This is a genomic window from Streptomyces sp. NPDC021749 (assembly GCF_040640655.1).
Lineage (GTDB): Bacteria > Actinomycetota > Actinomycetes > Streptomycetales > Streptomycetaceae > Streptomyces.
Genome location: NZ_JBFACE010000020.1, coordinates 57,672 through 113,510 on the forward strand (window position 1 = coordinate 57,672; position 55,839 = coordinate 113,510).

Annotated in this window: 56 protein-coding genes and 3 pseudogenes (2 of these 59 running past the window's edge); 36 read left to right on the top strand and 23 right to left on the bottom strand. The window is 71.3% G+C overall.

The genetic code is table 11. From position 1 onward, the window contains the following. Together AB0G35_RS20820 and AB0G35_RS20825 are read left to right on the top strand one after the other, a co-directional pair. A protein-coding gene (locus AB0G35_RS20820; protein WP_360951232.1) for a chaplin crosses the window boundary here: on the top strand, positions 1-288 show its final stretch. 327 nt of this gene lie to the left of the window's left edge; only the last 288 of its 615 coding nucleotides appear in the window; the start codon falls outside the window, past its left edge; it ends in the stop codon at positions 286-288. Positions 289-719: 431 nt separating this feature from the next. Continuing rightward, a complete protein-coding gene (locus AB0G35_RS20825) occupies positions 720-1,565 on the top strand; it encodes a nitrilase-related carbon-nitrogen hydrolase (RefSeq protein WP_360951235.1) in 846 nt (281 codons plus the stop codon). A gap of 24 nt (positions 1,566-1,589) precedes the next feature. On the opposite strand, the gene tatA is transcribed toward AB0G35_RS20825, so the two are convergent. Together tatA and AB0G35_RS20835 are read right to left on the bottom strand one after the other, a co-directional pair. After that, complete coding sequence (tatA, locus tag AB0G35_RS20830; RefSeq protein WP_360951238.1) at positions 1,590-1,799, bottom strand: Sec-independent protein translocase subunit TatA; 210 nt, start codon at positions 1,797-1,799, stop codon at positions 1,590-1,592. 56 nt (positions 1,800-1,855) lie between these two features. Further along, the gene (locus tag AB0G35_RS20835; RefSeq protein ID WP_360951241.1) at positions 1,856-2,137 is read right to left on the bottom strand and encodes a hypothetical protein; all 282 of its coding nucleotides are present in this window, start codon (positions 2,135-2,137) and stop codon (positions 1,856-1,858) included. Between the two features lie 74 nt (positions 2,138-2,211). Between AB0G35_RS20835 and rpmG the strand changes: the two genes are divergently transcribed. The 6 genes from rpmG to AB0G35_RS20865 all read left to right on the top strand — a co-directional run bounded on the left by rpmG (position 2,212) and on the right by AB0G35_RS20865 (position 5,274). Further along, positions 2,212-2,376 (top strand): 50S ribosomal protein L33, encoded by a 165-nt coding sequence (rpmG, locus tag AB0G35_RS20840; RefSeq protein ID WP_360951243.1) that lies wholly within the window; start codon positions 2,212-2,214, stop codon positions 2,374-2,376. Positions 2,377-2,381: 5 nt separating this feature from the next. Beyond that, a complete protein-coding gene (locus AB0G35_RS20845; RefSeq protein WP_360951245.1) occupies positions 2,382-2,633 on the top strand; it encodes a type B 50S ribosomal protein L31 in 252 nt (83 codons plus the stop codon). Then, entirely contained in the window at positions 2,633-3,781 is a 1,149-nt protein-coding gene (locus tag AB0G35_RS20850) for a GTP-binding protein (RefSeq protein WP_360951248.1), read from the top strand. The genes AB0G35_RS20845 and AB0G35_RS20850 overlap by 1 nt, the downstream gene beginning before the upstream one ends. 291 nt (positions 3,782-4,072) lie before the next feature. Then, a complete protein-coding gene (locus tag AB0G35_RS20855; protein WP_360951447.1) occupies positions 4,073-4,420 on the top strand; it encodes a metalloregulator ArsR/SmtB family transcription factor in 348 nt (115 codons plus the stop codon). Next, entirely contained in the window at positions 4,417-4,929 is a 513-nt protein-coding gene (locus AB0G35_RS20860) for an SRPBCC domain-containing protein (protein WP_360951251.1), read from the top strand. The genes AB0G35_RS20855 and AB0G35_RS20860 overlap by 4 nt, the downstream gene beginning before the upstream one ends. 105 nt (positions 4,930-5,034) lie before the next feature. After that, on the top strand, positions 5,035-5,274 hold the full coding sequence (locus AB0G35_RS20865; RefSeq protein ID WP_360951254.1) for a DUF397 domain-containing protein: 240 nt from the start codon (positions 5,035-5,037) through the stop codon (positions 5,272-5,274). Between the two features lie 105 nt (positions 5,275-5,379). Here the strand turns inward: AB0G35_RS20865 and AB0G35_RS20870 are convergent, their stop codons facing one another. Beyond that, positions 5,380-5,874: an ATP-binding protein gene (locus tag AB0G35_RS20870; protein ID WP_360951257.1), complete on the bottom strand. Its 495-nt coding sequence runs from the start codon at positions 5,872-5,874 to the stop codon at positions 5,380-5,382. A gap of 313 nt (positions 5,875-6,187) precedes the next feature. Between AB0G35_RS20870 and AB0G35_RS20875 the strand changes: the two genes are divergently transcribed. The 4 genes from AB0G35_RS20875 (at position 6,188) to AB0G35_RS20890 (ending at position 10,363) form a co-directional block, all read left to right on the top strand. Next, positions 6,188-7,051, top strand: a complete 864-nt coding sequence (locus AB0G35_RS20875) for a helix-turn-helix transcriptional regulator (protein WP_360951260.1) — start codon at positions 6,188-6,190, stop codon at positions 7,049-7,051. 104 nt (positions 7,052-7,155) lie between these two features. Further along, positions 7,156-8,613: an aldehyde dehydrogenase family protein gene (locus tag AB0G35_RS20880; protein ID WP_360951263.1), complete on the top strand. Its 1,458-nt coding sequence runs from the start codon at positions 7,156-7,158 to the stop codon at positions 8,611-8,613. Positions 8,614-9,028: 415 nt separating this feature from the next. Next, positions 9,029-9,577 carry a DinB family protein gene (locus AB0G35_RS20885; protein ID WP_360951266.1) on the top strand — a complete coding sequence of 183 codons (549 nt, stop codon included), beginning with the start codon at positions 9,029-9,031 and terminating at the stop codon, positions 9,575-9,577. Positions 9,578-9,721: 144 nt separating this feature from the next. Continuing rightward, on the top strand, positions 9,722-10,363 hold the full coding sequence (locus tag AB0G35_RS20890) for a PadR family transcriptional regulator (RefSeq protein WP_360951269.1): 642 nt from the start codon (positions 9,722-9,724) through the stop codon (positions 10,361-10,363). A gap of 199 nt (positions 10,364-10,562) precedes the next feature. On the opposite strand, the gene AB0G35_RS20895 is transcribed toward AB0G35_RS20890, so the two are convergent. The 4 genes and pseudogenes from AB0G35_RS20895 to AB0G35_RS20910 form a co-directional block, all read right to left on the bottom strand. Then, positions 10,563-11,978: a glutamate decarboxylase gene (locus tag AB0G35_RS20895; RefSeq protein WP_360951272.1), complete on the bottom strand. Its 1,416-nt coding sequence runs from the start codon at positions 11,976-11,978 to the stop codon at positions 10,563-10,565. Then, positions 11,975-12,625, bottom strand: a complete 651-nt coding sequence (gene wrbA, locus AB0G35_RS20900; RefSeq protein ID WP_360951275.1) for an NAD(P)H:quinone oxidoreductase — start codon at positions 12,623-12,625, stop codon at positions 11,975-11,977. Before wrbA ends, AB0G35_RS20895 begins: the two co-directional genes overlap by 4 nt. A 72-nt stretch (positions 12,626-12,697) precedes the next feature. Further along, a pseudogene (locus AB0G35_RS20905) lies at positions 12,698-12,871 on the bottom strand (DUF397 domain-containing protein); the annotation flags it as partial. 57 nt (positions 12,872-12,928) lie between these two features. Continuing rightward, positions 12,929-13,165, bottom strand: coding sequence for a Scr1 family TA system antitoxin-like transcriptional regulator (locus AB0G35_RS20910; protein WP_360951278.1), 237 nt, complete (start codon positions 13,163-13,165; stop codon positions 12,929-12,931). 76 nt (positions 13,166-13,241) lie between these two features. Between AB0G35_RS20910 and AB0G35_RS20915 the strand changes: the two genes are divergently transcribed. After that, entirely contained in the window at positions 13,242-13,457 is a 216-nt protein-coding gene (locus AB0G35_RS20915) for a hypothetical protein (RefSeq protein ID WP_360951281.1), read from the top strand. Between the two features lie 18 nt (positions 13,458-13,475). Here the strand turns inward: AB0G35_RS20915 and leuE are convergent, their stop codons facing one another. Next, positions 13,476-14,165 (bottom strand): leucine efflux protein LeuE, encoded by a 690-nt coding sequence (leuE, locus tag AB0G35_RS20920; protein ID WP_360951284.1) that lies wholly within the window; start codon positions 14,163-14,165, stop codon positions 13,476-13,478. A 116-nt stretch (positions 14,166-14,281) separates the two neighbouring features. On the opposite strand from leuE, the gene AB0G35_RS20925 reads away from it, so the two are divergent. Then, on the top strand, positions 14,282-15,040 hold the full coding sequence (locus tag AB0G35_RS20925; protein WP_360951287.1) for a MerR family transcriptional regulator: 759 nt from the start codon (positions 14,282-14,284) through the stop codon (positions 15,038-15,040). A 74-nt stretch (positions 15,041-15,114) separates the two neighbouring features. Here the strand turns inward: AB0G35_RS20925 and AB0G35_RS20930 are convergent, their stop codons facing one another. After that, positions 15,115-15,483 (bottom strand): YbjQ family protein, encoded by a 369-nt coding sequence (locus AB0G35_RS20930; protein ID WP_360951290.1) that lies wholly within the window; start codon positions 15,481-15,483, stop codon positions 15,115-15,117. Between the two features lie 235 nt (positions 15,484-15,718). On the opposite strand from AB0G35_RS20930, the gene AB0G35_RS20935 reads away from it, so the two are divergent. Both AB0G35_RS20935 and AB0G35_RS20940 read left to right on the top strand, forming a co-directional pair. After that, a complete protein-coding gene (locus tag AB0G35_RS20935) occupies positions 15,719-16,429 on the top strand; it encodes a VTT domain-containing protein (protein WP_360951293.1) in 711 nt (236 codons plus the stop codon). Positions 16,430-16,704: 275 nt separating this feature from the next. Then, positions 16,705-18,477 (top strand): threonine/serine exporter family protein, encoded by a 1,773-nt coding sequence (locus AB0G35_RS20940; RefSeq protein WP_360951296.1) that lies wholly within the window; start codon positions 16,705-16,707, stop codon positions 18,475-18,477. Positions 18,478-18,546: 69 nt separating this feature from the next. Here AB0G35_RS20940 and AB0G35_RS20945 read toward each other — a convergent pair whose 3' ends face one another. The 9 genes from AB0G35_RS20945 to AB0G35_RS20985 all read right to left on the bottom strand — a co-directional run bounded on the left by AB0G35_RS20945 (position 18,547) and on the right by AB0G35_RS20985 (position 27,374). Then, the gene (locus AB0G35_RS20945) at positions 18,547-19,380 is read right to left on the bottom strand and encodes a hypothetical protein (protein WP_360951299.1); all 834 of its coding nucleotides are present in this window, start codon (positions 19,378-19,380) and stop codon (positions 18,547-18,549) included. Between the two features lie 183 nt (positions 19,381-19,563). Then, positions 19,564-19,746: a linaridin family RiPP gene (locus AB0G35_RS20950; protein WP_360951302.1), complete on the bottom strand. Its 183-nt coding sequence runs from the start codon at positions 19,744-19,746 to the stop codon at positions 19,564-19,566. A 129-nt stretch (positions 19,747-19,875) separates the two neighbouring features. Next, complete coding sequence (locus AB0G35_RS20955; RefSeq protein ID WP_360951450.1) at positions 19,876-20,457, bottom strand: hypothetical protein; 582 nt, start codon at positions 20,455-20,457, stop codon at positions 19,876-19,878. Between the two features lie 2 nt (positions 20,458-20,459). Beyond that, positions 20,460-21,479, bottom strand: coding sequence for an alpha/beta hydrolase (locus AB0G35_RS20960; RefSeq protein WP_360951305.1), 1,020 nt, complete (start codon positions 21,477-21,479; stop codon positions 20,460-20,462). A 73-nt stretch (positions 21,480-21,552) separates the two neighbouring features. Continuing rightward, the gene (locus AB0G35_RS20965; protein ID WP_360951308.1) at positions 21,553-21,900 is read right to left on the bottom strand and encodes a helix-turn-helix domain-containing protein; all 348 of its coding nucleotides are present in this window, start codon (positions 21,898-21,900) and stop codon (positions 21,553-21,555) included. Between the two features lie 42 nt (positions 21,901-21,942). After that, positions 21,943-22,704 carry a class I SAM-dependent methyltransferase gene (locus AB0G35_RS20970; RefSeq protein WP_360951311.1) on the bottom strand — a complete coding sequence of 254 codons (762 nt, stop codon included), beginning with the start codon at positions 22,702-22,704 and terminating at the stop codon, positions 21,943-21,945. Between the two features lie 309 nt (positions 22,705-23,013). Next, on the bottom strand, positions 23,014-24,498 hold the full coding sequence (locus AB0G35_RS20975) for an NAD(P)/FAD-dependent oxidoreductase (protein ID WP_360951314.1): 1,485 nt from the start codon (positions 24,496-24,498) through the stop codon (positions 23,014-23,016). After that, positions 24,495-26,444, bottom strand: coding sequence for an ABC transporter ATP-binding protein (locus tag AB0G35_RS20980; RefSeq protein WP_360951317.1), 1,950 nt, complete (start codon positions 26,442-26,444; stop codon positions 24,495-24,497). Before AB0G35_RS20980 ends, AB0G35_RS20975 begins: the two co-directional genes overlap by 4 nt. A 438-nt stretch (positions 26,445-26,882) precedes the next feature. Continuing rightward, positions 26,883-27,374 carry an inorganic diphosphatase gene (locus AB0G35_RS20985; protein ID WP_360951452.1) on the bottom strand — a complete coding sequence of 164 codons (492 nt, stop codon included), beginning with the start codon at positions 27,372-27,374 and terminating at the stop codon, positions 26,883-26,885. Positions 27,375-27,460: 86 nt separating this feature from the next. On the opposite strand from AB0G35_RS20985, the gene dacB reads away from it, so the two are divergent. From dacB to folE, 6 genes are all read left to right on the top strand, one after another. After that, positions 27,461-29,050 carry a D-alanyl-D-alanine carboxypeptidase/D-alanyl-D-alanine-endopeptidase gene (gene dacB, locus AB0G35_RS20990; RefSeq protein ID WP_360951320.1) on the top strand — a complete coding sequence of 530 codons (1,590 nt, stop codon included), beginning with the start codon at positions 27,461-27,463 and terminating at the stop codon, positions 29,048-29,050. A 103-nt stretch (positions 29,051-29,153) separates the two neighbouring features. Then, positions 29,154-30,299, top strand: coding sequence for a zinc-dependent metalloprotease (locus AB0G35_RS20995; RefSeq protein WP_360951323.1), 1,146 nt, complete (start codon positions 29,154-29,156; stop codon positions 30,297-30,299). 191 nt (positions 30,300-30,490) lie between these two features. After that, a complete protein-coding gene (gene tilS, locus AB0G35_RS21000) occupies positions 30,491-31,498 on the top strand; it encodes a tRNA lysidine(34) synthetase TilS (RefSeq protein WP_360951326.1) in 1,008 nt (335 codons plus the stop codon). Between the two features lie 86 nt (positions 31,499-31,584). Further along, on the top strand, positions 31,585-32,124 hold the full coding sequence (gene hpt / locus AB0G35_RS21005) for a hypoxanthine phosphoribosyltransferase (RefSeq protein ID WP_030414979.1): 540 nt from the start codon (positions 31,585-31,587) through the stop codon (positions 32,122-32,124). Positions 32,125-32,404: 280 nt separating this feature from the next. Beyond that, on the top strand, positions 32,405-34,417 hold the full coding sequence (gene ftsH / locus AB0G35_RS21010) for an ATP-dependent zinc metalloprotease FtsH (protein ID WP_360951329.1): 2,013 nt from the start codon (positions 32,405-32,407) through the stop codon (positions 34,415-34,417). Between the two features lie 114 nt (positions 34,418-34,531). Further along, entirely contained in the window at positions 34,532-35,137 is a 606-nt protein-coding gene (gene folE / locus AB0G35_RS21015) for a GTP cyclohydrolase I FolE (protein WP_360951332.1), read from the top strand. 75 nt (positions 35,138-35,212) lie between these two features. Here the strand turns inward: folE and AB0G35_RS21020 are convergent, their stop codons facing one another. Then, positions 35,213-36,328: an alpha/beta hydrolase-fold protein gene (locus AB0G35_RS21020; protein ID WP_360951335.1), complete on the bottom strand. Its 1,116-nt coding sequence runs from the start codon at positions 36,326-36,328 to the stop codon at positions 35,213-35,215. 141 nt (positions 36,329-36,469) lie between these two features. Here AB0G35_RS21020 and AB0G35_RS21025 point away from each other — a divergent pair, with 141 nt between their 5' ends. The 9 genes and pseudogenes from AB0G35_RS21025 (at position 36,470) to AB0G35_RS21065 (ending at position 44,477) form a co-directional block, all read left to right on the top strand. Next, positions 36,470-38,311: a phosphatidylglycerol lysyltransferase domain-containing protein gene (locus tag AB0G35_RS21025; protein ID WP_360951338.1), complete on the top strand. Its 1,842-nt coding sequence runs from the start codon at positions 36,470-36,472 to the stop codon at positions 38,309-38,311. A 122-nt stretch (positions 38,312-38,433) separates the two neighbouring features. Beyond that, on the top strand, positions 38,434-39,381 hold the full coding sequence (folP, locus tag AB0G35_RS21030) for a dihydropteroate synthase (RefSeq protein WP_360951341.1): 948 nt from the start codon (positions 38,434-38,436) through the stop codon (positions 39,379-39,381). A 5-nt stretch (positions 39,382-39,386) separates the two neighbouring features. Continuing rightward, the gene (locus AB0G35_RS21035; RefSeq protein ID WP_360951454.1) at positions 39,387-39,857 is read left to right on the top strand and encodes a nuclear transport factor 2 family protein; all 471 of its coding nucleotides are present in this window, start codon (positions 39,387-39,389) and stop codon (positions 39,855-39,857) included. 446 nt (positions 39,858-40,303) lie between these two features. Further along, positions 40,304-40,678, top strand: a complete 375-nt coding sequence (gene folB, locus AB0G35_RS21040) for a dihydroneopterin aldolase (RefSeq protein WP_033268953.1) — start codon at positions 40,304-40,306, stop codon at positions 40,676-40,678. Continuing rightward, positions 40,662-41,258, top strand: coding sequence for a 2-amino-4-hydroxy-6-hydroxymethyldihydropteridine diphosphokinase (gene folK / locus AB0G35_RS21045; RefSeq protein WP_360951345.1), 597 nt, complete (start codon positions 40,662-40,664; stop codon positions 41,256-41,258). Before folB ends, folK begins: the two co-directional genes overlap by 17 nt. A gap of 136 nt (positions 41,259-41,394) precedes the next feature. Then, a complete protein-coding gene (locus AB0G35_RS21050; RefSeq protein ID WP_360951348.1) occupies positions 41,395-41,880 on the top strand; it encodes a DUF3180 domain-containing protein in 486 nt (161 codons plus the stop codon). A 288-nt stretch (positions 41,881-42,168) separates the two neighbouring features. Then, a pseudogene (locus AB0G35_RS21055) lies at positions 42,169-42,311 on the top strand (ABC transporter permease); the annotation flags it as partial. Positions 42,312-42,315: 4 nt separating this feature from the next. After that, positions 42,316-43,057, top strand: a pseudogene (locus tag AB0G35_RS21060) (glycine betaine ABC transporter substrate-binding protein); the annotation flags it as partial. Positions 43,058-43,121: 64 nt separating this feature from the next. Next, the gene (locus tag AB0G35_RS21065) at positions 43,122-44,477 is read left to right on the top strand and encodes a hypothetical protein (RefSeq protein WP_360951351.1); all 1,356 of its coding nucleotides are present in this window, start codon (positions 43,122-43,124) and stop codon (positions 44,475-44,477) included. Between the two features lie 374 nt (positions 44,478-44,851). Here AB0G35_RS21065 and AB0G35_RS21070 read toward each other — a convergent pair whose 3' ends face one another. After that, on the bottom strand, positions 44,852-45,994 hold the full coding sequence (locus tag AB0G35_RS21070; RefSeq protein WP_360951354.1) for an NADH-quinone oxidoreductase subunit D: 1,143 nt from the start codon (positions 45,992-45,994) through the stop codon (positions 44,852-44,854). A 226-nt stretch (positions 45,995-46,220) separates the two neighbouring features. Continuing rightward, positions 46,221-47,297 carry an SAM-dependent methyltransferase gene (locus AB0G35_RS21075; protein WP_360951357.1) on the bottom strand — a complete coding sequence of 359 codons (1,077 nt, stop codon included), beginning with the start codon at positions 47,295-47,297 and terminating at the stop codon, positions 46,221-46,223. Positions 47,298-47,470: 173 nt separating this feature from the next. On the opposite strand from AB0G35_RS21075, the gene AB0G35_RS21080 reads away from it, so the two are divergent. Together AB0G35_RS21080 and AB0G35_RS21085 are read left to right on the top strand one after the other, a co-directional pair. Further along, entirely contained in the window at positions 47,471-48,676 is a 1,206-nt protein-coding gene (locus tag AB0G35_RS21080) for a sensor histidine kinase (RefSeq protein WP_360951360.1), read from the top strand. Positions 48,677-48,889: 213 nt separating this feature from the next. Further along, positions 48,890-49,573, top strand: coding sequence for a response regulator transcription factor (locus AB0G35_RS21085; RefSeq protein ID WP_360951363.1), 684 nt, complete (start codon positions 48,890-48,892; stop codon positions 49,571-49,573). 118 nt (positions 49,574-49,691) lie between these two features. Here the strand turns inward: AB0G35_RS21085 and AB0G35_RS21090 are convergent, their stop codons facing one another. Then, positions 49,692-50,801, bottom strand: a complete 1,110-nt coding sequence (locus AB0G35_RS21090) for a DUF5937 family protein (protein WP_360951366.1) — start codon at positions 50,799-50,801, stop codon at positions 49,692-49,694. A gap of 699 nt (positions 50,802-51,500) precedes the next feature. Beyond that, positions 51,501-52,907, bottom strand: a complete 1,407-nt coding sequence (locus AB0G35_RS21095; RefSeq protein ID WP_360951369.1) for a beta-eliminating lyase-related protein — start codon at positions 52,905-52,907, stop codon at positions 51,501-51,503. Between the two features lie 309 nt (positions 52,908-53,216). Between AB0G35_RS21095 and AB0G35_RS21100 the strand changes: the two genes are divergently transcribed. The 3 genes in view from AB0G35_RS21100 to AB0G35_RS21110 are tightly spaced (each overlapping or abutting the next) and all read left to right on the top strand, a layout consistent with a single transcriptional unit that may run on beyond the window. Next, on the top strand, positions 53,217-54,440 hold the full coding sequence (locus AB0G35_RS21100; protein ID WP_360951372.1) for a DUF2520 domain-containing protein: 1,224 nt from the start codon (positions 53,217-53,219) through the stop codon (positions 54,438-54,440). Continuing rightward, a complete protein-coding gene (panC, locus tag AB0G35_RS21105) occupies positions 54,437-55,528 on the top strand; it encodes a pantoate--beta-alanine ligase (protein WP_360951375.1) in 1,092 nt (363 codons plus the stop codon). Before AB0G35_RS21100 ends, panC begins: the two co-directional genes overlap by 4 nt. Continuing rightward, positions 55,525-55,839, top strand: partial view of an L-aspartate oxidase gene (locus AB0G35_RS21110; RefSeq protein WP_360951378.1) — the 5' portion only. Its footprint extends 1,455 nt past the window's final position; only the first 315 of its 1,770 coding nucleotides appear in the window; it begins with the start codon at positions 55,525-55,527; its stop codon lies off the right edge, out of view. Before panC ends, AB0G35_RS21110 begins: the two co-directional genes overlap by 4 nt.

Consider the following 55,839-nt stretch of genomic DNA (forward strand, 5'->3'; position numbering starts at 1 on the left):
GAGCAGGCACCGCCGCGGCACGCGGCCCCGGCGCCGATGAAGCCGGCGTCCGGGAAGGCGCACCCGGCCGGTCACCGGCCCGCGCACGAGGCCGGGCACCGGTCCTCCGCGCCGCGGTCCGTACCGGACCAGCGGCTGGGCGAGGTGGCGCGGGCCGGGGCGTCCGCGGGCTCGGCGCTGCTGGCGTCCACGGGGAGCGGCGAGCTGGGCACCGCGGCCGGTACGGGCGGCGGGCTGCTGCTGGGCGGGGCGCTGCTGCTGCGCAGGGCCCGTACGCGGCGCCGGTGAGCGGCGCGGGCGGCCCGGGCCACGGAGTGGGGGAGCGGGCCGGCCGCGCAGGCCAGGCGGGGGTTTTCCGTGTTGTGCGGGGCTGCGGCGGCCGGCCGAGCGGGCCCGGAGGGCCGCTCGGCCTGGGCCGCCCGGTCGAGCCGGCCGCCGGCGTCACCGGACGGTTCGACCGCGGGCCGTCGCCTCGCTTCCGGCGGGCGGGGCTGCGGCTGGAAGCCGCCCTTCCGGTGGCACGACGGATCGTGCGGATCAACGCGTGAGAACCCGCTCCGGCACGGGAAGGATCGTTCTTTCGCTCAATGGGTGGGACCTGTCACGCAGGGCGTTTGACGTGCACGGAAGAGGAAGTTCCGCGGGGTGGTGCCGGGCGGTTCGGCCGGTGGCAAAATGGCGGGAAAGCCGGAAAAGTGATGAGTCGATGAGGTGGGGACATGCTCATTGCGCTGGCGCAGACCGATTGCGTGCTGGGCGAGGTGGCGGCCAATCTGAAGGCCGCCCGTGAGCAGATCGAGCAGGCCGCTGCCCAGGGCACCGATCTCGTCGTCTTCCCCGAACTGAGCCTGCACGGCTACCACTTGGGCGCGCTCAAGCGCGACGAATCCATCGAGGCGAACGATCCGCGGCTGCTGGAGCTGAGCACCCTGGGCCCCGACGTCCTCGTCGGATTCCACGAGCACACCAGCCTGCGCGCGTACAACACCGCCGCCCACTACACGTCCGGTGCGCTGCTGCATGCCCACCGCAAGCTCTATCTGCCCAATTACCTCGCCTGGGAGGAGCGCAAGCACGTCAGTCCCGGGCAGTCGCTGCGCGCCTACGAGCTGAAACGGTCCCGGAGCGGCGGCCGGGGCGCGACGCTGGTGTGCAACGACGCCTGGCAGCCGGTGCTGCCGTGGCTGGCGGTGCAGGACGGGGCGGAAGTGCTGTTCGTGCCGACCAACAGCGCGGCGAGCCTGGATCCGGAGGCGATGGACACCGGCCTGTACTGGGACACGCTGCTGTCCTATACGGCGAAGATGCTCCAGTGCTGGGTGATCTTCGTCAACCGGGTCGGCAACGAGCACGGAGCGACGTTCTGGGGCGGCTCGCGGGTGGTGGACCCGCGCGGCGCGGTGGTGGCGCAGGCGCCCAAGTGGGAGGAGGCGCTGGTCACCGTGGAGATCGACCTCGGTGAGGCGCGCCGCCAGCGCCGGGCGGTGCCGCTGGTCGCGGAGGCCCGGCTTGGCCTGATCGACCGCGAGGTGCGGCGGCTGATCGATGAGGGCGGCGACCACTGACCACGGCCGGGCGGCCGGCCGGGATCAGCGGCCGGCGGCGGACTCCGCACGGGGCTCTGCACGGGGCGCCTCGGCGGCCCGGTCGTCCTTGAGGGCCTTGGCCTCGGACTTCAGGATCCGCATCGAGCGGCCCAGCCCGCGCGCCATGTCGGGCAGCTTCTTCGAGCCGAAGAGCAGCACCAGGACCGCGATGATCAGGATCAGGTGCCAGGGTTCGAAGGCGTTGCGGAGCATGGGCGCACTCGCTTCCGTCGGGGGTCGCCAGGGGGCGGCGGGCGTTCTGTCCAGTATTACCCGGCCGTGCCGGGTGGGGCGGTCCGGGGGTCGGGGCCGGGGCCGGACGGCCGGGCGGGGTGCTGGATGGGCGGCCGGGCCCGGGCGGGGGTGCGTCCCTCCGCCGGTGTGCCGCAACTGCGGATGACGGCCCGCAGGACGGCCCGGCGGGCCGCGTAGCAGGCGACGGCCGCCCGGCGCCGGGCGTTCCCCGTGCCCCTGACCTGCTGTGGCGTCGAAGGCGTCGAACGCGTTGAAGGCGGCGCAGGCATCGAACGCGTCGAAGGCGTCGTGGACATCGAGAGTGCTCCTTTCGGCGGAGGCCCAGGTCAGAGCCTATTGAAAATGGAAACCATTTCCGTACACTAGCGGCATGGCCCGCAACGAACTACGCCCGGTCGTCACACTCCGGTCCACCACCGGCTCCGGCTACACCTACGTGACCCGCAAGAACCGCCGTAACGACCCCGACCGCCTGGAACTGCGCAAGTACGACCCGGTGGCCGGCCGGCACGTCACCTTCCGAGAGGAGCGCTGAGCCCCATGAAGCACGGAATCCACCCCGCCTACGGGCCGGTCGTCTTCCGCGACCGGGCCGCGGGCCACGCCTTCCTCACCCGGTCCACCGCCACCAGCGACAAGACCGTCGAGTGGGAGGACGGCCGCACCTACCCCGTGATCGACGTCGAGACCTCCTCGGCGAGCCACCCCTTCTACACGGGCACCGCCCGGGTGCTGGACACCGCCGGCCGCGTCGAGCGGTTCGAGCGGCGTTACGGCAAGCGGGCCCGCTGATGGACCGGCTGCACGTCGTGCTGGTGGGCGGACTGCACGCGGACGCCCGGCGGGCCACCGTCGAGCGGCTGCTGCACTCCGCCCCCGGCAGCGTCGCCCTCCACCACGACCTCGCCCCGGCCGCCGACGGCACCGTGCGCCGCACGGTCCGCGACGCCGCCGGCACCCTCAGCACGGGCGAGGCACCGCTGGTCAACGACTGCGCCTGCTGCGCGCTGCGCGAGGACCTGGTGCCCGAGCTGGAACGACTGGCCGCCGGCCGCACCTGCCGGCTGGCGATCGTCGAACTCTGGGACTCCGTCGAGCCCAAGGCGATGGCCGAGGTCATCACCGCCTGCGGCAGCGAGAACCTCGCGCTGACGCAGGTGATCACGGCCGTCGACCCCGCACTGCTGCTGCCCTACCTAGGCTGCGGCGACGACCTCGCCGAGGCCGGGCTGGCCGCCGCGGCGACCGACCGGCGCACGGTCGCCGACACCTGGGCCCGGCAGCTCGAATACGCACCCGTGCTCGCGCTCGCCACGGGCGACGAGCCGGCCGGGCCCGCCGACCTGGCACTACTCGCCCAGCTGCACCCCACCGCACGCCAAGTCTCCGTGGAATCCGGCCACTTGGCCTCCGTAGCCACCGCCGGATTCGACGTCGAGGCGGCCGCCGCCCGCCAGCACCCGGCCTGCGCGCTGCTCCCCCAGGAGGCCGACGCGGACGGCGTCGGCACCCTTGTGTGGCGGCACGCCCGGCCCTTCCACCCCGAGCGGCTCTACACCGCGCTGGAGGACCTGACCTGTGCGGCCACGCGCAGCCGGGGCCGCTTCTGGCTGGCCGACCGGCCCGACACCCTGCTCTCCTGGGACGCGGCCGGGGGAGCGCTCTGCGTCGAGAACGCCGGGCCCTGGCTGGCCGCGCTCCCGGACGCCGCCTGGGAGATGGTGCCGCCGATGCGCCGCGCGGCCGCCGCGCTGGACTGGCACCCCGAGCACGGGGACCGCGCCCAGCACCTGGTCTTCACCTCGCCGGGACTCGACCGCGAAGGGCTCACGTCCCTCCTGGACTCCTGCCTGCTCACCGACGCCGAGTACGCGGGTGGCCCGCCGGCCTGGAAGAGGCTGCCGGCCGCCTTCGACGGGCTGCTCGACCCCGTGCCGTAGCGCTCCACCTCCGTGCCGTAGCGCTCCACCGCGTCCCGGGAAGTACCTCCACCGCCGGGCCGCCCGGGTCGCCCGAGTCACCCGGATTGCCCGGGTCGCCCGGGTCGCCGCGTGGCGGCGGCAGGGGTAGCTCGTTTGCGGCAGGGATCCTCCAGGTCCTCCCTCCTGTAATGGGTAGGGGATTCCCTACGCTTGATGCGTAGGGAATCCCCTACGTAAATTGGGGGCGTGAACGCCACCCCTCTACGCGCCGAAGCGGACGCGCGCGCCGATGTGGACGGACGTCCCGAGGTGGGCGTCCGTACCGATGCGGACCGGGTCTTCGCGGCCCTGGCCAACGCCACCCGGCGCGAGGTGCTGCGCCTGCTGCGCGAGGGCGGGCCGCAGCCCGTCCAGCAGATCGCCGAGCACTTCGCGATGCGCCGGCCGAGCCTCTCCGAGCATCTGAAGGTGCTGCGGGAGGCCGGCCTGGTGAGCGAGGAGCGGGCCGGCCGGCAGCGGATCTACCGCCTGGAGGCCGCACCGCTCAGCGAGGTCCAGGAGTGGCTCGGCCCCTACGAGCGGTTCTGGCGCGCGAAGCTCGCGGGTCTGGGCGAGCTGCTCGACCGCATCCCCGACGAAAAGGCACCCGCGCGATGAACATCGAACCGACCGGCCCCGGCGGCCTGAACGACCCCGCCCACCTGACCGGTTCCGACGGCGGGGCCGATGCGACGAGCTTCCGCACCGCGCAGTTCCTGGCGCATCCGCCGGCGAAGGTCTGGCGGGCGCTGACCGAGCCCGAGTTGATCGCCCGGTGGCTGATGCCCGGCGATTTCCGGCTGGCCGTAGGTCATCGCTGCGAGATGCGCGGACTGCCGCGGCCCCACGCCAACTTCTCCGGCACGGTCGTCGTCGAGGTGGTGGCTTTTGAACCGGAGCGGATGCTGCGGTTGCGCTGGCGGGACGCCGACGAGGGGCAGGGCAACCTCGCGGACTGGACCCTCACCTGGACCCTGGAACCCGAAGGACGTGGCACACGTCTCTTCCTCGTCCATGAGGGCTTCGACCCCGACGACCCGTACCAGGTGCAGGCGCACCGCATCATGGGCGGCGGCTGGCGATCGATCGTGGGGGAGCGCTTGGGGCAGGTGCTCGACAAGCTGTGACGGGAGCGGCACCGGCTGTCGTGCACGTGCATCTGCGCATGCATCCGCATGTGAACGCAGCTATGATCCGGGGCAGTTGACACCATTTCTCACCGGGAGAGCCCTGTGCCCCACGCATACAACGGCATGGCCGCAACGGATCTCCGCGACGTGACCTGGCAGAAGAGCCGGCACAGCAACTCCCAGGGCTCCTGCGTGGAGTTCGCCAAACTGCCCGGCGGTGAGGTCGCGGTCCGCAATTCCCGCTTCCCGGACGGCCCGGCGCTCATCTACACCCCGGCCGAGGTGCGGGCCATGCTGCTCGGCGTCAAGGACGGGGAGTTCGACCACCTCGTACCGGACTGAGCGGCAGCACCTGCCGGCACCACCTACCGGCGGCACATGCATATGCACGGAGCGCCCGCGGGATGCAGGCGCTCCGTGTGCGGAAAGGGCGGCGGGCACGGCCGGCTACGGCAGCCGGAACAGGGCCCACACGATCTTGCCGTGGGTGACGCCGGAGAGCCGGTGCCAGCCCCAGCTGTCGCTGAACGAGTCCACCAGATAGAGCCCGCGCCCCGATTCGGACGCCGAGTCCGCGGCGGAATCCGCCTCGCCGGCCACCGGTGAGTCGTCGCTGGGGTCCCGCACCGCACAGATCAGCCGCTGCGACCAGCGCATCAGATGGAGCCGGGCGGGCGGAGTGGCGTCGGCGTGCTCGGGTGCGGCGAGGACCGCATGTCTCAGGGCGTTGGTGACGAGTTCGGACACCACCAGCGCGACCGAGTCGAAGAGCTCGTCGAGCTCCCAGCCCTGAAGCGTGTCACGGGTGAACTTCCGCGCGGAGCCCACCGATTCGTACCGCGGGGGGAGCGTGCACGACGCGGATCCGGAGACGGCCAGCGGGTCGACGGGAGGAAAGCCCTGCCATAACGGCTCGAGCATGGTCAAAACCTTGGTCCCCATGCGAGGCACTCCTGGCGTTCGCGGACGTCATGACCCTGGCCGGTTCAGCCGGATCTGGCGGATCTTTCACGAGCGTGCATGCGTGCGCCGCCTATGGTTCCCAATGTGAGAGACAGATGCAAGGGCAGATGCACGTGCACGCGCCGCGATTGGGCGGGCCCGACACGGTTTGGTGGCAATTATTGCCACCAGCTCTTGTGGAGGGCTTGCGAGAGCGGCTCATATCAGTAACCGGATGAGCACTCAACGGAGCCTGGACGTGGCAGACTGCGGCCCACCATTGGACGGGGTGGGTCACAGGAGGGTCAGAGAGGTGTCCGCAAGTGAGTCGAGCGGGTCGGTGGTGCGGCGGATCCTGCTCGGGTCGCAGCTTCGCCGACTGCGTGAATCCCGTGGGATAACCCGCGAGGCGGCCGGCTACTCGATCCGTGCGTCCGAATCGAAGATCAGCCGCATGGAGTTGGGCCGGGTCAGCTTCAAGGCGCGCGACGTCGAGGACCTGCTGGTGCTGTACGGAGTCAGCGATCCGCAGGAGCGCGAGGCGCTGCTCTCCCTCGCACGCGAGGCCAACGTCGCGGGCTGGTGGCACAGTTACACCGATGTGCTGCCCAGCTGGTTCCAGACGTATGTCGGTCTGGAAGGAGCCACCTCGCTCATCCGGGTCTACGAAGTCCAGTTCGTCCACGGGCTGTTGCAGACCGAGAGCTATGCGCAGGCCGTCATCCGGCGCGGTATGCCGGGCGCCTCGCCCGCCGACATAGAGCGCCGGGTCGCGCTGCGCATGGAGCGTCAGAAACTGCTCCTCGCCGAGAGACCCGCGCAATTCCACTGCGTACTCGACGAGGCCGCGCTGCGCCGCCCGTACGGCGAACGCGAGGTCATGCGCGAGCAGGTGCGGCATCTGATCGACGTTTCCGAGCGTCCCAATGTGCGCCTCCAGGTCATGCCGTTCAGCCTGGGCGGGCACGCGGGGGAATTCGGCGCCTTCACCATGCTGGGATTCCAGGAATCGGGACTCCCGGACGTCGTCTTCCTGGAACAGCTCACCAGTGCGCTGTATGTGGACAAGCCCGAAGAAGTCGCCCAGTACGCACGGGTGATGGACCGGCTCCAGGAGGAGGGCCCCAGTCCGTCGGAGACCAGAGACCTTTTGCGTGGTCTACTCCAACTCATGTGACATCTGTCCCAACCCATGTGACGCGTCGATAGGATGCGCCCCATCAGGAGTCAGCACCCCCCAACTAGGCGCCCCGCGCGCCCTGTTCTCCAGATCGGGATGGCATGTCCTACTTCGACGAGTTGGCCTATCAGTTCATCGACGGTGAGTGGCGCTCCGGAAGCGGCTCGTGGGACATCGTCGATTTCAATCCCTACAACGGCGAGAAGCTGGCCTCCATACCCTGCGCCACGGTCGAGGAAATCGACCAGGCCTACCGCGCCGCCGAGCGCGCGCAACGGGAATGGGGCGCGGTCAACCCGTACACCCGGCGGCTGGTCTTCGAACGCGCCTTGCGGATCATCGACGACCGCGAGGAGGAATTGTCCGAGGCGATCGCCGCCGAGGTCGGCGGCACGCGCACCAAGGTGGGCTTCGAGCTGCACCTGGCGCGGGAATTCCTGCGCGAGGCGATCCAGCTGGCGCTGCGCGCCGAGGGCCGCATCCTGCCGTCGCCCATCGACGGCAAGGAGAACCGCCTCTACCGGCTGCCGGTCGGCGTCGTCGGCGTGATCAGCCCCTTCAACTTCCCCTTCCTCCTCTCGATCAAGTCCGTCGCGCCGGCCATCGCCCTGGGCAACGCGGTGGTCCTCAAGCCGCACCAGAACACCCCGATCTGCGGCGGCGGGCTGGTCGCCAAGCTCTTCGAGGAGGCCGGGCTGCCGGCCGGCGTGCTCAACGTGGTCGTCACCGACATCGCCGAGATCGGCGACGCGCTCATCGACCACCCCGTGCCCAAGACCATCTCCTTCACCGGCTCGGAGAAGGTCGGCCGGCACGTCGCCACGGTCGCCGCCGCCCACTTCAAGCACTCGATCCTGGAACTCGGCGGCAACAGCGCGCTGGTCGTCCTCGACGACGCCGACGTCGACTACGCCGTGGACGCCGCCGTCTTCAGCCGCTTCGTGCACCAGGGCCAGGTCTGTATGGCCGCCAACCGCATCCTGGTCGACCGCGCGGTCGAGCGGGAGTTCACCGAGAAGTTCGTCGCCAAGGTGGCGTCCCTCAAGGTCGGCGACCCCACCGACCCGCAGACCCACATCGGCCCGCTGATCAACGAGGGTCAGGCCGAGGCGGTGGCCACCCTCGTGGACCGCGCGGTCGCCGAGGGCGCCTCGGCGCTGCTGCACGGCGAGACCCACGGCACGCTCGTCGCCCCCAGCGTCCTGAGCGGTCTCCCCGACGACTCCCCGCTCCTCACCCAGGAGATCTTCGGCCCGGTGGCGCTGATCGTCCCCTTCGACGGCGACGAGGAAGCCGTACGGCTCACCAACTCCACGCCGTACGGGCTCAGCGGTGCGGTGCACACCGGCGACATCGAGCGCGGCGTGCGGTTCGCCAAGCGCATCGACACCGGGATGTTCCACGTCAACGACGCCACGGTCCACGACGAGCCGATCGTCCCCTTCGGCGGGGAGAAGAGCTCGGGGGTCGGCCGGCTGAACGGGGACGCGATGGTGGAGGCCTTCACGACCACCAAGTGGATCTCCATCCAGCACGGGCGGTCGGCGTTTCCGTTTTGAGGTTCTGGGGTTTGGGGGGGGCTGGGGTCTGACGCCCTGGGTGCCTGAGTTCCTGGGCCTCTGAGTCCTCGGGTCTGATTCTCATCGGGGTCCTGGGGAGCTGAGTCCCGTGGGACCTGGGGGGTGTGGTCGCGCCTGGGGCCTGGGGCCTGGGTTTGTGGTGCCTTGGGGCCGGGCGGCCTCCTTCTTTTCCGGCAACGATTACGGAGGGTGATTTTGTTCCCCTGGGCGTAACAGAGAGTGAGGGAGGTGGGTGGGGTGACGTGAGGTTTGGGGTGGCGGGGCTGGTGGCCATGGGTGGGTGGAGAAAGAGGACACGTGCTGTCCGCTATGGCGGCTAGCTTGGTGCGTGTTGGAGGGCGGCGGCTCGGTGTGGGTCGGGTGTCCTTGGTGTGTGGTGCGGAAGGCGGATGGCATGCCTACTCATGTTCTGGCTGAGGCTCACGGGGACGAGACCGGGGCGCTGCTGGCCTTTCTGGAGGCGCAGCGGGGCGGGCTGCGGCGGGCCGTTCTGGGGCTGACCGACGAGCAGGCGAAGCAGCGGCCGAGTGCAAGTGAGCTGTCGCTGGCCGGACTGGTCAAGCACGTCGCGGAGACCGAGCAGGGTTGGGTGGAGACGGCCCAGGGCCGGCCGTACTCCATCCAGCGGACGCCGGACACCTGGCATCTGTCGTTCCAGCTGGAGGACGGCGAGACGGTGGCCGGGGTGCTGAAGTTCTGGGACGACGTCGCGCGGCGCACCGAGGAGTTCGTGCGGTCCGTGCCGAGCCTGAACGACACGTTCGCGCTGCCCGAGGCGCCGTGGTTCCCGAAGGACGCCCGGCAGTCGATGCGCTGGCTGCTGCTGCACCTGATCGAGGAGACGGCCCGGCACGCCGGTCACGCGGACATCGTCAGGGAGTCGCTGGACGGGAAGACCGCCTTCGTGTTGGTGGACGAGGAGCGGCAGGGCAGGGAAGGGTAGGGGGAAGGGCAGGGCGGCGGCGTTTCTGGGGTGTGTCGGCGTTCTAGGCTGGGCGTGAGGGTCGGGCGCTGCTCGGCGGCGGCCCGACCGGGCGTTTATGCCGAGGTGCGTTTACGCCGAGGTGACAGGGACGCGAGGGGTGCGATGTCGGCGATCCGGCTGCTGGTACTGGGCGCCGTGCGGCAGCACGGCCGGGCGCACGGCTATCAGGTGCGCAACGACCTGGAGTACTGGGGCGCCCATGAGTGGTCGAACGCCAAGCCCGGATCGATCTACCACGCCCTCAAGCAGATGGCCAAGCAGGGACTGCTGCACGCGCACGACATCGCGCCCAGCACCGCCGGTGGTCCGCCGCGCACCGAGTACGAGGTGACCCCGGCGGGGGAGGCGGAGTATTTCTCGCTGCTGCGGGAGGCGCTCTCCCGGGCGGACCAGAAGGTCGACGTGCTGAGCGCCGGGATCGGCTTCATCGTGGACCTGCCGCGGGACGAGGCGGTGGCGCTGCTCAAGCAGCGGGTGCGGGCGCTGGAGGAGTGGCGGTCCACGGTCACGGAGTACTACACGCCGGCGGAGGGGCCGGGGCAGCTCGGCCACATCGGCGAGATCATGAACCTGTGGGTGCACTCGGCGGACACCGGCGTGGACTGGACGCGGGGGCTGATCGAACGGATCGAGGGCGGGGCGTACGTCTTCGCGGGCGAGGGGGAGCCGTTCGTCGGGGTGCTCGCCGAGGGTGAGGAGAATCCGTACGCTACGGGGGAGCCTCACCCCGCGGATCGGCGTTAGCCGGCACTCTTCTGTCCCCGGCACTACTTCTGTCCCCGGCACCCCTCTGGTGGCGGTGCCCTTCTGTGGTCGATCCCCTTCTGCCGCCGGCACCCTTCGGTCGCCGATGCCTTCCTGCGGTCGCCACCGTTCTGCGGCCGGTGCTCTTCTGTGGCGGCCGATGGCTTGTCGTGCCCGTGTGTGGTGTCCTGCCGCCCTGTTAGTGGTGGAACGCCGTGGCCAGGCGTTCCGGGCGGTCCAGGGGGGCGCTCTGCCGGCGGAGTTCCGGGAGGAGTTGTGTCAGGTCGCTGAGGAAGAGGTCGGCCAGGTCGTGGGAGAAGCCGTTGCGGCAGACGATCCGTAGGACGGAGAGGTCCTCGCGGTTCGGGGGGAAGGTGTAGGCGGGCAGCAGCCAGCCGCGTTCCTTCATGCGGCGGGAGACGTCGAAGACGTCGTACGAGGTGACGTGGTCGGCCGTGGTGAAGGCGAAGACGGGCAGTTGGTCGCCGCGGGTGAGGAGGGTGAAGTCGCCCAGGGCCTCGATGCGTTCGGCGGTGGAGCAGGCCACCTCGCGGGTCGCCTGCTGGACGGCGCGGAAGCCGGACCGGCCGAGGCGGAGGAAGGTGTAGTACTGGGCGGCGACCTGGGCGCCCGGCCGGGAGAAGTTCAGGGCGAAGGTCGGCATGTCGCCGCCCAGGTAGTTCACCCGGAAGACCAGTTCCTCCGGCAGTGCGTCCATGTCCCGCCACAGCGCCCAGCCGACGCCCGGGTAGACCAGGCCGTATTTGTGGCCCGAGGTGTTGATGGAGGCGACCCGGGGGAGCTGGAAGTCCCAGACCAGGTCCGGGTCGAGGAACGGGGCGATCATCGCGCCGGACGCCCCGTCCACGTGGACCGGGATGTCGAGGCCGGTGCGTTCTTGCAGTTCGTCGAGGGCCGCGCAGATCTCGGCCACCGGCTCGTACGATCCGTCGAAGGTGGAGCCGAGGACGGCGACGACGCCGATGGTGTTCTCGTCGCAGAGTGCGGCCGCGGAGGCGGCGTCCATGTGGAAGCGTTCGCCCTCCATGGGTACCAGGCGGGCCTCGACCTCCCAGAAGTTGCAGAACTTCTCCCAGCAGACCTGCACGTTGGCGCCCATGACGAGGTTGGGCCGGGCGCTGCCCGGGTAGCGGTCGGCGTTCCGGCGCATCCAGCGCCGTTTGAGCGCCATGCCGGCGAGCATGCCGGCCTCGCTCGACCCGGTGGTGGAGCAGCCGACGGCGGACGACGGGTCGGGGGCGTGCCACAGGTCGGCGAGCATCGCCACGCAGCGTCGCTCCAGTTCGGCGGTGCGCGGGTACTCGTCCTTGTCGATCATGTTCTTGTCCCGGCACTCCGCCATCAGGACCCCGGCCTGCGGTTCCATCCAGGTCGTGACGAAGGTGGCCAGGTTCAGCCGGGCGTTGCCGTCCAGCATCAGCTCGTCGTGGACGAACTGGTAGGCGGTGTGCGGGGAGACCGGCCCGTCGGGCAGGGTGCCGTGGGGCGGTGACTCCTCCATGCCGGAGACCGGGTCGGCCTCGCCGTAGAAGGGGTTGACCGGGTGTGCGGTGCGCTTCTGGTCGGACGCCGAAGCGCCTTTGTGCAAAGTCAACTGTCGCCCCTATGCGTCAAGGTTGCCGGCGTCAGGCCGTGCTTGATGGCTTTGGTGAACTTCACGACGCGCTCCGCCTGGATACGGGCGGCGGTGCGCGCGTCCTCGTCGAGCGGGGTGTCCGGGCCGCCGACGTGGGAGGTTCCGTACGGGTTGCCGTCCCGGTACTTGGCCGGGTCGGTGTAGCCCGGGGTGACGAGGATCCCGCCGAAGTGGTGGACGGTCTGGTAGAGCGCCAGCAGGGTGGACTCCTGGCCCCCGTGCCGGGTGGCGCTCGCGGTGAACCCGCTGTAGACCTTGTCGGCCAGTCTGCCCTGGTGCCAGAGGCCGCCGAGGGTGTCGAGGTACTCCTTGAGCTGGGCGCTGACGTTCCCGAACCGGGTCGGTGTCCCGAAGATCACCGCGTCGGCCCAGAGCATGTCCTCGGGGGTGGCTTCCAGGATGTCCGCGGTGGCCTCGGCGTTGGCCGCCCACGCCGGGTTGGCGTCGATCGCGGTCTGCGGCGCGAGTTCGGCGGTCCGCCGCAGCCGTACGTCCGCGCCCGCGTGCTCGGCGGCGTCCGCGATCCACTGGGCGAGCGTGGCGATGGTGCCCGTCGACGAGTAGTAGATGACGGCGACGTGCACGTCGTGCGCGGGCAGGTGCATACGCATACCTCCTCACGGCTGACAATACGGGCATGAGGAGGGTGGGGCCATTACCGTCGGCCCGACGATGGTTCAGGCGCCGAGCGTGCCGTTCTTGACGGCATCGACGACGGCGGACCAGTGGGTGGCGGCGAACGTCAGCACCGGGCCGTGCGGGTCCTTGCTGTCCCGGACGGGGGCGAGGCCGGGGAGGTCGTCCCTGACTTCGAGGCAGTCGGCGCCGTCGGGGTTGCTGTGGCTGGACTTCCGCCAGCGGGCTGCGCCGGAAGTCTGAGAAGGTCATGATCTTGGCCAGGCCGCCGGTCATGAGCGGGTGGCCGACGGTGGTTTCCGGCAGGGTCTGGAGAAAGCTCTGGGGGAGCGCATCACCTCGACGATGTGCTCCCGTTGCTCGGCCAGCTGTGCAGGAGGAAGCAGCGGGTTGCGGATCAGCGACTCGCGGAGGATCGCCCAGTACGAGGGGCGTTCCTCCTGCTGCCGAGCTTCGCTCGCGCGATCCGTGCGCGTACCGTTTTCGTCGGGTTGCCTGGCGCAACCCAAGTGCCTTCCACGCTACGCACGTTGGCGTCACGCTGTGAGGGAATCGTCACACTGTGCACAGAAGGGTGCTCGGCCCGTGCTCAGCCATTTCCACCACGACCACGACGTCCACGACTGCACCGAGGCGCTGCGGACCGCCCTGCGGGCCCACGACATCACGTCGCCGTCGCTCGGCGTCGATCTGCCGGGGCTCGCGGGCAGTTACGCGCTGCCGCTCGTCGCGCTCGGGAACGGCAACACCGAGACGGCCCGCAGGCTCACGGACATGCGGCACAAGGCGGCAGTGCGGTAGCCGCACAAGGAAAAGACGTCAGCTCGCGCTGGCCAGCGACAGCTTCGCGGCGAAGCCGAGGAAGGCCGCGCCGGCGCCCGCGGACAGGCCCGCGGTCAGGCGCCGGCGGCGGCGGAAGGTGGCCGCCAGGAACGTACCGCTGAAGATCAGCACCGACAGGTACGTGAAGCTGAACAGCTGGGCCCAGGCGCCCAGGGCCAGGAACGACAGCACCGGGTGGGCGTAGGACGGGTCCACGAACTGCACGAAGAAGGAGATGAAGAAGAGGATCGCCTTGGGGTTCAGGAGGCTGACGATCAGGGCGCGGCGGTAGGGGCGTTCGGCGGCCTCCTTGCGGGATGCCGCGGGTGCCGCATCGGCCGCCTCCGGGGTCCCCGCGTCGCGCGTCGCCTGCCGTGCCTCGCGGCCGCGCCACAGGGCCCATGCGCCGCGCAGCATCCCGACCGCGAGCCAGGTCAGATATCCCGCGCCGGCGAACTTCACGATGCCGAAGAGGACCGGGCTGGCCTGCAGCAGGGAGGCCACGCCCCCCGCGGAGAGCGTCATCAGCACCGTGTCGCCGCACAGCACTCCGGCCGCCGCCCGGTACGCCACCCGGGGGCCGCGGCGGGCCGCCACCGAGACGACGTACAGCGAATTGGGCCCCGGCAGCAGAATGATCAGCGCGAGCCCGACCAGATATGTCGACAGATCCGTTATCCCCAGCATGGGCGGAAGGATCTCACCCCGGATTCCGCCCGCCCCACCGCTTTTCAGGATCCGGACTTGCACCTCACGCGGCGTGAGGACACATCGTGGAGTGCGTACCGAGGAAGGGAGCGGAAGTGAGCTATTCGGTAGGGCAGGTCGCGGCCTTCGCCGGAGTGACGGTGCGCACCTTGCACCACTACGACGAGATCGGGCTGCTGCACCCCGGTGAACGCAACCACGCAGGTCACCGCCGCTACGGCGACGACGACCTGGACCGGCTGCAGCAGATCCTGTTCTACCGCGAGCTCGGTTTCCCGCTCGACGAGGTCGCGGCCCTCCTGGACGATCCGGGCGCCGATCCGCAGGAACACCTGCGGCGCCAGCACGGTCTGCTGACCGCACGGATCGGCAAGCTCCAGGAAATGGCCGAGGCCGTCGAACACGCCATGGAGGCACGCAGGATGAACGTACGGCTCACACCGGAGGAGAAGTTCGAGGTCTTCGGGGATTTCGACCCCGACGCGTATGCCGCGGAAGCCGAGGAGCGCTGGGGCGGGACGGACTCCTACCAGGAGTCGCAGCGGCGGACGGCGGCGTACACGAAGGAGGACTGGAAGCGGCTGACGGCGGAATTCGACGGCCTCCACCGCCGGATGGCCGATCTGCTCGCCGAGGGCGTGCCGGCGGACTCGGAGGCGGCGATGGACGTCGCGGAGGAGCACCGGCGGTTCATCGGCCGCAGCTATTACGAGTGCTCCCACGAGACGCACACCGGGCTCGGCGAGATGTACGTCGCCGATGAGCGGTTCACCGCCACCTACGAGGCGATCCGGCCCGGGCTCGCCGTGTACATGCGGGACGCGATGCTGGCCAACGCGGTCCGCCACCTGTGATCCGTACGGGCCGGGGGACCGCTTCCCCGGCCCGTACGACGCGCGTCCGGGTACCGGCCGGCCGGGGTGCCGGCTCAGCCCATGGGGGCGATCACCACGGCGGTCCCGTAGGCGCACACCTCGGTGCCCACCTCGGCCGCCTCGGTGACGTCGAAGCGGAACATCAGCACCGCGTTCGCGCCGCGGGAGCGGGCCTGCTCGATCAGCCGCTCCATCGCCTGGTTGCGGGTCTCCACGAGGGTTTTGGTCAGGCCCCGCAGCTCGCCGCCGACCAGCGACTTCAGGCCGGCGCCGAGCTGGCTGCCGAGGTGCCGGGAGCGCACCGTGAGGCCGAAGACCTCGCCGATGACCCGTTCCACGTGAAACCCGGGGATGTCGTTCGTCGTCACCACCAGGACGTCGGCCTGTGCGTGCTGTCCGCCGCCGTAATCCTCGATGCCCATGGGTGCGCACCTCCTCAGGGGCCAGGATCACCCGGGCTCGGGGGTACGGCCAGCGGTGGGGGAGCGGTCGGGTGGACGGCCTGTGTCGGGGGCGGGGGCGGGCGTCTGGAACCATGGGGGTCACGGGGCGTTGATAGCTTTGGGCCGACACCCGGCGCCCGCGCCCGTCCACAGCTCGTATCCCAGCTCGTCGCACCGCACGATCCGGCGCCCTCGACCCAGGAGCCTTCACCCCGTGAATACTCTCGCGCTCGGCCCCCAGTGGCTGGACCCGGACTATCTGATCGCGACGTTCGGACTGATCGGCGTCCTGGTCATCGTCTTCGCGGAGTCCGGCCTGCTGATCGGCTTCTTCCTGCCGGGCGACGCGCTGCTGTTCACCACGGGCCTGCTGGTCACGACGAACAAGATCACCCAGCCGCTGTGGGCGGTGTGCGTGCTGATCGTGCTCGCGGCGGTCCTCGGCGACCAGGCGGGCTACCTCTTCGGCCGCAAGGTGGGGCCGTCGCTCTTCAAGCGGCCCGACTCCAAGCTCTTCAAGCAGGAGAACGTGGCGAAGGGCCATGAGTTCTTCGAGAAGTACGGCCCGAAGTCGCTGATCCTGGCGCGCTTCGTGCCGATCGTCCGGACGTTCACGCCGATCATCGCGGGCGTGAGCCGGATGAGCTACCGCCCCTTCATCACCTTCAACCTCATCGGCGGTGCGCTGTGGGGTGCGGGGGTCACGGTGATGGGCTCGCTGCTGGGCAATATCCCGTTCGTCCACAAGAACATCGAGATGATCCTGATCGCGATCGTGCTGATCTCGGTCGTGCCGATCGCGATCGAGTTCCTGCGCGCCCGCGGCAAGGCGAAGAAGGAAGCGCCGGCCGTTCCCGGCGGCCCCGGCCCGCACGGCGCGACCGCCGCCGAGCCGACCCGCCGCGGCCGCCACGCCAAGCGCTGACCGGACGACCCGGCACCCCAGCACTGACGCCAGCCCCCTCCGGCCCCCCTCCCCCCCAACGGGAGGGACGGGCCGGAGGGGGCTTGTGTGTGGGCTTCGCTTCCCAGGGCGGCGAACCCCACGGCGGGGAAGCCGAGAACGTACGCAGGCCGCCCGCCGCAGGCATCGTCGACCCGCCCGCCGCACGCACGGCGGGCATGCAAGCATCGTGGGTAGGCGGCACAGCGCAGCGATTCGGCACAGTGCAGCGAATTGGCACAGGAGGAGCGAACACCGTGGCGTCGGACCCACAACGCGGCCAGCGCAACACCCACAGCGACAAGGACGGCACGAAGGCCCGCGGCAGCAAGGGCAGCGCCGGCCCCGAGCCGGCGGGGGAGGACCGCAAGCCCGCCTCCGACGAGGCACACAGCGCCTTCACGCCGCCGCTCGGCGTGCCGTACCCGCCGCTGCCCGAGGACGAGCACCCCACCTCCGAGTTCGCCCTGCCCGCGGGACTGCGTCCGGAGCCGCCCGCGGAGCAGGAGGGCTCCGCGTTCGTGCCGCCCGCAGGCACCACCACGGGTCAGACCCCGTTGCCCACACCCGTCGGCGCCACGGCGATGAGCCTGGCCTTCACCCCGCCGCACGGCATTCCCACGGTCCGCCTCACCAAGGAGGCGCCGTGGCAGGACCGGATGCGCACGATGCTGCGGATGCCGGTCGGGGAGCGGCCGGTGCCCGAGCGGCGGGAGCGCGGCGACGAGGAGGCCGGCCCGGCCGTCCCCCGTGTCCTCGACCTGACCCTGCGTATCGGGGAGATCCTGCTCGCCGGCGGTGAGGGCGCCGAGGACGTCGAGGCGGCGATGTTCGGTGTGGCGCACGCCTACGGGCTGGAGCGGGTCGAGCCGACCGTCACCTTCACCCTGCTGTCGATCTCGTACCAGCCGTCGCTGGTCGACGACCCGGTGACGGCCAGCCGGACGGTGCGGCGGCGCGGGGTGGACTACAACCGGCTGTCCGCAGTGTTCCGGCTGGTCGACGAGATCACCTCCGAGGGGATCACCCTGGAGGAGGCGTACCGCGGGCTGGCCGAGATCCGCCGTAACCGGCACCCGTACCCGAGCTGGGCGCTGACGGTGGCCTCCGGGCTGCTGTCCGGTGCGGCGTCGATGCTGGTCGGCGGCGGGTCGCTGGTGTTCCTGGCGGCGGCGGTGGGCTCGATGCTCGGCGACCGGCTGGCGTGGCTGGCGTCCGGGCGCGGGCTGCCGGAGTTCTACCAGTTCGTGGTGGCCGCGATGCCGCCCGCCGCGGTGGGCCTGGCCTTCGGGCTGGCGCACTCCAGCGTGCAGGCGTCCGCGGTGATCACCGGTGGTCTGTTCGCGCTGATCCCGGGGCGGGCGCTGGTCGCCGGGGTGCACGACGGGCTGACCGGCTACTACATCACCGCCGCGGCCCGGCTGCTGGAGGTCGGCTATCTGATCGTCGGCATCGTGGTCGGCGTGCTGAGCGTGCTCTACATCGGGTTGCAGGTGAACCCGGGGCTGAAGCGGCTCAATCCGGAGCAGGCGCTGGCGGCGTACAACGAGCCGCTGGTGCAGACGCTGGCGGCGATGCTGCTGGCGCTGGCGTTCTGCGTGCTGCTCCAGCAGGAACGTCACACCGTGGCGTTCGCGACGCTGAACGGCGGGGTGGCGTGGGTGGTGTACGGCGCGCTCGCCAACGTCGCCGGGATCAACCCGGTGCCGGCCACCGCGATCGCGGCCGGTCTGGTGGGCCTGTTCGGGCAGCTGCTGTCCCGGTACCGGTACGCGTCCGCGCTGCCGTACGTGACCGCCGCGATCGGCCCGCTGCTGCCCGGTAGTGCCACGTACTTCGGGCTGCTCAACTTCGCCCAGGGGCATCTGCCGCAGGGGCTGACGTCGCTGGTGCAGGCGGCCTCGCTGGCGCTGGCCATCGCGGTGGGGGTCAACCTCGGTGCGGAGGTCGCCCGGCTGTTCCTGCGGGCGCCCGGGATGCTGGAGGCGGGCGCCGGCCGCCGCGCGGCCAAGCGGACCCGCGGCTTCTAGCGGGAGGCCCGGTCCCTCGCTCCAGGGGAGACCCCTGGGGGGAGGCACCCCCCTGGGGTGTCTCCCCGGTCAGGCCACGGCCGGCAGCGCGGACTTCGCGCCGTCGGTGAGCGCGCGCCGTGCGCTGTGGGTGAGGGCGGGCTTCTCGCTCTGCGCGAAGACGTAGAGCAGCGCCGGGTGGGTGGCGCCGAAGGCCAGCACGAACCGGTTGAGGCCCATGAACTGCCCGATGCCCAGGTGGAAGAGCGTCATCGAGCCGAGCCATGCCTTGGCCGCGGGCTTCGGCAGCACGAAGACCAGCGGGAAGCCGACCTCCGCGGCGACCGTTCCCCAGGTGATGAGCTTGCCCAGCATCGGGTACTTGTGCACGAGCTGGTAGACGCGCTTGTCGCCGTAGTTGTGCGTACGGATGACTCCGCTGAACGCCTCGCCGCTGAGCCACACCGGGGACACGAGCTTGACCACGCCGGAGGCGAGGTATGAGATGGTCGTCTCCAGGGCCAGGGCCCGCATGGCCACGTCGCGGGCCTTCTCGCCGTCCTTGAAGGTACCGGTCGAGGCAAGGACGATGTTGATCACCTGCTGGAGCTGGTCGGCGCCGTCCCCGCCGAAGGGGGAACGCAGCCGTCCGGCCGCGCCCGTCACCGCCAGCACGGCGCTGCCCGCCGTGCGGACCGCGCGCTTGTGGCCCCAGATCAGCGTGGCGGCGGAAGCACCCGCCTGCACTCCGTACAGGGCGACCGCTGCCTTCTTGGAGTCAAGGGCGCGGGTCAGCCGGGGAAAGCGCTTGGCGAACTTGGGGCGCATGTTCGCAATCTGGCCGCTCAGCATTTCGCCGTCTTCGAACTTACGCGTCTGGCTCAGCATTTCCAGTGCGGAGACCAGGGTACCCAGCGAAGCCACTCGGCGTGCCGTGACCTCGGGCGGAGCGCTGAGGAACATGGTTGGGTGCTCCCGATGGTGTGATGCGAGTATTGATGGGTATGGAAAACGGCGGCACGGTATGCGTATCGGGCGTACCGTGCCGCCGCGTTTTCATCAGACGGGGCTAACGATGCCGGTCAGCATCGCCTGCCGGCCGGCTGTTCAGCGCTGGATGTCCTTGGTGACCTCGTGCAGCGCGTAAGCGGTGGCGGAGGTCACGGCGACGCCCTCGGGGGTCGCCATGGCGGCCAGCGGGGTGAGCATGGTCGGGGTCGCGTCGTTGCCGATACGGCCCGGCGCCACGTCGACCAGCTCGGTGTTGGCGAAGTCAGCCACAATAGACATTACTTTCCTCTTTCTCTCAGAAAATCTCAGAGCGAGTTCTCCAGCCGTTCGGCGGGAGGGCGCGGACTCACGCGGCACAGAGGTGCCGAGTGAGCTCGCAGCTTCCAGTCGAGAGGGTTGATCGGCTCGCTATGCGGCTATCAGAGATGGAGCATTGGCGGGGGTGACGTCTCCGTCCAGCGGGAATTCCAGGGAGACGAAGACGGGATCGATGTGCCGGTCCGCCGGGCTGGTGGGGTACGAGTGCAGCAGCATGAACTGGCTGTGCGAGGCGCCCTCGGCATGCGGAAGGTGGAGCTGGATGTAGCGGGCCAGCAGCCGGTAACCGGATGCCGTCGTGACGGGGAGCACTTCCGAGCCGAAGGCGACCGCCTGGGCAAGGGTGTGCTGGGTCGCGTCGAACAGGGCCTTCGGGGGCCGGTTGCGCGCGTTCCACACCAGTGCGTACCACGGCCGGTCGTGGACGATCGGAACCTCCGTCCACTCACCGGGCTTGCCGTCCGTGATGTCGCGGTAGAGAAGGTGGTTGTCCTTGGTTCCGGGATTCGGCCCGAAGAAGCGCCAGTTCGGGGTCGGAATCCGCACCTTGCCGCGGCGCATGAGGTTGTCGAAGCGCTGCTCGGGAATCTGCGCCGCGGCCGTCGCGGCCAGCCATGTGGCCAGTGACGCCGTGACGACGGCTGTCTTTACGCGTTCGGTGTTCACTTTCATGATCACGCCAGTTCCTCCTCCCGCTCCACGGTGCCCTCAGCGGCTCGGCGCCCCTTGGTGGACGGCTGCCACGACGGTCCGAGCGGCTCGGAGGGCGGTTCGCCGGCGATCAGCTCCGCGACCTCTTCGGCGTGCGGCCGCACGGCGAGAACGGACTCGTGGTCGGAGCCGGCGACGAAGTGGTGCCGGGCCCGGTCCGAGATGACGGCCAGCCTGGCCTGGATCCCGGCGTGCCGGGTGTTGTCACCGATGTTGTTCTCCGCCGTGATGACGGTCAACGGGCAGTCCAGAGCGGTCAGTTCCGGATAGGTCATCGCGTCCCGGTACTCCCGGTAGGCCTTGGCCCACGTACGGGGGTTCGCCAGGAACGCCGTGTAGCTCTTGTTGATGTCCCGGCGGTACTGCTGGTTCGTGTTCATGGCGGGGCGGAAGACCGAAAGGCCGGTCGCCGCGAACACCTGCTCCATCAGCATGCGCTGGTGGGACCACTGGTCGACCTCGGTACGGCGGGAGTGGCGCAGGCTGACCACTTCGGTGGCGTCGATCATGACCACGTGGGTCACGCCCTTCACCGCGTCCGGGTGCAGCGACGCATAGGCGGCGACGAGGTATCCGCCCAGGGAGTGGCCTGCCAGCACCACCGGAAGGCCGGCGATGTAGGTGTCGCGCAGCTCCTGCAACAGCTCGAAGTGCGGCTCCAGGCCGTAGGTGGGGTCCGGCGTGCTGAGCCCGTAGCCGGGACGGTTGAACCGCACATACCCCATGTCTGCGGGAAGTGCGCCGCAGACCCAGTCCCAGTACTCCTGGGGCGCACCCATACCGTTGTCGAGCAGAACGACGCGCCGAGCCTGCGGAGGAATATGGACGGCGACCTCGACGAGGCTGCCGTCCGGCCTCTCGTGCAGCAGGTAGCGACGCGCACGTTCGCGCCTACCGGTGAATCGCGTTACCGCACCGGTCAGCAGGCTGGCGCCGGCCAGGCCGGCCATGCCAACGGCGAATTGGCGCTCAAGAGACGCCACATTCCCCTCCCCCGTGATTCGAAGTGGCTGTTGTCGAGAAACCTAACACGCGGTTCCCGGATAAAATAACGAGTTAATTGACTCTCTGCGCCGGGTGAGTTCTCTGGCGGGGCATCGGAACACGGACTCCTGCACTTCGGGTGTGCTTGCGGAGTTCCATGTACAGCTCGCCTATCGTGGCCTTCAGGGTGGCGATCTCTTGGGTGAGTTCGGCTATCCGGGAGGCATTTTCGGAGGTCTTGCCACTCTCGCCGGCGAGGCCATTACGGCCTCCCTCAATAAACTGCCGGCGCCAGTTCGAGACGGACTGCTCGGAGACTCCTGCCTCCCGAGCTGCTTCGGCTGCGGTGAGTTCACCGGTCACCACTCTCAGTACGAGAGCGAATTTCTTGTCTGCCGGCAATATCGGAGGACGTCCCACGTGCGACCCTCTTTCGTCATCCGTTTTTCTGGGTGCTGACCCTCAGGGCTTGACGTAACAGCAGATGAACATCGGGGCGCGTTCGCTGTAGGGACTTCCGTCCCAGTGCGCGAGGTGGGATTCGGGCGTGAGTCCCGCTGCCCGGGCGTAGCCGTCGATGTCCTCGGGCGTGGTCAGCCGGGTGAGTTCGGAGCCCACCCGGGTGGTCCCGTCGGCCTGGTACAGGATGTGCGAGCAGTGCCACAGACCGCCGTCGAGCAGGGTGGAGTGGGTCTGCACGCCGGTGCCGGGCTCCGGGTGGGGCAGGAAGTAGGTGGTGCGCCTGAGGCCTTCGTGCATGTCCAGGATCGGCGGCTTGTTGTGCGTCTCGATGACGAGCCGGCCGCCGGGGGCCAGGAGATCGGCCGCGCGCCGGACGGCCTGCTGCTGCTCTTCGGGAGTGGTGAGCACCGAAAGCGTCGCGCACACGCAATACACCAGCGCGTAACGCGACTTCGAGGTGTAGGTGCGGATGTCGCCGTGCACCGGAGTGACGTCCCCGGTGCCGTCCGCCTGCTTGGCGCGGAGCTCGTCCAGCATCTCGGGCGAGGAGTCCACGCCCGTTATGTGGCCGACCTTCCCGGAGAGCGGGAGGGCAATGCGGCCCGTGCCGACGCCGAACTCAAGGGTTCCCCCCTCGGGATCGGGATGGAGGGCCGCCAGCCCCTCGACCGCCGCGGCGGTAATCGCGTCGTCCGGAAGCAGCCGGTCGTACCAGCCGGCGAACTGACGCCCGTAGCCTATGTCGTGGACCCCGTTTTCCACTCGAGCTTCCCCTCTCTTCTGCCCCCACTGTCGATGCCCGGGGAACGTCAAGAAGACGAAGAGCGAGGCAAGGCGCGACACGCCACCGGTGGGGGGCGGACGGAAGGTCCGTAGCCGCCTGCATGGTTGGTCAGACCAGCGGCTGATGCCGATCCCCTGATGGCGTCTCAACGAAGTGTGGGGGGAGTAACTTTAGAACGAATAATATCAGCCACGTCTGTGGACTGGCAATCGACTATCTGGCGCAATCAGCCTGTTCCCAACGGGAGTTGGGAGTGGTTGACGGTGAAACAGATGAGTGTTCCTGCATTAGTGGGCCGGATTGATTTGGTGCGCTGCCGGCGAGAGTGACAAGGCGGCTGCGTTGCGTATACCGAAACAATGCCGGAGCGCGGAGAGCGCCGCGAAATAACCGGACATGCCGTGCACACCCGGACCCGGCGGGGTGCCCGAGGAGCACAGGAAAACGCCGGGCAGCGGCGTGCGGTAGGGATCGAGGCGCGGAACGGGCCGGGCGATGCTCTGGTACAGCGTCATCGCGCCGGTGCCGATGTCCCCGCCCACGTAATTGGGGTTGTAGGCCTCGTACGACGCGGCGGGCACGGAGCGGTGGGCGAGCACGGTGTCCCCGAAACCCGGGGCGTAGCGCTCGATGCGGGCCCGCACCAGCTCGAACGGGTCGGTGGGATCGCCGTTCGGCACATGCGCGTACGCCCACACCGGGCGCTTCCCGGGCAGCGCGCGTCCCGGATCGGTCGCCGCCGGATCCACGACGAGGACGAAGGGTTCCCGGGTCCGGATCCTGCGGGCGGTCGCCGTCTCCTGCCGGACGATGTCGGCGCGGGTGCCGCCCAGATGCACCGACCCGGCCCGGCCGACCGCGGGATCGGCCCAGGGGATCGGCTCGGAGACCAGGAAGTCGACCTTGGCGGCGCCCGGACCGTAACGGAAGCGCGCCAGGCCGCGCGCGTAGGAGCGGGGCAGCCGGTCGCCGGCGAGCGCCAGCAGGCTCTTGGGACTGGTATCGAGCAACACCGCTCGTGCGTCGCCGAGTTGGGCCAGGTCCGTCACCTCGTGCCCGGTGTGGAAGACGCCGCCGTGCGCGGTGATGTCGGCGGCCAGCACCTCGGCGATGCGGGCGCTGCCGCCGCGCGGCAGCGGCCAGCCCGAGCCGTGCGCGAGGTGGCCCAGCAGCACGGCCACCGCGCCGGCCGCCGGGCTCGGCAGCCTGCCGACCGCGTGGGCGGCGACCCCGGTGAGCAGGGCGGCCGCCTCCTCGCCGCGGAAGTACGTCGCGCCGAGCGCGGTGCCGTGCACCGCCACCCGACTCGCCAGCAGCAGGGCCGCCGCGGGGTCCCGCGGCAGCCGGCGCTGCCCGTTCATGATCAGGCCGACGATGCCGTCGCTGTGCTCCAGCAGGGGCGCCATCAGCCGCCACCAGCGCGGGCCGTCGGGGCCCAGGTGCGCGCAGGTCTCTGCCAGTGACCGGTACGCCAGGGCCGCGCGGCCCCCGTCGAGCGGATGGGCGTAGGCGATCTCGGGCTGCAGCAGCTCGACGCCGCGCTCCGCCAGGCCGAAGGCACGGAAGAACGGCGAGGCGGCGGCCATGGGGTGGACCGCGGAGCAGAGGTCGTGCAGCACACCGCTGTCGAAGAGGGGCGCGGTGCGCAGCCCGCCGCCGATGGTGTCGGCCCGTTCGTACAGCGCCACCCGCAGGCCGGCGCGGGCCAGGACCACTCCGGCCGCGAGTCCGTTGGGCCCGGTGCCCACGATGGCCACGTCGGTGCCGTTCACCACTTCTCGTCGCTCCTGATCGGACGCAGCCGGATGGTCTGCTCGTTGAGGGTGGCCGGCGGAAGCCCGCCGAAGGCCAGGGAGAGGGAGAGCGTGGTCTCCGTGTCGCGGGGGGCCGCGTGGTCCGGGTACCGGGCCGGGGCGCGGGCGGAAAGGCCGGAGTCGGCGTGCAGCTGGGAGCCGGCGAGCCGGCGGTAGAGCGCATCGCGGGCCATCAGGTCCTGGTGCCGTCCGCTGGCCCGGACCCGGCCGTCCTCCAGCACCACGATCTGCTCGGCGTCGATCACCGTGGAGATCCGGTGGGCGATGGCGATGACCGCGCAGTGCCGGGAGACCCGCTGCAGCACGTCGCGGAAGTCCCGCTCCGAGTCCGAGTCCAGGTGGGAGGTGGCCTCGTCCAGCAGCATGACCGCCGGTTTCTGCAGCAACGTGCGGGCGATGCACAGGCGTTGGCGCTGGCCGCCGGACAACCCGCTGCCCTGGTCGCCGAGTTCGGTGTCGAGGCCCTGCGGGAGTTTCGCCACCACCTTGCCCAGGCCGGCCATCTCCACCGCCTGCCGGATGTCGTCCTCACCGGCGTCGGGGCTGGCGTAGGTCAGGTTCTCCCGGAGGGTGCCGCGCAGCGCCGCGCTGTCCTGCTGGACGTAACCGACCAGCCCGCGCAGGGTGTCGAGGGGGAGCGCCTCGATGTTCCGGCCGCCGACCAGGATGCTGCCGCCGGTGGCCGGATAGAAGCGTTCGATGAGCTGGAACAGCGTGGTCTTGCCCGCGCCGGACGGGCCGACGACGGCGGTCAGCCCGCGCGCCGGGACGCTGAGCGAGACGCCGTGCAGGACCTGGGTCCGCTCGCCCTGGTCCCCGCGCTCGTAGCCGAAGCGGACGTCGCGGAACTCGATCGCCGCCCGGCCGTGGGCCGGCAGTACCAGGGGCGCGGACCGGGAGGCGTCCTGTGTTCCGCCGCCCTCCTGGGGCATGGCGGCCAGCTCGTCGACCTTCTGGATGGCGGCCCGGCCCTGGACGAACTGGCCCACCGCCATGAAGAACATCACCAGCGGGGAGACCAGCTGGAACAGGTACATGATGAACGTGGTCAGGGCGGCCATGGTCATCTCGCCGCGGGCCACCCAGGCCATCCCGACCCCGACGACGACGGCCAGCGCGCCCTGCGTGCCGACGTTCATGGACGGTGTCAGCAGGGCGCCGTAGGCGGTGCCCCGGATGCCGGACCGCCGGGCGTTCCCGGCCAGTGCGCCGATCTTGTCGGCCTCCCGGGACTCGGCGCGGGACGCCTTGACCGTGGGCAGGGCGGAGAGCACGCGCTGGACGGCGGTACCGAACGCGCCGATGTCGTCGCGGTTCTCCAGCGCCACCTTGCGCAGCTTCCGGGCGAGCAGGAGGGAGACGACGCTTGCCGCGCCGAGACAGCCCAGGGTGATGAACATCAGGCCCACGTCGATGCAGAACATCAGCACCACGCCGCCGATCACCGTGACGCCACTGGTTATCAACTGGGTCAGGCTCTGCGAAAGGGCGATCTTCACCAGTGAGGTATCGGTGACCGTGCGGGTGAAGATATCGCCCTGGGGCCGTTTCCCGAATGCGGTGAGATCGGCGCGCAGCAGACGTTCGGTCAGCAGCCGGCGGACGTCGAAGACGATGTTCTCCCCGGCCCGGCCGATCACGTAGGCCTGGAGAGAGGTGAGGAGCGCGCCGGCGCAGAAAAGGGCGACGAGCCAGGTGATGGGGGCGCCCAGCGATTCGCCGCGGCCCGCCGCCTCGATCAGCCGGCCGATGGCCACCGGCTGGGTGAGCGAGGCGGCCACCCCCGCCAGGCCCAGTGCCACGCCCGCGACCAGCAGCGCGGTGTGCTGTCTGAAGACCGTGGCGACCAGCCCGGTGCGTTTGGTCCTGCCCCTCTGGCTGGCGCGGCCGACGCGATGTGCCATGAGTGCTCCCCCCGCTTTGGCGACGGTCGCGCCGTGCGCGACCAAGAGGACCGCCGTGCCTTTTGGGGCCCTCTCGCCAAGGTCGCGAAGCTAGCACCGCGGCCCGCTGTCAAGTTAGGAGTTAATTGGCCGCCGGAGCGCACTCGACGGAATATGCGGGAGGTGTGCGCGGCCGGAGTAATTTAATTTATCCGCTGCTTATTTCGGAGCGAATCGACGGGCGGACGGCCGCTGCACGCAGATTTTACTTTCCCCGGGCTGCTTTTTACCGGAACTCGGGAATTTCCCCGCCGGTGTCCGTGTCGCGTGACCGCGGAACGGGCGCGAGGCATGGTGGCACCGGGCGCGGGCACAAAGGACGACGGGCGGCACCCGGATGGATGCCGCCCGTTCGCGTACGAAAATCACCGGGCGCGCAGCTGCGCCCGGGCTCTCGGATCAGTGCCCGCCGTGCGCCTCGAAGCGCTTGTACGAGGCCTCGATCTCGGCCTCGGCGTCCGAGCGGCCGACCCAGTTGGCGCCCTCGACGGACTTGCCCGGCTCCAGGTCCTTGTAGACCTCGAAGAAGTGCTGGATCTCCAGGCGGTCGAACTCCGACACGTGGTGGATGTCACGCAGGTGCTCCACACGCGGGTCGGACGCCGGGACGCACAGCAGCTTGTCGTCGCCGCCGGCCTCGTCCGTCATCCGGAACATGCCGATGGCCCGGCACTTGATGAGACAGCCGGGGAAGGTCGGCTCGTCCAGGATGACCAGGGCGTCCAGCGGGTCGCCGTCCTCGCCCAGGGTGTTCTCGACAAAGCCGTAGTCCGCCGGGTAGCTGGTCGAGGTGAAGAGTCGACGGTCCAGGCGGATCCGACCGGTCTCGTGGTCCACCTCGTACTTGTTCCGCGAACCCTTCGGGATCTCGATGGTGACGTCGAACTCCACGGGTGGCTCCTCCATGATCAACACATACGTCTGGTGATTAAGTGTCCCCCACGCAGGTGTGTGGTGGCGAAAGGGGCTGGTCCGAGGTGCCGGAGACCAGGAAATGGCAGGTCAGATGGCAGTCGGCGCAGCGTTCGGCGCAGCGCACCGCACGGCGGGCGACCGACGCGGCCGGGCGCTCGGCCCGGGCGGCGGCCGGCACCGTACGGCAGACCTGGCAGGACACCCCGCGGCACACCCAACAGACCTGGCGGCTGACGGCGGTCTCCGCAGCCACCGGCCTGACGGTCGCGCTCGTCGCGGTGGCGGCGGCCGGCCCGTGGGACTCGGGTCAGCGTACGGCCGAGCGCGCCGAGGCGGCGGTGGTGGACGGAACCAGTGGCGAGCATCACGCCGCGAAGCCCGACCGTCCGGCGCCCAGCGCCGCGCCCGTCCTGCCCGCGCTGGGCACCCGCGCCGCCGCGGGCGCCGGCCGGGGCGCGGCACCGGTACCGACCGGCGCCGGGCTCGCCGACGCCCTCGCGCCGCTGCTCAAGGACCCGGCACTGGGCGAACTGCGCACCGCCTCCGTGGTGGACGTCGCGGCCGGCCGCGAGGTCTTCAGCTCCGGCCAGGACAAGGCCGCCGTCCCGGCGTCCACGGTCAAGCTCGCCACCGCCGTCGCCGCGCTGTCCGCCCGCGGCCCGGAGCACCGCATCGACACCTCCGTCGTCACGGCCGGCAAGGACCGGATCGTCCTCGTCGGAGGCGGCGACCCCACGCTCACCGCCCGCGCCCCGCAGCCCACCGCCGCCGAGCAGCCCGCGAACCTGCGCACCCTGGCCGACGCCACCGCCCGCGCGCTCAAGCGGCGCCACCTGACCACGGTGCGCCTCGGCTACGACGCCTCCGCGTACTCCGGTCCGGTCGAGCACCCCATCGGCCCCAACGAGAACCTCGCCCCCGTGACGGCGCTGATGACCGACGAGGCCCGCCTCGACGACAGCGACCACGGCCCGGCGCCCCGCGACGCCGACCCGGCCGGGGCCACCGCCGGCACCTTCGCCGATCTCCTCCACGACCGCGGCATCACCGTCGACGGCACGCCGACGGGCACCAAGGCCCCCGCCCACGCCGACCGGCTGGCCGCCGTCCACTCGCTCCCCCTCTCCTCCCTCGTGGAGCGAATGCTCACCTACAGCGACAACGACATCGCCGAGGCGCTGGCCCGGCAGGCCGCCCTCGGCTCCGGCCAGCCGGCCAGCTTCGCCGGCGCCGCCAAGGCCGTCCACCACGCCCTCGCCCGCCAGCACCTGCCGCTGGCCGGCGCGGTCTTCAAGGACGGCAGCGGCCTGGACCGCGGCGACAAGGTGTCCGCCGCGCTGCTCTCCCGCCTCCTGCTGCAGGCCGCCGCGCCCGACCACCCGGCCCTGCGGTCCGTCGTCACCGGCCTCCCCGTGGCCGCCTTCACCGGCACCCTCAGCAACCGCTACACGGGCCAGAGCGCGGGCGCCGGCGCGGTCCGCGCCAAGACGGGCACGCTCACCGGCGTCAACACCCTCGCCGGCACGGTCGTCGACGCCGACGGCCGCCTGCTGGTCTTCTCCTTCATGACCACCGGCACCACGGATGCGCCGGGCGCGCAGCGGGCGCTGGACAACTTGGCTTCGGCGGTGGCCAATTGCGGGTGCCGCTAGCCGCTCTGCGGTGCCTCCCACGTACCTGCCTGTCCCGCCGCAAAGCGCAGCACAAGTAGGTGGTCGGCTACCCCGTGGACTCACGGGCCCGTACCGTGAAGTCATGACGAGCATCGGTGGAACCGAGATGGTCGACTGGAACCTCGCGGTCGCGACCGCGACCCGGTTCGTGCGGCCGGGCCCAGAGGTGAGCCGGGACGAGGCGCGGGCGATCGTCGCCGAGCTGCGCAAGCACGCCAAGGCGTCCGAGGCGCACGTGCGGGCGTTCACGAGGCTGGCGCAGCCGGACGCGCAGGGCGAGGTGCCGCACGACACGCCTGTCCTGGTCGTGGACCGGCCCGGCTGGGTCAAGGCGAACGTCGCCGGCTTCCGGGCGGTGCTCAAACCGCTGCTCGCCAAGATGGAGGACCGCCGTTCGACGGTCCCCGGTGGCGCGGTGCTGGGCGCGGTCGGCGGCAAGGTGACCGGCGTGGAGCTGGGCATGCTGCTGTCGTTCCTCGCGTCGCGGGTGCTCGGCCAGTACGAGACGTTCGCGCCGCCCAGCCGGGACCTGCCCGCCGGTGAGCAGGGCGGCCGGCTGCTGCTGGTCGCGCCGAACATCGTCCACGTGGAGCGCGAGCTCGAAGTGGAACCGCACGACTTCCGGCTGTGGGTGTGCCTGCACGAGGAGACGCACCGCACCCAGTTCACGGCCGTGCCGTGGCTGCGCGACCACATCGAGGGCGAGATCCAGTCGTTCCTCGGGGAGACCGACATCGATCCGGGCACCCTCTTGGAGCGGCTGCGGGAGGCCGCCCAGTCGCTGGCCGGTGCCCGGCCCGAGGGCGAGGAGGAAGCGGACGGCGGCCGCTCGATCGTCGATCTCGTCCAGACGCCGGCCCAGCGCGAGATCCTGGCGCGGCTGACCGCCGTGATGTCCCTCCTGGAGGGGCACGCGGACTTCGTGATGGACGGGGTGGGACCGGACGTGGTGCCGTCCGTCGCCGAGATCCGGGAGAAGTTCCAGAAGCGGCGGGCCAGCGGCGCCGGACGGCTCGACCAGGCGCTGCGTAAACTGCTCGGCCTGGACGCCAAGCTGCGGCAGTACCGCGACGGAGAGCGCTTCGTCCGCGCCGTCGTCGAGGAGGTCGGCATGGACGGCTTCAACCGCGTCTGGACGTCGCCGAACACCCTCCCCACCAAACAGGAGATCGCCAAACCGGCGGACTGGGTCGCGCGGGTGCACCGGAAGGCGGACGGGGCACCGTAGTCGAACGTTGTGAGCTGGGCACACCGCGTGGCAGTAGAGCGCCCCTTCAATCACCCGTCTGAGGGACCGTTACCGATGGATAGGCGTGCAATGCTCGGGGAACCGCTCGCCTCTGTCACCATCTAGGCACTCTGTGTGACGAAAAGCCCTCACCGGCCCGAGGCACCCCAGCTGAACGATTGGAAACGGACATGGGTCCCCATCCAGCGGTCGCCGCGATACGCCTGGCGGTCCGCCGCGTACTCCACGACGTGCTCACCCACCACAGCGCACAGGACCGGCACGAGCCCCCGCTCGTGCTCGTCGCATGCTCCGGCGGCGCCGACTCGATGGCGCTCGCCTCCGCCCTCGCCTTCGAGGCGCCCAAGCTGGGCGTCCGGGCCGGGGGCGTGACCATCGACCACGGCCTCCAGGAGGGCTCCGATCTGCGCGCCGCCGAGGTCGCGCTGCGGCTGCGGGCCCTGCACCTCGACCCGGTCGAGGCCGTCGCCGTCACCGTCGGCCGGGAGGGCGGACCGGAAGCCGCCGCCCGGGACGCCCGGTACGCCGCCCTGGACGCCACCGCCGAGCGCCACGGCGCCACCGCGGTCCTGCTCGGCCACACCCGCGACGACCAGGCCGAGACGGTGCTGCTCGGCCTCGCCCGCGGCTCCGGGACCCGTTCGCTCTCCGGCATGGCCGCCACCAGCGGCACCGGCGGCCGCTACCGCCGCCCCTTCCTGGACGTCGACCGCCAGACCGCCCGCAAGGCCTGCCTGATCCAGGCGCTGCCCGTCTGGGACGACCCGCACAACTCCGATCCCGCGTACACCCGCTCCCGGCTGCGCCACGAGGGCCTGCCCGCCCTGGAGAAGGCGCTCGGCAAGGGCGTCGTCGAGGCGCTGGCCCGGACCGCCCAGCTCTCCCGTGACGACGCCGACGCCCTGGACGCCTGGGCGGCCGACGCCGAGGGCGCGGTCCTCGACGACGCCGGCGGTCTCGACGTCGCGGCCCTGTACGCGCTGCCCCCCGCGGTCCGCCGCCGGGTGCTGCGCCGGGCCGTGATCGGCGCCGGTTCCCCCGCCGGTTCGCTCTTCGCCCGCCACATCGAGGAAGTGGACCGGCTGATCACCGCCTGGCGGGGCCAGGGCGCCATCAACCTCCCCGGGCGGGTCGGTGTCCGGCGGCAGGGTGGCAGACTTGTCATCCGGCAGGGCTGAGCCGCAGACGCTGCCTTGCATCTGAAGTCTCACGGCTGACGTGAACACCGAACCGAGCGAGAGTGGCACGGGTGGACGACAAGGACATGGGCTCCGACCTTCAGTCGGTACTCATCAGCAAGGAAGAGATCGACGCGAAGCTGGCCGAGCTGGCTGCCAAGATCGACGCGGAGTACGCGGGCAAGGACCTGCTCATCGTCGGTGTCCTCAAGGGCGCGGTGATGGTGATGGCGGACCTGGCGCGCGCGCTGTCCACCCCCGTCACGATGGACTGGATGGCCGTGTCGTCGTACGGCGCGGGCACCCAGTCCTCCGGTGTGGTCCGCATCCTCAAGGACCTCGACACCGACATCAAGGGCAAGCACGTCCTGATCGTCGAGGACATCATCGACTCCGGCCTGACCCTGTCGTGGCTGCTGTCGAACCTCGGCTCGCGCGAGCCGGCCTCGCTGGAGGTCGTCACGCTGCTGCGCAAGCCGGAGGCGGCCAAGGTCGCCATCGACGTGAAGTGGATCGGCTTCGACATCCCCAACGAATTCGTCGTGGGCTACGGCCTGGACTATGCGGAGAAGTACCGGAACCTGCCGTTCGTCGGTACCCTCGCGCCCCAGGTCTACGGCGGCTGACGGCGGCCTCGTGCCCGTCCGGCCGGGGTGGCCGGACGGGTCCGGCACAACTGCCGCGGCCCGGCGGGAACCCTTCGCGGCCGTCCGCCGTTGGAGCAGGGAGAGTGGAATCCCCGGCTGCATGTTCTCTGTCGGCGCAGGCGCCGGGTGACAATGCTGGGGTACCGTCCGAAGGCAGTTGTTTTTCGGGCCAGTAATACACCGTACGCACGACCAGCCCTCAGCGGGCGTTGTGCCTCACTGTGGCAGGAGGGACGGGGCCGTCAACGGCTCCGTATGGATGGACGTGAAGCGATACTTCCGTGGGCCGGTCATGTGGATCGTGCTGGCCGTCCTCGCCGTGGTCGTGTTGATGCAGGTCGTCGGCTCGTCCGGCGGCTACAAAACGGTGGACACCGGTCAGGTCGTCAAGGCGATCGCTGACAACAAGGTGAAGTCCGCCGAGCTGACCACCGGCGATGAGAACAAGATCAAGGTCGAGTTGTCGGGCTCCAACAAGGTTGAGGGCTCCAACAAGATCCAGGCGAGCTACATCGGCGACCAGGGCGTCGATCTGGCGAAGAACCTGCAGGCCAAGTACCAGACCGGCGAGATCAAGGACGGGTACACCGTCTCCCCGTCGAAGCAGAACCCCTTCGTCAGCCTGCTGGTGACGATGCTGCCCTTCATTCTGATCCCGATCGCCTTCCTGTTCCTGATAAACCAGATGCAGGGCGGCGGCTCCCGGGTGATGAACTTCGGGAAGTCGAAGGCGAAGCTGCTCACCAAGGACACCCCCAAGACGACCTTCGCGGACGTCGCGGGGTCGGACGAGGCCGTCGAGGAGCTCCAGGAGATCAAGGAGTTCCTGCAGGAGCCGGCCAAGTTCCAGGCGGTCGGCGCCAAGATCCCCAAGGGCGTGCTGCTGTACGGCCCGCCCGGAACGGGCAAGACGCTGCTCGCGCGCGCCGTCGCCGGCGAGGCGGGCGTCCCGTTCTACTCGATCTCCGGCTCCGACTTCGTCGAGATGTTCGTCGGTGTCGGTGCCTCCCGGGTCCGTGACCTGTTCGAACAGGCCAAGGCGAACGCCCCGGCGATCGTCTTCGTCGACGAGATCGACGCCGTCGGCCGGCACCGCGGTGCGGGCCTCGGCGGTGGCCACGACGAGCGCGAGCAGACCCTGAACCAGCTCCTCGTCGAGATGGACGGCTTCGACGTCAAGGGCGGCGTGATCCTGATCGCCGCGACGAACCGCCCGGACATCCTCGACCCGGCGCTGCTGCGCCCCGGCCGCTTCGACCGGCAGATCGCCGTCGACCGCCCGGACCTGCAGGGCCGCCTGGAGATCCTCAAGGTCCACCAGAAGGGCAAGCCGGTCGCCCCGGACGTCGACCTCTCGGCCGTCGCCAAGCGGACCCCCGGCTTCACCGGTGCCGATCTGTCGAACGTCCTGAACGAGGCCGCACTGCTGACGGCCCGCAGCGACGAGAAGCTGATCAACAACCACTTCCTGGACGAGGCGATCGACCGCGTCGTGGCGGGCCCGCAGAAGCGGACCCGGATCATGTCCGAGAAGGAGAAGAAGATCACCGCGTACCACGAGGGCGGACACGCCCTGGTCGCGGCGGCCTCCCCGAACTCCGACCCGGTCCACAAGATCACGATCCTGTCCCGCGGCCGGGCCCTGGGCTACACCATGGTCCTGCCCGACGAGGACAAGTACTCCACCACCCGCAACGAGATGCTCGACCAGCTGGCGTACATGCTGGGCGGGCGCGCGGCGGAGGAGCTGGTCTTCCACGACCCGACCACCGGCGCCGCGAACGACATCGAGAAGGCCACCGCCACGGCCCGCGCGATGGTCACGCAGTACGGCATGACCGAGCGGCTCGGCGCGATCAAGTTCGGCACCGACAACTCCGAGCCCTTCCTGGGCCGTGAGATGGGTCACCAGCGCGACTACTCCGAAGAGGTCGCCGCGCTGGTCGACGAAGAGGTCAAGAAGCTGATCGAGACCGCGCACAACGAGGCGTGGGAGATCCTGGTCGAGAACCGCGACATCCTCGACAACCTCGTGCTGACGCTCCTGGAGAAGGAGACCCTCGGCAAGGAGGAGATCGCGGAGCTGTTCAAGCACGTGGTCAAGCGCCCGGCCCGCCCGGCGTGGACCGGCTCCTCGCGGCGTACGCCGTCCACCCGCCCGCCGGTGCTCTCGCCCAGGGAGCTGGCCCCGGCCAACGGCTCCGTGACGGCGACCACCGTCTCCACGGAGAAGAAGGCGGAGGCCTCGGAGGAGCAGCACCCGGAGAGCTGACCCAGGGGCCCACGGCCCTGGAATACATGCCGCGCCCCCCAGGTTTAGCCTGGGGGGCGCGGCATTTCCGCGATTCACCCGCGTTCGGGCGGGCGCAGAAGGAACGAGGCACATATGACGGACCCTGTGACGCTGGACGTCGACGGCAAGATCGGTACGTTCGACGAGAAGCGGGCCGAGAACGCCGTCCGCGAGCTGCTGATCGCGGTGGGCGAGGACCCGGACCGCGAGGGTCTGCTGGAGACGCCGGCACGGGTGGCCCGGGCGTACAAGGAGATCTTCGCCGGGCTGTGGCAGAAGCCGGAGGACGTGCTCACGACCACGTTCGACCTGGGCCATGACGAGATGGTGCTGGTCAAGGACATCGAGCTGGTGTCGAGCTGTGAGCACCACCTGGTCCCGTTCGTCGGTGTGGCGCACGTCGGCTACATCCCGTCCTCCGACGGCAAGATCACCGGACTGTCGAAGCTGGCCCGTCTGGTGGACGTGTTCGCCCGGCGCCCGCAGGTGCAGGAGCGGCTGACCACCCAGATCGCGGACTCGCTGATGGAGATCCTGGAGCCGCGCGGCGTGATCGTCGTGATCGAGTGCGAGCACATGTGCATGACCATGCGCGGGGTGCGGAAGCCGGGTGCGAAGACGACGACCTCGGCCGTCCGTGGTCAGCTGCGCGATGCGGCGACCCGGGCCGAGGCGATGAGCCTGATACTGGCGCGCTGACGCGCCCGGCGGGGCGACGGGGCGGCACACCGGCCGTCCCGCCGCACGGGAGACCCCTGCGCGGGCCCGGCGGGGTCACGCCTTGAGGTGGTTGCCCAGCCATTCGAGGGCCGCGGGGATCTCGCGGCGCCAGGTGTTGAAGTTGTGGCCGCCGCTGTCGAGGATGATCGACGAGATGCGGGAGGGCGACTTCGTCTGCTCGATGAAGCGGAGCGTCTGCTTGTAGTTGGCCTCGCCCTGCTTGCTACTGGTGACCAGGAGGTTCACCGGCGGCGCGGGCAGGTGCCGCTGACGCCACAGCAGGTTGTTCTCGCGCTCCAGCCGCAGGTCGCCGCCGAAGAGGTCGCCGGTGGTGGCGTCCAGCGGGGCCTTGTAGGCGCCGGAGAGGGCCACCGCGGTGGAGTACGCCTCGGGGTGGCGCATGGTCATCTTCAGCGCGCAGTAGCCGCCGGTGGAGTCGCCGATGACGCCCCAGCTCTTCGCCTCGCGCCCTATTCGGTAGTGCTCGGTGATGTCCGCGCGCAGGTCCTTGGTGAAGAAGCTCTCGGTCTGCGGGCCGTTCGGTATGTCCACGCACTCGGTGTCCCGCGGCGGGGCGACGGTCGGCCGCATCATCACCAGGACCGTCGGCCGCATCCGGTGTTCCTTGAGCAGGCCGTGCTGGGTCTGCGGGAAATGCAGCTTCTTGTAGAGGGCTTCGGCGGTGCCCGGGTATCCGGTGAGCACCAGCGCTGCCGGGAATTTCTTCTTCGTGTATTTCTTCTGGAAGTACTGCGGCGGCAGATAGACGAACGCCGGGCTGGCGATCTTGGAGTGTTCGCCGCGGATGAGCACCTTGTCGATACGGCCGGCCGAGGAGGGCCGGGAGCCGTTCTGGACGCTGATCCGCTCGGTGCCCAGCATCTGCAGCTTGGTGCCGTTCGGGCCGGTCTGGTAATTCGTCACCACTCCGGGCTCCTGCTCCTGGCCGAAGAGGTCGGCCCAGGAGGCGTAGAAGCCGAAGGAGTTGTTGGCGAACAGGCCGACCGCGGCGAAAAGGGAGAGCTGGGTCGCCAGCAGGAGCCCGACCCGGCCGAGGACGGCGCGCCAGTTCCCCTTGGACAGGCGCGGCCAGAGCCAAACGGTGAGGATGAACAGTGCCACCGCGACGAGGACGGCAAGAAGCAGCACTTTCTTGCTGGTGAGACCCATGTGGTGCTTTCTTCCGGGCGGCCGGGTCATCCGTACCGCTGGTGGAACCCCGAGCCCTGAAACGCCGTCATACAGGGCGCAAAAAGTCCAGATGCTGCGACTAGGCTCGCACGTCTTCTCGACCGGGGCGACGGGAAAGTGATGTCTGACAGGCTAGATGGCGAAAAGTCGGAGAAGGTTGCGTGGCGAACGCCACGCTGGCTCCGCGGCCCACGGCCCGAAGCGGTGCCCGGGCTCATCGGTACGGCCGGTGCGGCCGTCGGCCTGTTGAACCTGGTGGCCGGGGTCTTCCCGCGCTTCCGGCACAGCAGGGTGCACGCCCTGGCCGAAGTACTGCCGGGCGCGGTCAGCCCGTTGGCGGCGGCCGCCTCCATCGTCGTCGGCATCCTGCTGCTCCTTCTGGCCCACGGCCTCAAACGGCGTAAGCGACGGGCCTGGGCCGCGGCGGTGGCGCTGCTTCCGGTGGGGATCGCCGCCCAGTTGGTCTACCGCCACTCCGTTTTCGGAGCGGTGCTCTCGACCGCGCTGCTGGGCTTCCTGGTGTGGCACCGCAAGGAGTTCGCGGCGCTGCCCGACCCGCGCAGCCGCTGGAAGGCGCTGGCCAATTTCGTGGTCCTGGGCGGCGCGAGCTTCGCCATCGGCATGGTGATCGTCAGCTCCCACCCGGGCAGGACGGTCGGGTCGCCGTCCTTCCTGCAGCGTGCCGAGCACGTGCTGTTCGGCCTGTTCGGCTTCGAGGGCCCGATCGGCTACACGAACCAGGTCGACTACACCGTCGGCTACTCCCTCGGCGCGCTGGGCCTGCTGACCGTCGCCACCACCGCCTACCTCGCCTTCCGGCCCGAGCACCCGGCGGCCCGGCTGACCGACGAGGACGAGCAGCGGCTGCGCGAGCTGCTGGCCCGGCACGGCGGCCGGGACTCGCTCGGCTACTTCGCGCTGCGCCGCGACAAGGGCGCGGTCTTCTCCCCGTCCGGCAAGGCCGCGGTCTGCTACCGGGTGATCTCCGGTGTGATGCTCGCCAGCGGCGACCCGATAGGCGACGTGGAGGCCTGGCCGGGCGCCATCGAGCGCTTCATGGAGGAGGCGCGAGCGCACTCCTGGACGCCGGCGGTGCACGGTTGCAGCGAGACCGGCGGACAGGTGTGGACCCGGGAGACCGGCATGGACGCGCTGGAGCTGGGCGACGAGGCGATCGTCGACGTCGCCGACTTCACGCTGTCCGGTCGTGCGATGCGCAACGTGCGCCAGATGGTCAAGCGCATCGAGCGCAACGGATACACCACCCAGGTGCGCCGGGTGCGCGACCTGGAACCGGAGGAGCTGGAGCAGGTACAGAAGGCCGCCGACGCCTGGCGTGACACCGACGAGGAGCGCGGCTTCTCCATGGCCCTGGGCCGCATCGACGCGGTCAAGGACGGCGACGCGGTGATCGCGACCGCGCATCTGGCCCCGGCGGAGGGCGAGGAGCCCGGCCCGTTCGGTGACCTGAAGGCGTTGCAGTACTTCGTGCCCTGGGGCACGGACGGCATCTCGCTGGAGCGGATGCGGCGCGACCGCAGCGCCGACCCCGGCATGAACGAGCTGCTGATCGTCGCCGCCCTGCAGTCCGCGCCGGACCTGAAGATCAAGCAGCTCTCGCTGAACTTCGCGGTCTTCCGCTCCTACCTGGAGCGCGGCGAGAAGCTCGGCGCGGGGCCGGTGATGCGCATCACGCGCGGGACGTTGCTCTTCCTGTCGCGCTGGTACCAGATCGAGTCGCTGTACAAGTTCAACGACAAGTTCAGCCCGCGCTGGGAGCCGCGCTTCGTGGTCTTCCGCACCACCCGGGACATCCCGCGCATCGGCCTGGCCACCATGCAGGCCGAGGGCTATCTGGAGCTGCCGCGCGTGCTGCGCCGCAGGAAGCCCGCGGAGCCGCGGCCGTGCGCCCACACGGTGGAGCCGGTCCGGGCCGCGGAGGCGGTCGAGCGGGCGGCCTGACGGACGGCTGGACGGCCGTCCGGCCAGGGGCGGCGCGGGGCGCCCCGATGGTCCGGCCCCGGCCGCTCCCCGCAGGCGGTGGTCGCAATCCGGCCGGTCGGCACACGGCCTACGCTGGTCCCATGAGTACCTTGCGTGGCCGGGTGGCCGGACTGCCGGACTGGGACCGCTGCGCGGTGATGGGCGTCGTGAACGTGACGCCCGATTCGTTCTCCGACGGCGGTGAGTGGTTCGACACCGAACTCGCCGTCAAACACGGCTTGGACCTGGTGGCACAGGGTGCCGACCTGGTGGACGTGGGCGGCGAGTCGACCCGTCCGGGCGCGGCCCGGGTGGACGAGGCCGAGGAGCTGCGGCGGGTCGTCCCGGTCGTACGGGAGCTGGCCGCGGCCGGCGTCGTGGTGTCCGTCGACACCATGCGCGCCTCGGTCGCCGAGCAGGCGGTGCGGGCGGGGGCGCGGCTGGTCAACGACGTCAGCGGGGGTGCCGCCGACCCGTCGATGGTGCCGGTGGTGGCCGCGCACCACGTCCCGTTCGTCGTGATGCACTGGCGCGGCCAGTCCATCGACATGAACAACCGCGCCGTTTACGGGGACGTGGTCGCCGAGGTCGTCGACGAGCTCGGGCGGGCCCTGGAGCGCGCGGTGGCCGGCGGCATCGACCCGGACCGGATCGTCATCGACCCCGGCCTGGGCTTCGCCAAGCAGGCGGAGCACGACCTGGCCCTGATCGCCCGTCTGGAGCGGCTGCGGGCGCTGGGCCGGCCGCTGCTGGTGGCGGCATCGAGGAAACGGTTCCTGGGCAGGGTGCTGGCGGGGGGCGAGGGAACGGCCCCGCCGCCGGCCCGGGAGCGGGACGCGGCGACGGCGGCGGTATCGGCGATGGTGGCGCGAGAGGGGGCCTGGGCGGTGCGGGTGCACGAGGTCAGGGCGAGCGCGGACGCGGTACGGGTGGCCCGCGCCGTGGAGGGCGCGGCGACAGCGGCCGCCACGGGGGACCCGGACGCGGCCACCGGTGCCGGCGGCCGGGAAACCGGCGGGACGACGGCGACCACGACGGGAGCGGTGTGAGCGGCTTGGGCCCACGGACGGACATCGAGCTGGTCGAGCAGGCGAACACGACCCTGTACGAGACCATCGAGCGCGGCGATCACGAGGCGCTGTCCGAGCTGTGGCTGGACGGTCAGGTGAGCGTGGTGCACCCCGGGTGGCCGGTGCTGCGCGGCCGCGGCGAGGTGCTCCGTTCGTACGCCCTGATCATGGCGAACACCGAGTACATCCAGTTCTTCCTGACGGACGTCGAGATCGACGTCATCGGGGACACCGCGCTGGTGACCTGTACCGAGAACATCCTCAGCGGCGGGCCGGCCGAGGACGACGGGTCGGTGGGGCCGCTGATCGGCCAGCTGGTCGTGGCGACGAACGTCTTCCGGCGCACGGAGGACGGCTGGCGGGTGTGGTCGCACCACGGTTCGCCGGTGCTGGCGGACCGCGAGGACGACGAGGACGAGGACGACGAGGGGGAGCCGGACGCCGGCGCGGTGTGAACCGCGCCTGCCGGGGGAGTGACCGGCAGGTGAGCGGGGCGTGCCGGGGACATGGCCGGTGTGTGCAGGGGCTGTGCCCGAGGTCAGGCCGGGTGTGAGCCTTGCCATGGCCGCCCGGACTTGCGCCGGTGGGCCGGGCCGGTGCCGGCGTCAGCGGCGGGCGTCAGCCATATGGACGGGGGCGCACCCGTTCGAGCCAAGTGCGGCACGGGGAGGGGTGGGGCGCGTACCAGGGGGTAAGAGGCGCGCGGACGATCTCCCGGCCCGCGCGATGCGGCACGCCTAGCAGCAGGCCGGGGTCTTGTCCATAGCCCCCGTGGGCGAGGACTGTCGGTACCCGAAGGTAGATTCGATGGCGGGGCAGTGTTGCCGGATCGCTCCGGCGCCTGCCCGGAACCGACGAACAGTGGCGCCAGAGGTGCCGTGGACCAGTGGGAGTGATTCGCGTGGATCGTGTCGCGCTGCGTGGGCTGAAGGCCCGGGGCCACCACGGGGTTTTCCCGCGGGAGCGCGAGGAAGGCCAGACCTTCATCGTCGACCTGGTACTCGGTCTGGACACCCGCCAGGCGGCCGCCTCCGACGATCTCGCGAAGACCGTGCACTACGGCGTCGTGGCCGAGGAGGTGGTGGCCGTCGTGGAGGGCGAGCCCGTCGACCTCATCGAGACCCTGGCGGAGCGCATCGCCGACCAGTGCCTCAAGCACGCGGGCGTGCAGGAAGTGGAGGTGGTGGTGCACAAGCCGGACGCGCCGATCACCGTCCCCTTCGACGACGTGACCATCACCATCACTCGGAGTCGAGTACATGAACACCAGCAGTGACCCGACCGTACAGCCGGTGCCCGCCTCCGTCGTGGAGCAGGTGGACGCCGCCGATGTGACGCTCTCCAACCCCAAACGCGCCGTCATCTCCCTCGGCAGCAACCTCGGCAACCGCCTGGAGACCCTGCAGGGCGCCGTCGACGCACTGGAGGACACCCCTGGTCTGCGGGTCAAAGCGGTCTCCCCGGTGTACGAGACCGAGCCGTGGGGCGTCGAGCCGGGCAGTCAGCCGTCGTACTTCAACGCCGTGGTGCTGATCAAGACGACGCTGCCGCCGGACTCCCTCCTGGAGCGCGGGCACGCCATCGAGGAGGCCTTCAAGCGGGTCCGCGACGAGCGCTGGGGGCCGCGCACCATCGACGTCGACATCGTGGCCTACCAGGGCATCGTCTCCGACGACCCGCGGCTGACCTTGCCGCACCCGCGCGCCCATGAGCGCGCCTTCGTCCTGGCGCCGTGGCACGACATCGACCCGGAGGCGGAGGTCCCCGGGCGCGGCGCGGTGGCCGAACTCCTCTCGGCGGTCGGCCGCACGGGCGTGCTGCCGCGCGCGGATCTGGAACTCCGGCTGCCGGAGTAGTCGTTGGACCGAAGGAGTCACCGGGCCGGCGCGGTCGTCGGACCGGAGGGACGGACCACGGCGACGGCGGCGGTACGGCGGCGAGGACGGCCGTGGTGGCGGTAAGGGGCAGGACGGTGCGAGGGGCGATCGCTCGGTGAAACAGCTACACATCAAGGTGCTCGTCGGGCTGTTCCTGGCAGCCGGGGTGCTGGCCTGGGGCGGCGCCCGGCTGTGGGACTCCTTCGGCACGCTCCCCAGCGTGCCCATGGCCGCGCCGATCGTGCTGGCGTTCCTCGCCGCGGTGCTGGCCGCCACCGCCTTCGAGCTGCGCGGACGGCTGCGGGCCCAGCGGGAGCGGCGGCCCGGCGCGAAGGGCGTCGATCCGCTGCTGGCCGCCCGTGCGGTGGTCTTCGGCCAGGCGAGTGCCCTGGTGGCGTCGCTGGTGGCCGGCCTGTACGGCGGTGTCGGCGTCTTCCTGCTGACCTCCGGCCTCGACGTGGAACCCCGCCGGGACCAGGCGATCTACGCCGGTCTGTCGGTGGTCGCCGGCGCGGCCGTGGTGGTCGCCGCGATGTTCCTGGAGCGGGTCTGCAAGCTCCCGGACGACGAGGGCAACGGCGGGGCGGACGCGCGGGCCTGACCGCACAGTGACACCGGGCGGGGCCCGGCCTGCGCCAGCGAGACGCTGCGCGGGCCGGGCCCCGCGGCGTTCGGTGCCGGCCCGGCGCATCCGCCGGGCCGGGAGTGCGTACCGCCCGCCGTGAACGGGGTGTTGCGGACGGACGGCGGTACGGGTCGGCGGGCGGCGGGGCCGGTGCGCCTGCCGGTGGTCGGGTCGAAGGTCGAGGCGACATCGAGTTCAAGGTCGAGACGACATCGAAGGGATGAGCGAACGGCTTGCGCCACGGCGGAGGGGCGTGAGGGGCCGGGCCGGGTGCCGTATTCGCCGACGATCCTGGTGCGCGACCTCCTCGCCGGTCTGCAGGCGGTGCCCGCCGGGGGCGGGAGGCCGCCCGCGGGACGGGGTACGGCCCGGTGCGCCTGCTGTTCGGTGCGGAACTCCCGCTGGCCGCAAAATCGCGAGCTGTTTGAACCGGCCCTGGAGAAGGGCCAGATCGACATCGTTCCCGAATATGCCTCCACGCTCGCCGAATTCCTCCACGCGAAGAAGAACGGAAGCGAGGCGAAGCCGGTCGCGTCCGGCGGCATCGGCAAGACGGTTGCCGCGCTGGAGAAGCTCGCCGGGCCGCGCGGACTGAAGGTGCTGGCGGCAGGCCGTGCGACGGATCGGAACGCCTTCGCGGTGAACAAGGAATTCGCCGCGCGGCACAAGCTCTCCCCCCTCTCCGGCCTCGGAAAAACGAAGCAGAAGAGCACACTCGCCTCGGGTGAGGAGTGCGGACCCGGGTGTTCTGCAAGCCGGGCCCGGAGAAGACGTACCGCATCGGCCTCACGGCCCCCGACCCCAAGGGAGTCGGGACGCCGCGGGCCGAGCAGGCCGTCAAGGAGGGCACCTGACGGCATCCGACGGCGCCGATCAGCTGGTGCTCACCACGACCACGGACGCCACGCTCGACAGCTTCGGACCGGTGCTCCTCAAGGACGACAAGCGGCTGCAGAACGCCGACAATGTGCTGCCGGTGGTGAATGCCCAGAGCGCGGGGGACAAGCGGATCGAGAGCGCCCTCGGGAAGCTCATTCGCACCCTGACCACCGAAGACTTGATCAACTTGAACCGCACGGTGGATGCCGAGCGACTCAAGCCCGCGGATGTCGCCCCGTCATATGTGGAGTCCGGGGGACTGGTCGGGAAGTAACCAGCGGGAAACGGATTTGTGGGGCGGGCCCCATAGATCCCGCACGCACGGTAAGTTTCTGGCCATGCCACGAGGACGCCACCGCCATTCCCCACCCCTGCACCGGCTGCTTCCTCCCACGACGGTCGCCGGTGTGTCCCTTGCCTGCGCCGCGGGCCCGTGGTTTGTCGGCGACGATCTGGTCCAACGCGTGCTCGCCGCGGGCGCGGCGGCCGCGGCCGTCACCGGCGCCGTCCTGCTGCGGACCTGGGACCGCAAGGCCGGCCGACGGGTCGCCGAACTCACCCGCGCCCGGGTGCGCGACGAGTGGCGCACCGAGGAGCGGATAGCCGAACTCGAAACCGACCTTGAGGAGTCCCGCGAGCTCCGCACCGCCCTCGACACCAAGCTCCGCGCCAAGCGCGCCGAACTGGCCCGCCTGCGCAGCGAACACGCCGATCTGCTGCGCCGTTACGCCACCGCGGAGACCGAGCGGGCCAGCGCCCTGGAGGGCCGCCGGCTGCTCGCCATCGAGGCGGCCGCCCCGGCCCGGGCGCTCCCGGCCGCCGCCGACGCCTCCCGGGCGCACAAGGCCGCAGGAGCGGCGGCGCCCAAGGCCCCTGACGCCCCGGCAGCGGACCGCCGGGGGCGGTCGGACCGTGAGGGCTCGGGCCGTGCGGTCTCGGGCCGTCAGGCGGCCGACCGGCCCTCGCCGGACCGGCCGCTGCCGGCCCCGACCGCCGCGGCGTACGCGCAGGCCGACCAGGCGCTCCGTCAGCTGGCCCGCAACGCCGCCCGACAGCGCGCCGCCGCCGCAGAGCGGACCGCACAGACCGCACAGCCCGGACAGCCCGCACCGGGCGGCCAGGGCGGCGCCACCGCACAGGGGGGCAACGCGCCACGGGGCGGCCGCCCCGGGCAGGACGGGGACAACGGCCAGGGGAACGGCCAGGCGGCCGCCGCACAGCGCACGGGCGGCGCACTCCCCGCCCGTACGGCCACCGCCGCCGGACCCGCGCTCCGCCCGGTCCCGTCCGCCGCCGCGGTCGCGCCGCCCCGGCCCACCGCCTCGCGCGCCGTGGGCGGCTTCGACTTCTTCGGCAACGCGACCACCCCCCGCCGGCAGCTGCCCGCGCCGCTGGAGGAGGACCTGGCGGACGTCGTGGGCGACGAGGCCCTCGCCGAGCACTCGGCCCGGAAGGAGCCCCGCACGGCGGTCCCCGGGGCCCGTACGGACGCCGGTGAGCGGGCCGCGGGCGACGAGCCGGACGCGGAGCGGAAGCCGGAGGCCGGGGCGTCCGCCGAGGCCGAGGACGCGCAGGACGGCGTCCCGACCGCGGACGGCGAGACGACCAGCGGCACCGGCGAGGTCATCGACCTGACCGCCCACGACGAGACCGAACAGCTCGACGTCGGCGTCCTCCGGAGCGCGATTTCCTGACCCGGCGGATTCCCGACGCCCGCCCTCGCCCTTCGCTCGGCCCCGAAGCCCGTTCCGGCTCCGGGGCCGAGCGGCTTTCGGGGCAAGCGGTTTCTGGAGCACGTAGTTTCGGGGGTCCGCCGGACCCGTTTCGTCCACAGGCTGTGGACAACATCTGCGGCCTGCTTGGGTCGGCCATCTACTTGGGGCTGCGACCTACGTGGGTCGGCGACCTACTCGGGTCTGTGACCTATGTGGGTCTGCGGTGTGCTGGGATCTGCGGTCTGCCTGGGTCTGGGGTGTGCTGGGGCCTGCGGTTTTCCTGGGTCTGCAGTCTGCTAGGCCTGCGGCCTGCTTGGGCCTGCGGTTTTCCTGGGGCTCGGCCGGCTCGTCGTCTACTTGTCGATGTCGCCGACGACGAAGAACATCGAGCCGAGGATCGCGACCATGTCGGCGACCAGCGTCCCCGGCAGCAGCTCCACCAGCGCCTGGATGTTGTTGTACGACGCGGAGCGCAGCTTCAGGCGGTACGGCGTCTTGTCGCCCTTGGAGACGAGGTAGTAGCCGTTGATGCCGAGGGGGTTCTCGGTCCAGGCGTACGTCGCGCCCTCGGGCGCCTTCAGGACCTTCGGCAGACGCTGGTTGATCGGCCCCGGCGGCAGCTCCGCGAGCCGGTCCAGACAGGCGTCGGCAAGATCGAGGGAGTTGTGGCTCTGCTCCAGCAGGCACTCGAAACGGGCCAGGCAGTCGCCCTCCTCACGGGTGACCACCGCGAGCGTGGACGCCAGCTCCCCGTACGCGAGGTACGGCTCGTCGCGCCGCAGGTCGAAGTCCACCCCCGAGGCGCGGGCGATCGGCCCGGAGACGCCGTACGCATGCACCGTCTCCGGCGCGAGCACCCCGACGCCCCGCGTCCGGCCGCGGAAGATCTCGTTGCCCAGCACCAGGTTGTCGAAGACGTCCATACGGGAGCGCACGTCCGCGATGGCCTGCCGGGCCCGGCCCAGCCAGCCGGCCGGCAGGTCCTCCTTCAGGCCGCCGACGCGGTTGAACATGTAGTGCATCCGGCCGCCGGAGATCTCCTCCATGACGGTCTGGAGCTCCTCACGCTCCCGGAACGCGTGGAAGACCGGGGTGATACCGCCCAGTTCGAGGGGGTACGAGCCGAGGAACATCAGATGGTTGAGCACCCGGTTCAGCTCGGCCAGCAGCGTCCGCGTCCACACCGCGCGCTCGGGCACCTCCATGCCCAGCATCCGCTCGACGGCCAGCACCACACCCAGCTCGTTGGAGAACGCCGACAGCCAGTCGTGCCTGTTGGCGAGCATGATGATCTGGCGGTAGTCGCGGGCCTCGAAGAGCTTCTCGGCGCCCCGGTGCATGTACCCGATCACCGGCTCGGCGTGCTGGATCCGTTCGCCGTCCAGGACGAGGCGCAACCGCAGCACACCGTGCGTGGAGGGATGCTGCGGGCCGATGTTCAGCACCATGTCGGTGCTCTCCGCCGCGCCGCCGATGCCGACCGTCGTCTCCGTCATAGGGACAGTTTCGCAGCCCGCCACCTCGGGAGACGCCCTGGGCCTGCGCCGTCCCACCCCTTGGAACGCCGGCGCGGCGTTCCGCCGCCACGCCTCCGCCGCAGGAAGCCGCAGCACGGCTTGAGCATGCCCCTCATGGCTCCGAGCGGCCCGCCCACAGCACGGCTTGAGCATGTCCCTCATGGTTCCGAGCGGCCCGAGCACGGCTTGAGCAGACCCGCGCGCATCACGGCTTGAGCAGACCCGCGCACTCCCCGCCCACCGGTTCCACGAGCCAGCCGAAGCCGCCGAGGCCCGCCGGATCGGTCAGTTCCGCCGCCGCACCGGCCGTACCGAGCGCCCGGATGTACGCGGCCGGGTCGGTGGACGCCAAGGTGAGCGGCGGGCGGCGGCCATCCACTCCCAGGGCGTGCAGCGCCTCGCGCTGGGTCAGCAGCTCGGCGGACGGCCCGGCGCACGCGTCCAGCGCCACATGCGCCGTGATGTCGCAGCTGCCGTCCGGGACGGGGCGCACCTCGCGGCCGTCGCGGAAGCCGGTGAGGGTGCCGAAGAGCGGGCGGTGCTCCCGCGCATGCGCGTAGTCCACGGCGACCGCGAGCCCGGCGCGCAGCGTACCGACGGCGCGCGCCCACGCCTCGTCCCGGGGACGCCCGATCTCCGCCCGGAGCCCGGGGGCGGGCGCGGTACGGCCGGCGGGGGCGGGCGCGTCCGGGGAGGGCGCGACGGCGTGGTCTCCCGTGGGGGCCAGCGGGGGCGACCACCATCGGCGCAGCCACTCCGCGTCCGCACCCGCACCCTCGACCGGCTCGCCCAGCCGCTCCGTGCCGTCCGCGCGGACCAGCACCCGGCGGGGCACGCCGTCCCCGTCCGTCTCGACGACGTCCACCGGCACGTTGTCGAGCCACTCGTTCGCGAACAGCAGCCCGGTGACCGAACCCGGCGCCGGCAGCTCGCCCAGCCACTCGATCCGCGGGTCCAGCCCGCCGGGGCGCGCGGCCCGCTCGACGGCGTACGGGCGGAGCCGGGCGGCCACCTCGTCCGGCAGCGCGGCCAGCACCCCCGTCAGCAGCTCGCCGCGGCCCGCGCCCACGTCGACCAGCGCCAGCTCCTCCGGATGGCCCAGCGCGGTGTCCACCCGGCGCAGAAGCCCGGCGACGGCACCGGCGTACAGCGGGGAAACATGCACCGACGTGCGGAAATGGCCGGCCGGGCCAGGGCCGCCGGGGCGCGTGTAGAAGCCGTCGTCCGCCCCGTACAGCGCCCGCTCGGTCGCGTCCCGCCAGCCGCACCACTCATTCGTCACCACCCCACGGTACGGGCGGGGGCGCCGCGTCGACCCACGGGTTGAGGTGCGGGCCACCCCCCGGTCCGACACATTTGACGCATCGGGTCTCCACCTTGGGGAGTAGAGCTGACGTAGAGGATCGCCCCTCCGGTTGACTCGTACACCTATCCACTCTGCCTACGCTGGGTGACGTGCAGCGCCTCTATGACTTCCTCCGCAGGCACCCGACGGGAGTGGACACCTTCTGGGCCGTCCTTCTCCTCGGGTTCACCAGCCTGTGGGTCGCCGGCGAGGTCAGCGGGGGGCGCCAGCTCTCCGCCGCGATCTTCACGGTCGGCCTCTGCCTCGTCGTGGCGCTGCGCCGCAAGGCACCCGTGAAGATGCTGCTGCTGACGGCAGCCATCGGCGTCGGCCAATTGATCTTCGACATCCCGCCCAATCCCGGCAACTTCGCGATGTTCGTGATCACCTACACCGTCGCGTCCGGCACCTCCACCGCCCGCTGGGCCTCCCGCTGCGCCCTCATCGGCGCCCTCGTCGGCCCCGCCCTGTCCCTGATGCGCTTCGGGGAGGGGCCCGGGCACCGGCAGCTGTGGGAAATGCTGTTCTTCACGACGCTGCTCACCGTCCCCTTCGTACTGGCCTGGGTGCTCGGCGACTCCATGCGCACCCGCCGGGCCTACTGGGCCCAGCTGGAGGAGAAGGCCGCCCGGCTGGAGAAGGAGCGCGAGGTCCAGGCCCGCATCGCGGTCGCGGCCGAGCGCGCCCGGATCGCCCGCGAACTGCACGACGTCGTCGCCCACAACGTCTCCGTCATGGTCGTCCAGGCCGACGGCGCGGCCTACGTCCTCGACGCCGCGCCCGAACAGACCCGGCAGGCCCTGGAAACGATCTCCGGCACGGGACGCCAGGCGCTGGCCGAGATGCGCCGCCTGCTGGGCGTGCTGCGCACCGGCGAACAGGCCGAAGGCGGCGAATACGTCCCCCAGCCCGGCGTCGAACAGCTCGCCGACCTCATCGACCAGGTCCGCGGCGCCGGCCTGCCCGTCGACTTCCGGGTCGAGGGCGAGCCGCGCCCGCTGCCCAGCAGCGTCGAACTGACCGCGTACCGCATCGTCCAGGAAGCGCTCACCAACACCCGCAAACACGGCGGCCCCGACGTCGGCGCCACCGTCCGCCTGTCCTACCGGGAAGACGACCTCGAACTCCTCGTCGAGGACGACGGCCGCGGGGCCCAGCACGAGCTCTACGAAGCGGGCGGCGCGGACGGCCTCGGCCACGGCCTGATCGGCATGCGGGAACGGGTCGGCATGGTCGGCGGCAACCTCATAGCCGGCCCGCGCCCGGGCGGCGGGTTCCGCGTCAGCGCCGTACTCCCCCTGAAACCGGGCCGGTGAGGCATGAGATGCGGTGAGCCGAGCAGCTCATCTGCCGGCCGCCCGTTCCCCTCCACCCCGCCCACTCGGTCTACTGGACCTGGTCGGTCTACTGGGCCCGGTCGGTTTACTGGATCTGGTCGATCCACTTGATCCACTCGTCCCCTCCGCCCGTTCCACCCGCTCCCCCGTTTCGCCCGCTCCGTCCGTCCGCCACGAAGGGACCCCCTGACCATGACCATCCGCGTGATGCTCGTCGACGACCAGGTGCTGCTGCGCACCGGGTTCCGGATGGTGCTGGCCGCCCAGCCCGATATGGAGGTCGTCGCGGAGGCCGGGAACGGCGCCGAGGCGCTGGAGGTCCTGCGTTCGACCAAGGTCGATGTGATCCTCATGGACGTCCGGATGCCGCAGATGGACGGGGTCGAGGCCACCCGCCGGATCTGCGAGGGCGGCCAGAAGGAGGACGCCCCCAAGGTGCTCATCCTGACCACCTTCGACCTGGACGAGTACGCCTTCTCCGCCCTGAAGGCCGGGGCCAGCGGATTCATGCTCAAGGACGTACCGCCCGGCGAGCTGCTCGCGGCGATCCGCGCGGTGGAGAGCGGCGACGCCGTCGTCGCACCGTCCACCACTCGCCGGCTCCTCGACCGCTTCACGCCCATGCTGCCCGCCATGTCCGGCGAGCCCGGCCGCCCCGAGCTGGACCGGCTCACCGACCGCGAGCGCGAGGTGCTGCTGCTGGTCGCCCAGGGGCTGTCCAACGGCGAGATCGCGGCCCGGCTGGTGCTGTCCGAGGCCACGGTCAAGACGCATGTGGGCCGGATACTGACGAAGCTGAGCCTGCGGGACCGGGTCCAGGCAGTGGTGCTGGCATACGAGACGGGCCTGGTGCGGGCCGGAGGCGCGGGGGCGTAAGGGGGAGGGCGCAGGAGTGGGGAGGGCCGGGGAGACGCGGGGGAGACGCGGGAGATGCCGGGCGGTGAGGGACCCCGGGCGCTGGCGCGCTGACCGGCCTGCCGGGCAGGCCCAGGTGTCAGCGCAGTACGCCCTCCAGGAAGTCGCTGCCCAGCCGGGCCACCACCTGGAGGTCCAGCTGGTGCAGCACATAGCGCCCGCGGCGCCGCGTCTGGATCAGCCCGGCCTTCTTCAACGTCGTGACGTGCCGCGACACCTCCGGTGAGGTGATGCCGTACGCGTTCGCCAGCTCCCCCGTCGTGTGCGGCCCGCGCGCCAGCGTGCGGCACAGCCGCATCCGCATCGGATGCCCCAGCGCCTCCAGCCGCTGCTGGACGAGTTCGAGCGTGGCCGGCGCGGGCAACTCCGGGCTGGCGACCGGGTATTGGACCACCGGACGCCAGCCAGGGGCGTGACTGACCAGCAGATGCGGCCAGCCGAACGACGTCGGCAGGAACGTGACACCGGGATCCCCGGGGTTCGCGAACGCCGTCGTACGGCCACTGGCCAGCTTGTCCACCACGATGCGGACGCCGCCGCTCCCGTCCTGTGCCTCGTCCAGTGACAGTGCGGTCGACGTCGCGGGCAGCGTCTCGGCCAGGCCCTTGCGCCGCAGCAGTTCGGTCTTGTGCCGGGCATCGGCCGCCAACTGGATTCCCACCCGGCGCCAGATGTCCCCGAAGAACGCGTCCTCGCAGTCCTCCAGCAGGCGGCGCAGCCAGACCCGCAGGCCGTCGGGGTCGGTGAGCATCCGGTCGGTGAAGGCTGCCTGCCGCGGACCGCGTGCGGCCGCCATCTCCCGTACCCGCGCCCGCTCTTCGGCATCAACCAGCGGCGACGGCGTGCAGCGGGTGTAGGTCGTCGAGCAGGAGATCTCGAACGCTGCGGCCACGAACCGCTCGTCGTCGATCTTGTCCAGCTCGTCCAGTTCCTCGGCCAGCGTCGATCCGGGGCGGGCCGGCAGCAGGATGTCGGAACGGGCGGACCGCCACAGGAAATCCGCTTCGCACAGCCGGTCGGCGAGGTCGGTCTTCAGGGCCGCGTTGGTGGCGGTGACCCAGCCGTGCAGCCCGGGGTGGTGTCCCGGCTCCGACAGCGCGTGCAGCGCGGCGCTCAGCTCCGCGAGGGGAGAGGGGGCGAAGACGACGCGCTCCGGGGGCAGCCCGGTGATGTCGATGACGTTGGCCATACGCCCATCATGCGCGAGCCCGCGACCTGCACGGTCGTCGATTGACGGCTCCCGTCAATCGACGCGCCACGGGCGGGCCGTCCGTTCCAGAGTGACGGCATGAACGCCAACCAGCAGCACCTCCTCGACGCCTACCGCGCCGCCCAACGAGGCGAGCCCGCCCCGCCCCTCCTCGGCACCCACACAGTCCGCACCGTGAACGAAATCCGCTGGTGGCGACGCTTCCGCCGAGTGACGCGAGGCGCCGTGAGCGCGGAGCGAGAGGCCGTGGGCGCGGAGCGAGGTGCCGTGGGCGCGGGGCAGGGAGCCTCGGGCGCGAGGAAGGGTGCCGCGGGTGCGGGGCGAGGTGCCGCGGGCACGGGGAGGGAAGCCTCGGGTGCGGAGCGGGCCGCCTCGGGCGTGGGGAGGGGTGCTGTGGGCGCGGAGCGGGGAGTCGCGGGCACGGGGAGGGAAGCCCTGGGTGCGGAGCGGGGTGTGGGGCGGAGCGCCGTGAGCGCCGGACGGGGTGGCGGACGAACTGCGGAGCAGGCTGCCGGGCTGGGTAGTTGACGGGGCGGGAGGTGGGGGTGGGGCGGCGGGGGATGAGGGCGGCGGGGTGTGGGGGTGTGGGTGTGTGGGGGGCCACAGCGGCCCTTGGGCTCTCCCCCGGGGGGCCTTCCCCCCCCGCCCCACCCACCCCACCCCCTCAGCAAAGCCCCGTTAAGCCCCCGCGCCCGCCCCCGCCTCAGGGCTCGCCTGAACCTCCCCGACACACCGAACGAATTCCGCAACTGCCTCTCGGACGTCCTGCGGTGTCCAGGCCAGCGCGGGCGCGCCGATCGTGACCTCGGTCAGGGCCACTCCCGGCGGTTCGGTCAGACCGCGTTCGAACCAGCCGCGGAACAGCGCCGTCCTGCTCTCCTCCGCCTGCCGCAGGACGGCCTTGTCCAGGACCTCGGACGGGTGCGGCAGCCACACCTGGAACTGATGGGTGTGCGGCACCTCCGGTTGGATCCTGAACCACGGCACGCCGGCCGCCGTCAGGCCGTCGCGCAGCGCCTGCGCAACCACCTTGGCGTGGGCGACGTACTCCGGCAGCCGGGGGAGTTCGCGGTCCAGGCCCGCCAGGGCGGCCAGTGCGGCGGGCCACTGCTGGAACAGCTGGCCGCCGTAGCGGTGGCGCCAGGCGCGTGCCTCGGCGACGAAGTCCTCGGTGCCGGCGAGCGCGGCGCCCGATATGCCGTCCAACGACTTGTAGTAGGAGACGTAGACGCTGTCCGCGAGGGCGGCGATCTCGGGGAGAGCGCGGCCGAAGTGGGGGCCGCACTCCCACAGCCGGGCGCCGTCGAAATGCACCACCGCGTCCCGGTCCCGCGCGGCCGCCACCACCGCGGTCAGCTCGTCCCACTTCGGCAGGACGAAACCGGCGTCGCGCAGCGGGAGTTCGAGGGCCAGGCTGCCGAACGGCTCCTTCAGGCCGTAGACCTCCTCGGCGGTCGGCAGCCGGGACGCGCGGGTCGGATGGACCATCCGCAGTCCGCTGACCACCGCGTACGCGTCCCGTTCGTGCATCTCCAGGTGGGAGAGCGGATGGCCGGCGACCGTCGCGTTGCCTGTACGCCCCGCCCAGCAGCGCAGTGCCACCTGCTGGGCCATCGTGCCGGTCGGGAAGAAGGCGGCGGCCTCCGTGCCGAGCGCCTCGGCGGTGCGGCGTTCCAGCTCGCCGACTATGCCGTCGCTGTTGGCGTAGACATCGGTCATCTTGTCCAGGTCGTAGGCGGCGGGGGCGTCGGTCACCAGGCGGTTCAGCCGCTCGCGGACCGTTTCGGGCCGCGGGGCCGGCGCGAGCGAGCGCTCCACCTGACGCAGCGCGGCGATCCGCCGTGCAACCAGGGTGCTGTTGCTCCCGGCCTTGCCCTCGGCCACGTCCTCACCGATGCCCCCACCGGCCTTCTCGCCGACGCCCGCGCCGACCTCCTCGCGGCCGCCCGCGCCGACGTCCCTGGCGAGGTCCTCACCGAGGCCCCCACCGACCTTCTCGCCGAGGCCCCCACCGACCTCCTCGCCGACCTTCTCGCCGACGCCCGTGCCAACCCGCGCGCCGACGTCCCTGACGCTGTCCTTCATGATCCCCCTGGCCCTTCCTGAGCCCGCCCGTAATCGCGAATCTGCCCGCACCCTGCCCGCGTGCTGTCGGTCTGGGTGCCGTTGCTCGGCCTGTGTGCCGTTTCGCCTGGCGGGGCGGGTGCCGTCGGGACCGATCATGGCGCAGCTGCGCACAGCCCGCGAGGTCTGTGGAAAACTCTGTGGATAACTCTGGTGAGAGATCCCCGTCTCACCCTCCGTACAGCTCTGAAGTCCCCCGGAAACACTCGCGTAGCATGGCGAGGAATCGTCCGGTACCCCCTGAGGACTGGAACGGAAGGCCATCGCCACGTGAACGCACATCCGCCCACCGAGGCCCAGGACCGCCCGGCCCGGCTGACCGTCGGGGTCGTCGGCGCCGGCCGGGTCGGACCCGCCCTGGCCGCGTCCCTGCAGCTCGCCGGGCACCGCCCGGTCGCCGTTTCGGGGGTCTCCGACGCCTCCCTCCGACGGGCGGCCGAACTGCTGCCGGACGTCCCGCTGGTCACCCCGGCCGAGGTGCTCGCCCGCGCCGAGCTGGTCCTGCTGACCGTCCCCGACGACGCCCTCGCGGGCCTGGTGAGCGGCCTCGCGGAGACCGGCGCCGTACGGCCGGGGCAGCTCCTCGTGCACACCTCCGGGCGCTACGGAACGGCGGTGCTGGACCCGGCCACCCGGGCCGGGGCGCTGCCGCTGGCGCTGCACCCGGCGATGACGTTCACCGGCACCTCCGTCGACGTCCAGCGACTGGCGGGCTGCTCGTTCGGGGTGACCGCGCCCGAGGAGCTGCGGATGGCCGCGGAGGCGCTGGTCATCGAGATGGGCGGGGAGCCCGAATGGATCGCGGAATCGGATCGTCCGCTCTACCATGCGGCGCTGGCCATCGGTGCGAACCACCTGGTCACCCTGGTTGCCCAGTCGCTGGAGCTGCTGCGTGAGGTGGGCGTGCAGGCCCCGGACCGGATGCTGGGCCCGCTGCTGGGCGCCGCCCTCGACAATGCGCTGCGGTCCGGCGACGCCGCACTGACCGGCCCGGTGGCGCGCGGGGACGCGGGCACCGTCGCCGCGCACGTCGCCGAACTGCGCCGGCACGCCCCGCAGAACGTCGCCGGATACCTCGCGATGGCCCGGGCGACCGCGGACCGGGCGCTGGCCCACGGACTGCTGAAGCCGGAGCTGGCCGAGGACCTCCTCGGCGTGCTCGCCGGTTCCGCCCCCGACGCCCCCTCCACCGCCTCTGCCCCCGGCCGGGAGGCCCCCGCCTCCGACGCCCCCTTCACCGCCTCTGCCGCCGGCCCGGACGCCCCCGGCCCGGACGCCCCCAGCCCCGACGCCCCCTCCACCGCCTCTGCCGCCGGCCCGGACGCCGCCAGCCCGGACGCGCCCGCCCCGAGCGACCGCGACCAGGACGGCGCGGCCCCCGGCCCCCAGGCCCCCGGCCCCCACACCCCCGGCCCCCACACCCCCGGCCCCCACACCCCCGGCCCCCACGCCCCCGACCAGGACGGTCACGGCCTCGAGGGAGACGAGCGATGACCCTCCTCCACACCGCTGCCGCGCTCCGCGACCTGCCGCGCGGTAAGGGCGCGCGGGCCGTCGTCATGACCATGGGGGCGCTGCACGAGGGCCATGCCACCCTGATACGCGCCGCCCGCCACCGGGTCGGTGCGCAGGGCCAGGTCGTCGTGACGGTCTTCGTCAATCCGCTGCAGTTCGGCGCCGGCGAGGATCTGGACCGCTACCCGCGCACCCTGGACGCGGACGTCGAGCTGGCCGCGGCGGCCGGTGCGGACGCCGTTTTCGCGCCGTCCGTCGACGAGGTCTATCCGGGCGGCGAACCGCAGGTCCGGATCACCGCCGGGCCCATGGGGACGCGTCTGGAGGGGGCCAGCCGCCCCGGGCACTTCGACGGCGTGCTGACCGTCGTCGCCAAGCTGCTCCACCTGACCGCGCCCGACCTGGCGTTCTTCGGCCAGAAGGACGCTCAGCAGCTCGCCGTCATCACCCGGATGGCCGCGGACCTCAACTACCCCGTCGAGATCATCGGCGTCCCCACGGTGCGCGAGGACGACGGTCTCGCCCTCTCCAGCCGCAACCGCTATCTGTCCGCCCCGGAGCGGCGCACCGCGCTGACGCTGTCCGCGGCCCTGTTCGCGGCCCGCGACCGGCTCACCGCCGAGGAGGCGCTGCGCGCCCGGGCCGCCTGTACGGCCCACGCGGCGCAGGACCGTTCGGCGGCGCTGGCCGCGCTGGGGGAGGACCGGGCGGCCGCCGATGCGCACGCCGTCGCGTACGCCGCCGCGGTGCCCCGGCACGCGCCGTCCGTCGCCCGTGCCGCCGCCCGCGCCGTCCTGGAGGACGCCGCACGGCTCGATCCGCCCCTGGTGCTCGACTACCTGGCGCTGGTCGACCCGTCCGACTTCACGGAGATCTCCGACGCGTACGTGGGTGAGGCGATCCTGGCGGTGGCCGCCAAGGTCGGCACCACGCGCCTCATCGACAACATCCACCTCACGTTCGGCGCGGAGTCGCCGGCTACCGGCGCCGCCGCGCCGCACCGGTCCGCCGCCGCCCCCGCCGCACCGCCCACCCCACCCCCCGGCCCCCTCGGAGCGACCCGATGACCGCGCCCGCCACCGGAACAGCCACCGGCCCCGGCCCCGTACCCGGCATACGCCTGAAGGCCCCCGCCCCCGGCTGGGCCATCGAGGCCGATGTCGTCGTCGTGGGGTCCGGCGTGGCCGGGCTGACCGCCGCCCTGCGCTGCGCCGCGGCCGGCCGGCGGACCGTGGTGGTCACCAAGGCCCGCCTGGACGACGGCTCCACCCGTTGGGCGCAGGGCGGTATCGCCGCGGCCCTGGGCGACGGCGACACCCCCGAGCAGCATCTGGACGACACCCTCGTCGCGGGCGCGGGACTCTGCGACGAGGCCGCC

Excerpts from the sequence above, each read along its gene's own strand:
- AB0G35_RS20825 (WP_360951235.1), top strand. The coding sequence starts at position 720 with ATGCTCATTGCGCTGGCGCAGACCGATTGCGTGCTGGGCGAGGTGGCG.
- tatA (WP_360951238.1), bottom strand. The coding sequence starts at position 1,799 with ATGCTCCGCAACGCCTTCGAACCCTGGCACCTGATCCTGATCATCGCG.
- AB0G35_RS20835 (WP_360951241.1), bottom strand. The coding sequence starts at position 2,137 with ATGTCCACGACGCCTTCGACGCGTTCGATGCCTGCGCCGCCTTCAACG.
- rpmG (WP_360951243.1), top strand. The coding sequence starts at position 2,212 with ATGGCCCGCAACGAACTACGCCCGGTCGTCACACTCCGGTCCACCACC.
- AB0G35_RS20845 (WP_360951245.1), top strand. The coding sequence starts at position 2,382 with ATGAAGCACGGAATCCACCCCGCCTACGGGCCGGTCGTCTTCCGCGAC.
- AB0G35_RS20850 (WP_360951248.1), top strand. The coding sequence starts at position 2,633 with ATGGACCGGCTGCACGTCGTGCTGGTGGGCGGACTGCACGCGGACGCC.
- AB0G35_RS20860 (WP_360951251.1), top strand. The coding sequence starts at position 4,417 with ATGAACATCGAACCGACCGGCCCCGGCGGCCTGAACGACCCCGCCCAC.
- AB0G35_RS20870 (WP_360951257.1), bottom strand. The coding sequence starts at position 5,874 with ATGGGGACCAAGGTTTTGACCATGCTCGAGCCGTTATGGCAGGGCTTT.
- AB0G35_RS20880 (WP_360951263.1), top strand. The coding sequence starts at position 7,156 with ATGTCCTACTTCGACGAGTTGGCCTATCAGTTCATCGACGGTGAGTGG.
- AB0G35_RS20885 (WP_360951266.1), top strand. The coding sequence starts at position 9,029 with ATGCCTACTCATGTTCTGGCTGAGGCTCACGGGGACGAGACCGGGGCG.
- AB0G35_RS20890 (WP_360951269.1), top strand. The coding sequence starts at position 9,722 with ATGTCGGCGATCCGGCTGCTGGTACTGGGCGCCGTGCGGCAGCACGGC.
- wrbA (WP_360951275.1), bottom strand. The coding sequence starts at position 12,625 with ATGCACCTGCCCGCGCACGACGTGCACGTCGCCGTCATCTACTACTCG.
- leuE (WP_360951284.1), bottom strand. The coding sequence starts at position 14,165 with ATGCTGGGGATAACGGATCTGTCGACATATCTGGTCGGGCTCGCGCTG.
- AB0G35_RS20930 (WP_360951290.1), bottom strand. The coding sequence starts at position 15,483 with ATGGGCATCGAGGATTACGGCGGCGGACAGCACGCACAGGCCGACGTC.
- AB0G35_RS20950 (WP_360951302.1), bottom strand. The coding sequence starts at position 19,746 with ATGTCTATTGTGGCTGACTTCGCCAACACCGAGCTGGTCGACGTGGCG.
- AB0G35_RS20955 (WP_360951450.1), bottom strand. The coding sequence starts at position 20,457 with ATGAAAGTGAACACCGAACGCGTAAAGACAGCCGTCGTCACGGCGTCA.
- AB0G35_RS20980 (WP_360951317.1), bottom strand. The coding sequence starts at position 26,444 with ATGGCACATCGCGTCGGCCGCGCCAGCCAGAGGGGCAGGACCAAACGC.
- AB0G35_RS20995 (WP_360951323.1), top strand. The coding sequence starts at position 29,154 with ATGACGAGCATCGGTGGAACCGAGATGGTCGACTGGAACCTCGCGGTC.
- tilS (WP_360951326.1), top strand. The coding sequence starts at position 30,491 with ATGGGTCCCCATCCAGCGGTCGCCGCGATACGCCTGGCGGTCCGCCGC.
- hpt (WP_030414979.1), top strand. The coding sequence starts at position 31,585 with ATGGGCTCCGACCTTCAGTCGGTACTCATCAGCAAGGAAGAGATCGAC.
- ftsH (WP_360951329.1), top strand. The coding sequence starts at position 32,405 with ATGGACGTGAAGCGATACTTCCGTGGGCCGGTCATGTGGATCGTGCTG.
- folE (WP_360951332.1), top strand. The coding sequence starts at position 34,532 with ATGACGGACCCTGTGACGCTGGACGTCGACGGCAAGATCGGTACGTTC.
- AB0G35_RS21020 (WP_360951335.1), bottom strand. The coding sequence starts at position 36,328 with ATGGGTCTCACCAGCAAGAAAGTGCTGCTTCTTGCCGTCCTCGTCGCG.
- AB0G35_RS21025 (WP_360951338.1), top strand. The coding sequence starts at position 36,470 with ATGTCTGACAGGCTAGATGGCGAAAAGTCGGAGAAGGTTGCGTGGCGA.
- folP (WP_360951341.1), top strand. The coding sequence starts at position 38,434 with ATGAGTACCTTGCGTGGCCGGGTGGCCGGACTGCCGGACTGGGACCGC.
- folK (WP_360951345.1), top strand. The coding sequence starts at position 40,662 with ATGAACACCAGCAGTGACCCGACCGTACAGCCGGTGCCCGCCTCCGTC.
- AB0G35_RS21065 (WP_360951351.1), top strand. The coding sequence starts at position 43,122 with ATGCCACGAGGACGCCACCGCCATTCCCCACCCCTGCACCGGCTGCTT.
- AB0G35_RS21070 (WP_360951354.1), bottom strand. The coding sequence starts at position 45,994 with ATGACGGAGACGACGGTCGGCATCGGCGGCGCGGCGGAGAGCACCGAC.
- AB0G35_RS21085 (WP_360951363.1), top strand. The coding sequence starts at position 48,890 with ATGACCATCCGCGTGATGCTCGTCGACGACCAGGTGCTGCTGCGCACC.
- AB0G35_RS21090 (WP_360951366.1), bottom strand. The coding sequence starts at position 50,801 with ATGGCCAACGTCATCGACATCACCGGGCTGCCCCCGGAGCGCGTCGTC.
- AB0G35_RS21095 (WP_360951369.1), bottom strand. The coding sequence starts at position 52,907 with ATGAAGGACAGCGTCAGGGACGTCGGCGCGCGGGTTGGCACGGGCGTC.
- panC (WP_360951375.1), top strand. The coding sequence starts at position 54,437 with ATGACCCTCCTCCACACCGCTGCCGCGCTCCGCGACCTGCCGCGCGGT.